This is a genomic window from Paenibacillus taiwanensis DSM 18679 (assembly GCF_000425125.1).
GTDB lineage: Bacteria > Bacillota > Bacilli > Paenibacillales > Paenibacillaceae > Paenibacillus_B > Paenibacillus_B taiwanensis.
Genome location: NZ_AULE01000005.1, coordinates 1 through 57,671 on the forward strand (window position 1 = coordinate 1; position 57,671 = coordinate 57,671).

50 protein-coding genes, 1 tRNA gene, 1 pseudogene and 2 other annotated features (1 of these 54 running past the window's edge) are annotated in these 57,671 nt (G+C 46.3%); of the genes and pseudogenes, 50 read left to right on the top strand and 2 right to left on the bottom strand.

The window, feature by feature from the left end; translation table 11 throughout:
* A pseudogene (locus tag H509_RS27930) lies at nt 1-483 on the top strand (hypothetical protein); the annotation flags it as partial.
* A 930-nt stretch (nt 484-1,413) separates the two neighbouring features.
* Here the strand turns inward: H509_RS27930 and H509_RS0101690 are convergent.
* A tRNA-Arg gene (locus H509_RS0101690) sits at nt 1,414-1,490 on the bottom strand.
* 222 nt (nt 1,491-1,712) lie between these two features.
* Here H509_RS0101690 and H509_RS0101700 point away from each other — a divergent pair.
* From H509_RS0101700 to hemB, 18 genes are all read left to right on the top strand, one after another.
* On the top strand, nt 1,713-2,660 hold the full coding sequence (locus tag H509_RS0101700) for a hypothetical protein (RefSeq protein WP_245595963.1): 948 nt from the start codon (nt 1,713-1,715) through the stop codon (nt 2,658-2,660).
* A 171-nt stretch (nt 2,661-2,831) separates the two neighbouring features.
* Nucleotides 2,832-4,112, top strand: a complete 1,281-nt coding sequence (tig, locus tag H509_RS0101705) for a trigger factor (protein WP_028543550.1) — start codon at nt 2,832-2,834, stop codon at nt 4,110-4,112.
* Nucleotides 4,113-4,481: 369 nt separating this feature from the next.
* A complete protein-coding gene (gene clpP, locus H509_RS0101710; RefSeq protein WP_028543551.1) occupies nt 4,482-5,078 on the top strand; it encodes an ATP-dependent Clp endopeptidase proteolytic subunit ClpP in 597 nt (198 codons plus the stop codon).
* 12 nt (nt 5,079-5,090) lie between these two features.
* The gene (gene clpX, locus H509_RS0101715) at nt 5,091-6,338 is read left to right on the top strand and encodes an ATP-dependent protease ATP-binding subunit ClpX (protein WP_028543552.1); all 1,248 of its coding nucleotides are present in this window, start codon (nt 5,091-5,093) and stop codon (nt 6,336-6,338) included.
* A 41-nt stretch (nt 6,339-6,379) separates the two neighbouring features.
* Nucleotides 6,380-7,477, top strand: a complete 1,098-nt coding sequence (gene ispG, locus H509_RS0101720) for a flavodoxin-dependent (E)-4-hydroxy-3-methylbut-2-enyl-diphosphate synthase (RefSeq protein ID WP_028543553.1) — start codon at nt 6,380-6,382, stop codon at nt 7,475-7,477.
* Between the two features lie 420 nt (nt 7,478-7,897).
* Nucleotides 7,898-9,325, top strand: a complete 1,428-nt coding sequence (locus tag H509_RS0101725; protein WP_028543554.1) for an alanine/glycine:cation symporter family protein — start codon at nt 7,898-7,900, stop codon at nt 9,323-9,325.
* 143 nt (nt 9,326-9,468) lie between these two features.
* A complete protein-coding gene (gene lonB, locus H509_RS0101730; protein ID WP_028543555.1) occupies nt 9,469-11,184 on the top strand; it encodes an ATP-dependent protease LonB in 1,716 nt (571 codons plus the stop codon).
* Between the two features lie 112 nt (nt 11,185-11,296).
* Nucleotides 11,297-13,621 (top strand): endopeptidase La, encoded by a 2,325-nt coding sequence (lon, locus tag H509_RS0101735; protein ID WP_028543556.1) that lies wholly within the window; start codon nt 11,297-11,299, stop codon nt 13,619-13,621.
* Nucleotides 13,622-13,826: 205 nt separating this feature from the next.
* Nucleotides 13,827-14,507: a ribosome biogenesis GTP-binding protein YihA/YsxC gene (yihA, locus tag H509_RS23960; protein WP_051286757.1), complete on the top strand. Its 681-nt coding sequence runs from the start codon at nt 13,827-13,829 to the stop codon at nt 14,505-14,507.
* Nucleotides 14,508-14,710: 203 nt separating this feature from the next.
* Nucleotides 14,711-15,298: a hypothetical protein gene (locus H509_RS0101745; protein WP_028543557.1), complete on the top strand. Its 588-nt coding sequence runs from the start codon at nt 14,711-14,713 to the stop codon at nt 15,296-15,298.
* A 380-nt stretch (nt 15,299-15,678) separates the two neighbouring features.
* Nucleotides 15,679-16,077, top strand: coding sequence for an adenosylmethionine decarboxylase (speD, locus tag H509_RS0101750; RefSeq protein ID WP_028543558.1), 399 nt, complete (start codon nt 15,679-15,681; stop codon nt 16,075-16,077).
* 253 nt (nt 16,078-16,330) lie between these two features.
* Nucleotides 16,331-16,876 (top strand): hypothetical protein, encoded by a 546-nt coding sequence (locus tag H509_RS0101755; RefSeq protein WP_028543559.1) that lies wholly within the window; start codon nt 16,331-16,333, stop codon nt 16,874-16,876.
* Nucleotides 16,877-17,185: 309 nt separating this feature from the next.
* Nucleotides 17,186-18,577 carry a glutamyl-tRNA reductase gene (hemA, locus tag H509_RS0101760; RefSeq protein WP_028543560.1) on the top strand — a complete coding sequence of 464 codons (1,392 nt, stop codon included), beginning with the start codon at nt 17,186-17,188 and terminating at the stop codon, nt 18,575-18,577.
* A gap of 30 nt (nt 18,578-18,607) precedes the next feature.
* A complete protein-coding gene (locus tag H509_RS0101765; protein ID WP_028543561.1) occupies nt 18,608-19,435 on the top strand; it encodes a cytochrome C assembly family protein in 828 nt (275 codons plus the stop codon).
* A gap of 4 nt (nt 19,436-19,439) precedes the next feature.
* A complete protein-coding gene (locus H509_RS0101770) occupies nt 19,440-20,138 on the top strand; it encodes a precorrin-2 dehydrogenase/sirohydrochlorin ferrochelatase family protein (protein ID WP_245595964.1) in 699 nt (232 codons plus the stop codon).
* Nucleotides 20,135-21,067, top strand: a complete 933-nt coding sequence (gene hemC / locus H509_RS0101775) for a hydroxymethylbilane synthase (protein WP_028543563.1) — start codon at nt 20,135-20,137, stop codon at nt 21,065-21,067. Before H509_RS0101770 ends, hemC begins: the two co-directional genes overlap by 4 nt.
* 5 nt (nt 21,068-21,072) lie before the next feature.
* Nucleotides 21,073-22,683, top strand: coding sequence for a uroporphyrinogen-III C-methyltransferase (gene cobA / locus H509_RS0101780; protein ID WP_245595965.1), 1,611 nt, complete (start codon nt 21,073-21,075; stop codon nt 22,681-22,683).
* A 26-nt stretch (nt 22,684-22,709) separates the two neighbouring features.
* Entirely contained in the window at nt 22,710-23,708 is a 999-nt protein-coding gene (gene hemB, locus H509_RS0101785) for a porphobilinogen synthase (RefSeq protein WP_028543565.1), read from the top strand.
* A 134-nt stretch (nt 23,709-23,842) separates the two neighbouring features.
* On the opposite strand, the gene H509_RS0101790 is transcribed toward hemB, so the two are convergent.
* Nucleotides 23,843-24,520, bottom strand: a complete 678-nt coding sequence (locus H509_RS0101790) for a Crp/Fnr family transcriptional regulator (RefSeq protein WP_028543566.1) — start codon at nt 24,518-24,520, stop codon at nt 23,843-23,845.
* Between the two features lie 82 nt (nt 24,521-24,602).
* Here H509_RS0101790 and hemL point away from each other — a divergent pair, with 82 nt between their 5' ends.
* The 31 genes from hemL to H509_RS28290 all read left to right on the top strand — a co-directional run.
* Nucleotides 24,603-25,904: a glutamate-1-semialdehyde 2,1-aminomutase gene (gene hemL, locus H509_RS0101795; RefSeq protein WP_028543567.1), complete on the top strand. Its 1,302-nt coding sequence runs from the start codon at nt 24,603-24,605 to the stop codon at nt 25,902-25,904.
* 14 nt (nt 25,905-25,918) lie between these two features.
* A complete protein-coding gene (locus H509_RS0101800; RefSeq protein ID WP_028543568.1) occupies nt 25,919-26,824 on the top strand; it encodes an RluA family pseudouridine synthase in 906 nt (301 codons plus the stop codon).
* A 160-nt stretch (nt 26,825-26,984) separates the two neighbouring features.
* On the top strand, nt 26,985-28,541 hold the full coding sequence (locus tag H509_RS0101805; protein ID WP_028543569.1) for a LysM peptidoglycan-binding domain-containing protein: 1,557 nt from the start codon (nt 26,985-26,987) through the stop codon (nt 28,539-28,541).
* Between the two features lie 291 nt (nt 28,542-28,832).
* Nucleotides 28,833-29,099: a binding site (T-box leader), on the top strand.
* 113 nt (nt 29,100-29,212) lie between these two features.
* Nucleotides 29,213-31,882, top strand: coding sequence for a valine--tRNA ligase (locus H509_RS0101815; protein WP_028543571.1), 2,670 nt, complete (start codon nt 29,213-29,215; stop codon nt 31,880-31,882).
* Nucleotides 31,883-31,997: 115 nt separating this feature from the next.
* Nucleotides 31,998-33,374 (top strand): bifunctional folylpolyglutamate synthase/dihydrofolate synthase, encoded by a 1,377-nt coding sequence (locus H509_RS0101820; protein ID WP_028543572.1) that lies wholly within the window; start codon nt 31,998-32,000, stop codon nt 33,372-33,374.
* The gene (gene murC / locus H509_RS0101825) at nt 33,337-34,758 is read left to right on the top strand and encodes a UDP-N-acetylmuramate--L-alanine ligase (protein ID WP_245595966.1); all 1,422 of its coding nucleotides are present in this window, start codon (nt 33,337-33,339) and stop codon (nt 34,756-34,758) included. The genes H509_RS0101820 and murC overlap by 38 nt, the downstream gene beginning before the upstream one ends.
* A 413-nt stretch (nt 34,759-35,171) precedes the next feature.
* Entirely contained in the window at nt 35,172-36,575 is a 1,404-nt protein-coding gene (locus tag H509_RS23965) for an SPOR domain-containing protein (RefSeq protein WP_051286758.1), read from the top strand.
* 138 nt (nt 36,576-36,713) lie between these two features.
* The gene (locus H509_RS0101835; protein WP_036695859.1) at nt 36,714-37,331 is read left to right on the top strand and encodes a Maf family protein; all 618 of its coding nucleotides are present in this window, start codon (nt 36,714-36,716) and stop codon (nt 37,329-37,331) included.
* Between the two features lie 106 nt (nt 37,332-37,437).
* The gene (gene radC / locus H509_RS0101840) at nt 37,438-38,124 is read left to right on the top strand and encodes a RadC family protein (RefSeq protein WP_028543575.1); all 687 of its coding nucleotides are present in this window, start codon (nt 37,438-37,440) and stop codon (nt 38,122-38,124) included.
* Nucleotides 38,125-38,167: 43 nt separating this feature from the next.
* Nucleotides 38,168-39,202 (top strand): rod shape-determining protein, encoded by a 1,035-nt coding sequence (locus H509_RS0101845; RefSeq protein ID WP_028543576.1) that lies wholly within the window; start codon nt 38,168-38,170, stop codon nt 39,200-39,202.
* Between the two features lie 18 nt (nt 39,203-39,220).
* On the top strand, nt 39,221-40,189 hold the full coding sequence (gene mreC / locus H509_RS0101850) for a rod shape-determining protein MreC (protein ID WP_211234296.1): 969 nt from the start codon (nt 39,221-39,223) through the stop codon (nt 40,187-40,189).
* Nucleotides 40,189-40,716: a rod shape-determining protein MreD gene (mreD, locus tag H509_RS0101855; protein WP_028543578.1), complete on the top strand. Its 528-nt coding sequence runs from the start codon at nt 40,189-40,191 to the stop codon at nt 40,714-40,716. The genes mreC and mreD overlap by 1 nt, the downstream gene beginning before the upstream one ends.
* A 118-nt stretch (nt 40,717-40,834) precedes the next feature.
* Nucleotides 40,835-41,491, top strand: coding sequence for a septum site-determining protein MinC (minC, locus tag H509_RS0101860; protein WP_028543579.1), 657 nt, complete (start codon nt 40,835-40,837; stop codon nt 41,489-41,491).
* 4 nt (nt 41,492-41,495) lie between these two features.
* Nucleotides 41,496-42,290, top strand: a complete 795-nt coding sequence (minD, locus tag H509_RS0101865; RefSeq protein WP_028543580.1) for a septum site-determining protein MinD — start codon at nt 41,496-41,498, stop codon at nt 42,288-42,290.
* A gap of 7 nt (nt 42,291-42,297) precedes the next feature.
* Entirely contained in the window at nt 42,298-43,446 is a 1,149-nt protein-coding gene (locus H509_RS0101870) for an FtsW/RodA/SpoVE family cell cycle protein (RefSeq protein ID WP_028543581.1), read from the top strand.
* Between the two features lie 194 nt (nt 43,447-43,640).
* On the top strand, nt 43,641-44,558 hold the full coding sequence (locus tag H509_RS0101875; protein WP_028543582.1) for a M23 family metallopeptidase: 918 nt from the start codon (nt 43,641-43,643) through the stop codon (nt 44,556-44,558).
* A complete protein-coding gene (locus H509_RS0101880; RefSeq protein ID WP_028543583.1) occupies nt 44,551-45,411 on the top strand; it encodes a M50 family metallopeptidase in 861 nt (286 codons plus the stop codon). Before H509_RS0101875 ends, H509_RS0101880 begins: the two co-directional genes overlap by 8 nt.
* Nucleotides 45,412-45,554: 143 nt before the next feature.
* Nucleotides 45,555-46,802: an Rne/Rng family ribonuclease gene (locus tag H509_RS0101885; protein WP_028543584.1), complete on the top strand. Its 1,248-nt coding sequence runs from the start codon at nt 45,555-45,557 to the stop codon at nt 46,800-46,802.
* Nucleotides 46,803-46,879: 77 nt separating this feature from the next.
* Nucleotides 46,880-46,963: a sequence feature (ribosomal protein L21 leader region), on the top strand.
* A gap of 14 nt (nt 46,964-46,977) precedes the next feature.
* Nucleotides 46,978-47,289: a 50S ribosomal protein L21 gene (gene rplU, locus H509_RS0101890; RefSeq protein WP_028543585.1), complete on the top strand. Its 312-nt coding sequence runs from the start codon at nt 46,978-46,980 to the stop codon at nt 47,287-47,289.
* 11 nt (nt 47,290-47,300) lie between these two features.
* Nucleotides 47,301-47,630, top strand: coding sequence for a ribosomal-processing cysteine protease Prp (locus H509_RS0101895; protein WP_028543586.1), 330 nt, complete (start codon nt 47,301-47,303; stop codon nt 47,628-47,630).
* 23 nt (nt 47,631-47,653) lie between these two features.
* Nucleotides 47,654-47,965: a 50S ribosomal protein L27 gene (gene rpmA / locus H509_RS0101900; protein WP_028543587.1), complete on the top strand. Its 312-nt coding sequence runs from the start codon at nt 47,654-47,656 to the stop codon at nt 47,963-47,965.
* 208 nt (nt 47,966-48,173) lie between these two features.
* Nucleotides 48,174-48,932: a Spo0B domain-containing protein gene (locus tag H509_RS0101905; protein WP_245595967.1), complete on the top strand. Its 759-nt coding sequence runs from the start codon at nt 48,174-48,176 to the stop codon at nt 48,930-48,932.
* An 11-nt stretch (nt 48,933-48,943) separates the two neighbouring features.
* Entirely contained in the window at nt 48,944-50,254 is a 1,311-nt protein-coding gene (gene obgE / locus H509_RS0101910) for a GTPase ObgE (RefSeq protein ID WP_028543589.1), read from the top strand.
* A gap of 162 nt (nt 50,255-50,416) precedes the next feature.
* Nucleotides 50,417-51,394, top strand: coding sequence for an aldo/keto reductase (locus H509_RS0101915; protein ID WP_028543590.1), 978 nt, complete (start codon nt 50,417-50,419; stop codon nt 51,392-51,394).
* 251 nt (nt 51,395-51,645) lie between these two features.
* A complete protein-coding gene (locus H509_RS0101920) occupies nt 51,646-52,083 on the top strand; it encodes an ACT domain-containing protein (protein WP_028543591.1) in 438 nt (145 codons plus the stop codon).
* Nucleotides 52,084-52,121: 38 nt separating this feature from the next.
* On the top strand, nt 52,122-53,408 hold the full coding sequence (locus H509_RS0101925; RefSeq protein WP_028543592.1) for a homoserine dehydrogenase: 1,287 nt from the start codon (nt 52,122-52,124) through the stop codon (nt 53,406-53,408).
* 67 nt (nt 53,409-53,475) lie between these two features.
* A complete protein-coding gene (gene thrC / locus H509_RS0101930) occupies nt 53,476-54,540 on the top strand; it encodes a threonine synthase (protein ID WP_028543593.1) in 1,065 nt (354 codons plus the stop codon).
* Nucleotides 54,541-54,542: 2 nt separating this feature from the next.
* Nucleotides 54,543-55,511, top strand: coding sequence for a homoserine kinase (thrB, locus tag H509_RS0101935; protein ID WP_028543594.1), 969 nt, complete (start codon nt 54,543-54,545; stop codon nt 55,509-55,511).
* 46 nt (nt 55,512-55,557) lie between these two features.
* Nucleotides 55,558-56,439 carry a prephenate dehydratase gene (gene pheA, locus H509_RS0101940; protein ID WP_028543595.1) on the top strand — a complete coding sequence of 294 codons (882 nt, stop codon included), beginning with the start codon at nt 55,558-55,560 and terminating at the stop codon, nt 56,437-56,439.
* A gap of 2 nt (nt 56,440-56,441) precedes the next feature.
* Complete coding sequence (gene ilvE / locus H509_RS0101945; protein ID WP_028543596.1) at nt 56,442-57,320, top strand: branched-chain-amino-acid transaminase; 879 nt, start codon at nt 56,442-56,444, stop codon at nt 57,318-57,320.
* A gap of 232 nt (nt 57,321-57,552) precedes the next feature.
* A protein-coding gene (locus tag H509_RS28290; RefSeq protein WP_028543597.1) for a LysM peptidoglycan-binding domain-containing protein crosses the window boundary here: on the top strand, nt 57,553-57,671 show its start. It continues 1,612 nt past the right edge of the window; only the first 119 of its 1,731 coding nucleotides appear in the window; the start codon lies at nt 57,553-57,555; its stop codon lies beyond the right edge, outside the window.

The window sequence follows — 57,671 nt, forward strand, 5'->3', positions numbered from 1 at the left end:
GGAGCTACAGGCCCGGCAGGAGCAGCAGGTGCGACAGGAGCCACCGGGGTAACAGGAGCAACTGGTCCAAACATTACTGCAAACAATGCGTTTATTGCGCAGCCTAATACTACTGCTGTTGCCAATCAGGCAGCTATTCCATTAGCTACAAATGTTGTGATTAATGGAACGGCAATTACCCACGTTGCAGGTTCGACGGATATTACACTAGCTCCTAATCAGCAGTATTTGGTCAATTATCGCGCTGTGGGCGTGAATACACCTGCTGGAGGAGATCAGAATTTAGTGTTACGATTAGACGGAGTGTTTGTAGGCGGAACTAATGCGGGAGGCAGCTCAAATGGAAACACATTCAGTCCGGTAATGGTAGGAACTGCCATTGTAAATACCGGTGCGGGCGCTAATATTTTGACGTTACACAACAACTCCGGCGTCACTCGATCATTTGATGATGTTCAGATTTCAATCGTAAAGTTGTTCTAGTGGGGAAGAGCAAGTAATTGTTCATTGTAACGATAATAAAGTACGACACATGAGCACATCCTCGGTATGCTCAAGATTATTGAGTCAATAGATGGCGAGCGTACACCATCAACCATAAGATTACTTTTGTCAGACCTCGAAAAAATCACCGCAGTTGATTGATCCTCGTTTGTTTAGACTTTTCCTCGAATTCCATTACTCATCAAACGGACAATCCGTACAAGAAATCCGTTTTTATAGATGAATGGCCCCCCTTAACTTTGGCTGGTTGGCACAGCATTTTCGCCAAGCTCAGCAAGGTCTTATATCGAAGTCAATTAGACATTAAATTTACAGGTATCCTATGAAAATGAGTTGCAGAGTTATTGTAAAAAAATGACAATTAAGTTGATTGAATTACAATCCTTTTAATAGCAGCATCATAAATAAATGCCTCGAGACCTTTAAAGTTAAGGATCTTGAGGCATTATATTAGTAGTTAACGTTGTTGCTGAATAAAATACTGATGGTATCCTGAGCCAGCGGGCACATAGCTTGCGTGAGACCTTGCGGGCAATCCAATCCCTGAGTAAGCACCAGCTTGAGGAATACACACGTACTCGAACCTTTCTAAATTAGAAATTAGAAATATTATATGACATAATAGGAGAGACCCGCATAGTAAAGAATTAATTAACCAGTTTTTGGAGCTAATCTCTGGCACTAAAAAGTTACGGAGTCTGCTTGCACAGAAACAAATTGAATAAACAGGTATAGAACAGGCGTAAAATAAAAAATGGTTGTAGAAGATGTGTAGAAAAAATGTACAACCTATGTTTTTCATCTGTATTCTCACATACAACTTAAAATAATAAAAAACGCCCCAAACCCTTATGTATCAAGGGGATTGAGGCGTAACATTAATTATTAAAGTTGATATAAAAGATCTAATGGCGTCCCAGGAGGGATTCGAACCCCCGACCGACGGCTTAGAAGGCCGTTGCTCTATCCAGCTGAGCTACTGGGACATTTTTTGAGAACATTTATGATTTTAGCAAAAATGAAGCATCTGTGCAACAACTTTATTTTAATTGGTCACTTTCAAAATGTGACAGTTACTGCTAACCCTTGTGTCCTGAGCATCTGCATGCGGATTATGTTATAATGCAATACGAATTCGGCATGCACATTTTGGCAGGCGCTGCCTGCACTCCGCAGTTTGACACTTACGGCTATAACGAAAGTAGGTGATGGTTATTTCAGAGTCAAAGTTAAATGGTGCAAGCAAACATAACGTAATTTTATTTCCAAAGACGTATGAATATTACCAAATGGAATTAACGCGCCTGTTGGAGTCTGAGCGATATGCAGAGGCGGTTGGATTACTGCGTTTTCTTCTACAGTGTGATGGCGAGGACGAAGGAAGCAGAATGGAGTGGGCGGCACTTTATGAATGGTTGCTGCAAGCATTCCCGCATTTGGAAGAGATAGAGGAACAACACATACATAGAGATACTTTACGATCAGATGAGATGGACGAAGAACCGGAAACGGAGCAAGAAGTGCTAAAGACGCAAATGCGTGATAAGCTGCGATTAGACAATCAATACATAGAAAAGCTGCTGCAAACGTTGCGTGATGAGCAGTTGGACGAGCGCAAATGGCTAGTGTTGGAGCAGCTTGCGGTAGTAGACGATGAGTCATTAAATGATGAGCTTATTTATATGCTGGAGACAGAAAAGCTTCACGCTCTTATCCAATTTGGCTTGTTGCAGACGCTGAACAGGCGTGGAACGACGGGAGCGGTTACTTATTTTCATGGCAACGAACAGATTGTAGTGGATATTGAGCATACGCCGATGGACTATGCATCATTTCCCTATGTGCTACAAATTCCAGCGGAAAAGGTACGCGAGGCTTCGGCGGTGAGAGAGCCCTCGCTTGCTTATTTCTCTCAGGAGATGTGGCAGCAATTTCTTAAAGCTATTTACGGTACTACGTTATATGATCGACTGCGGGACAGCAATGAGCATGACTGTCAAGTTTGGGCGGCTGCGCTGCACCGCATAGTGGCCGGTTTACTGCATCTGGAAGAAGAGGAAACAGAGGTGAAACGGATCTATAACATCTCCACTGATCAACGTATCCCCTATGAACAAGCGCTGCGGGCACTAGCTAATTCATTGCGAAGCGGTTAAGATGGTAATTAAGACGAATAAACGGACACTACAGACCGTTGGAAACGTGCACATTATGGTAGAGAGCTTGCCTTGAAAAACTATTTATAGTCAGATATAATATAATGGTTATTTCGAACGTGCAAGGGTACCACTCTAGCCATGTGAACTTTTTGGAGGGGAAGGCATAAAATGAAAGCAACTTGGGAAAAAATAGAGAAGAACGTTGGAGTATTGGAAGTAGAGGTCAATGAGGATCGCGTTAAGAACGCTCTTGATCTAGCGTTCAAGAAAGTTCAGAAGCGCGCAAACGTGCCTGGTTTCCGTAAAGGAAAAGTGCCTCGCCAAATTTTCGAAGCAAAATATGGTGTGGAAAGCTTGTACCAAGACGCGATTGATATTTTGCTCCCTGAAGTATACTCCGAAGCGGTTAAAGAAGCTAACGTGCAACCGGTTGACCAACCGGAAGTGGACGTAGAGCAGTTTGGCAAAGGCCAAACGTTCAAGTTCAAAGCTAAAGTTACAGTGAAGCCTGAAGTGAAGCTTGGCGAGTACAAAGGCCTTAAAGTGGAAGCTGCAAGCGCTGAAGTAACGGAAGAAGACTTGAACGCAGAGCTGGAGCGTCTTCAACAACGTCATGCTGAGCTAATCATCGTTGACGAAGATACAGCTAAGAACGGCGATACAGCTGTGATCGACTTTGAAGGTTTCGTGGATGGCGAACCATTTGAAGGCGGCACAGGTGAGCGTTATAGCTTGGAGCTTGGTTCAAATTCCTTTATTCCAGGCTTTGAAGATCAATTGGTTGGCTTGGGCACAGGCGACTTTAAGGATGTTGAAGTCACATTCCCTGAGCATTACCATGCTGAGCACTTGGCTGGTAAGGCAGCTACATTTAAAGTTAAAGTTCATGAAATCAAGCGCAAACAGCTTCCAGTATTGGATGATGAATTTGCTAAGGATGCAAGTGAATTTGACACGCTTGACGAGTTCAAAGCAGATTTGAAGACTCAACTTCAAACTCGCAAAGAGCGTGAAGCAGAAGCAGCTCGTGAAGCGGCAGTAGTAGAGAAAGTTTCTGAAAATGCAGAAGTAGAAATTCCGCATGCGATGATCGAAACGGAAATTCAACATATGGTTAAGGACCTTGACAACCGCTTGCGTTCGCAAGGTATGAACATTGACATGTTCTTGACATTGTCTGGTCAAACAATTGCAGATCTTCGTGAGCAAATGCAGCAAGAAGCTAACAAGCGTGTGAAGAACAACCTTGTTTTGGAGCAAATCGCTAAAGAAGAGGGCTTGTCCATCACGGAAGAAGAGTTGTCACAAGAACTTGAAAATATGGGACAAGCTTACCAACGTTCCGCTGAAGAGATCCGTACGATCTTGGAGAAGAACGGTTCGCTTGACAACCTGCGTGAAGAAGCACTTCTTCGCAAAACAATCAAGTTTATTGCAGAAAATAATTAATCGCATATCGGCTGTGGCTTAAGACCACAGTCCAACAAGATAAGGCACGTCAATATATATTGCGTGCCTTATTTTTTCCATCCAGAAACATTTCACTACATATGAAGTATACATAGGTAATAGTGCTGCTCCGCTTTGGTCATCAACACCAATACATAACGTTCACAGGTTAACCGTTCCAGTCACCCTTATTAGGGGTACATATGAAGTAAGTGATTGATATTTTATTGTTGTCGGAGTTGCGTGACTAAATGGATATGCAAGCATCATACACTGAGATAACGGTGTGAATATGACATTGCGTCCGTAACATGGTAAAATGAAATTGTATAGGTTTGTGAAGCTAGATAAAGAAAAGAGGTCGGTACCATGAACTTAGTACCTATGGTCATCGAGCAGACGAATCGCGGCGAACGCTCTTACGATATTTATTCTCGGTTGCTGAAAGACCGCATTATTTTCCTTGGCAGCGCTATTGACGATGATGTCGCGAATAGCATCATCGCCCAATTGTTGTTTTTGGCAGCGGATGATCCAGAGAAGGATATCTTCTTATACATCAATTCACCTGGTGGTTCCGTTACAGCCGGGATGGCAATTTTGGATACGATGCAGCACATTAAGCCGGATGTATCCACAATATGCGTAGGTTTGGCAGCGAGCATGGGTTCTTTGCTTCTAACTGCTGGAGCACCTAACAAGCGCTTTGCCCTGCCTAACAGTGAGATCATGATTCATCAGCCTCTTGGTGGCGTACGTGGTCAAGCGTCTGATATTAAGATTCACGCAGATTGGATTATTAAGACCAGACAGAAGCTTAACCAAATTTACGTGGATCGCACGGGGCAGCCGATGGAGAAGATTGAGCGTGATACAGATCGTGATAACTTCATGAGTGCAGAGGATGCGAAAGAATATGGTATCGTTGATGCTGTTCTTCAGCCAGGCCACTCGATGATGAAGTAAGGAGGGAATAGCGTGTTCAAATTTAACGAAGAGAAGGGTCAGTTAAAGTGCTCCTTCTGTGGGAAATCCCAAGAACAAGTCCGCAAGTTAGTCGCGGGACCTGGTGTATATATTTGTGATGAATGTGTTGAACTGTGCAGCGAGATCGTTGAAGAAGAACTTGGACACGAAGAAGAAGTGGATCTGAAGGATATTCCGAAGCCGAAGGAGATCCGTTCTATCTTGGACCAGTATGTCATTGGACAGGAGCAAGCAAAGAAATCTCTTTCTGTAGCTGTCTATAACCACTACAAGCGTATCAACTCACAAAGCAAGATAGAAGACGTTGAATTGCAGAAGAGTAATATTTTGCTTGTAGGTCCAACTGGATCAGGTAAGACTTTGCTTGCCCAGACGATGGCGAAGATATTAAACGTTCCTTTTGCTATAGCGGATGCAACTTCCCTTACGGAAGCTGGTTACGTAGGCGAAGACGTAGAGAATATTTTGCTGAAATTAATTCAAGCAGCAGACTACGATGTAGAGAAGGCAGAACGTGGCATTATCTATATCGATGAGATTGATAAAGTGGCTCGCAAGTCTGAGAATCCGTCCATCACACGTGATGTTTCCGGTGAAGGTGTTCAACAGGCACTGTTGAAGATTCTTGAAGGTACGGTTGCGTCAGTTCCTCCGCAAGGCGGACGTAAGCACCCGCATCAAGAGTTTATTCAGATTGACACAACTAACATTTTGTTTATTTGTGGTGGGGCATTTGACGGCTTGGAGCAAATTATCAAGCGTCGTGTTGGGAAGAAGATTATCGGCTTTAACGCTGATGGCGTTCAGAAGGATTTGAAGGCTGGCGAGTATTTGACGATGACGTTACCGGAAGATTTGCTGAAGTTTGGCTTGATTCCAGAGTTCGTAGGTCGCTTGCCTGTCATCTCAACATTGGAGCCGCTTGACGAGGATACACTCGTACGTATTTTGAGCGAGCCGAAGAATGCATTAACAAAGCAGTATCAGAAGCTGCTAGAGATGGACAATGTAAAGCTTGAATTCGAGGGTGGTGCGCTCGAAGCGATCGCCCGCGAAGCGATCAAGCGTAACACAGGAGCGCGCGGACTACGTGCGATCATTGAGGGCATCATGCTGGACGTGATGTACGAAGTTCCGTCCAGAGAAGATATAACAACTTGCCTCATTACAGAGCAGGTTGTTCGTGAACGAATCATTCCGGAACTAACGCCGGAGAATAAGAAAGAGGAAAGCGCCTAAGGGCGCTTTTCCGGCGTTAATCCGTATGGGAGAGAATGAACATGTATTTGCGCCAACAAACTAGACCTGTACAAGTAGGAAACTTGACGATAGGCGGCAATAATGAAGTGCTTATCCAGAGCATGTGTACCACCAAGACGGCAGACGTCGAGGCAACGGTAGCTGAGATTCTACGGCTGGAGGAAGCGGGTTGTCAGCTAGTACGTGTTACAGTTAACAATCAGGAAGCTGCTGAGGCCATCAAAGAAATTAAGAAGCGGATTCATATCCCGCTTGTAGCGGATATTCACTTTGATTATCGCTTAGCGCTTAAGGCGATTGAGAACGGAATTGATAAAGTTCGCATAAATCCAGGCAACATCGGGCGGCGAGAGAAAGTGGAAGCTGTCGTGAGAGCTTGTAAAGAGCGTGGAATTCCGATTCGGATCGGCGTAAATGCAGGTTCTTTGGAGAATCATTTGTTGGAGAAGTACGGCTACCCGACTCCAGAAGCGATGGTGGAGAGTGCATTATATCATATAGGAATATTGGAAGAGCTTGATTTCCATGATATTATAGTGTCGCTCAAAGCTTCAGATGTACCAATGGCCATTGCAGCTTATACGAAAGCAGCTGAAGTTATTCCATATCCGTTACATCTCGGTATAACGGAGGCGGGAACGCTATTTTCGGGTACAATCAAGAGCTCGGCAGGACTTGGTGCGCTGTTGTCGCTTGGCATTGGCTCCACTGTTCGTATCAGCCTAAGTGCAGATCCAGTGGAAGAAGTGAAAGTGGCTCGTGAATTGTTAAAGTGTTTCGGGCTTATTTCAAATGCAGCTACACTAGTGTCATGCCCGACATGCGGGCGTCTTGATATTGATTTGTTCTCAATAGCTAATGAAGTAGAAGAATACATTTCCAAGATCAAGGTCCCTATAAAAGTATCTGTTCTGGGGTGTGCAGTTAACGGTCCAGGCGAGGCTCGTGAGGCTGATATCGGGATTGCAGGGGCTCGTGGCGAGGGATTGTTGTTCCGATATGGTGTTATGATTCGTAAAGTGCCAGAAGCTGAGTTGCTAAATGAACTAAAGAAAGAAATTGATCATATTGTAGCAGAATACGAACGAACAGGTGAAATTCCTGGTCGTAAACACTAACTGATTCACGGGGATGTGCGTTAGCTCATTTTCTCGGTGAATGGATTGTTATTCGACTCGCTATTATCGATAGGAGACCTCCAAATCTTGCGAAAGCTTGATGTGGAGGTTTTTTTTATGAGGAGCAATGATGTAACATTACCTTACAGTTATTAACGGGAATTGGGTATAAAATAAAGAAAATTATCCATTAATTGTGTTATAAATGCGCTTACATCTACCGAACGCTTGTCATTATCCATATATTTCATAGTGATTAAAATAATTTATAAGCACTCAAAGTTATCATGATGAAAAAGGATGCACATTTTTTTTGCTATTTACAGCTTGATAAGTTACAATCTTAAAATGTTGTGTGTTAAGAAACATGACATAACACCTAGGGGAATTAGTTTACATCGAGAAGGAAGGGTGCGATTCATGTTTGATCGTTTACAAGAATGGGTAGCTATCTTTAATGAGTATTGGTACTTGATGTTGATTTTTATTCTTATCGTGGTTGGATTGATGTTCTCAATCCGAACTAGATTTGTGCAACTATCAGCTATCGGAGAAACATTCCGGCTTATTACAGGTCGTGAGCGTGAAACCGAATCAGATAAAGACAAAGGGAAAACGGGCGTATCTTCATTCCAAGCTTTTGCGATGAGTACAGCCTCCCGTGTAGGAACGGGGAATCTGGCAGGGGTTGCCATTGCGATCTCTTTAGGAGGACCAGGAGCTGTATTTTGGATGTGGGTCATCGCAATTATTGGGTCCGCATCGGCTTTTGTGGAATCTACATTGGCTCAAATCTATAAAGTGCGGGACGGAAACGCATTCCGCGGCGGTCCTGCTTATTATATGGAAAAGGCGCTTAATGCGCGTTGGCTCGGTATTATTTTTGCTATACTCATCACCTTTAGCTTCGGTTTTGTATTTAACTCCGTTCAGGCTAACACTGTGAGTGCGGCTTTTGGTGATTTGTTTGGCTTCAGCCCGTGGGCGATGGGGGCGACATTGGCCGTATTAGTTGTACTTACCATATTTGGTGGCGTGCATCGAATTGCTAAGGTATCTGCGGTCATCGTGCCAATTATGGCACTAGGCTACATTGGAATCGCTTTGTTTGTAATTATGCTTAATTTTGACCGAATTCCTGAAGTGTTTAGCTCTATTATCCGAAATGCATTCGGATTCGAAGAGGCGGTTGCAGGTGGTATCGGAGCGGCAATTATGAACGGCATTAAACGGGGCTTGTTCTCAAATGAGGCCGGTATGGGTAGTGCGCCGAATGCGGCGGCTACGGCAGCGGTGAGTCACCCTGTAAAACAAGGGTTAATTCAATCGTTTGGCGTATTTGTAGATACCTTGTTAGTGTGCAGCTCTACAGCGTTTATTATTTTGTTCTCTGGTATTTCTACGTCAGGCGATCTTAATGGGATTCAACTGACGCAGCATGCACTTGCAGCGGAAATTGGGGGTTGGGCGCATTACTTTATCGGTTTTGCTATATTTCTGTTTGCTTTTAGCTCATTGATTGGAAATTATTATTACGGTCAAAGCAACATTGAGTTTATTACGAAAAGTAAAGGCTGGATGTTCGCTTATCGTATTGGTGTTGTATTGATGGTTCTGTTCGGTTCTGTCGCTAAAATTACTCTTGTATGGGATATGGCAGACATGTTTATGGGGCTTATGGCGTTTATTAACCTGATTGTTATTTTTATTCTAGGTAAGATTGCAGTTGCGGCACTTAGAGACTATTCCAAGCAACGTAAGGAAGGTAAAGAGCCTCAATTTTATGCGGACACAATACCAGGTCTTAAGCATGTAGAATGCTGGGAACGTCGTCCGTCTGAATCTTGATTAACCTATAATTTTATCTGTTCTCTCTTGAAAAGTAACTTATAAGGAGTCCGGCAAAGGGCAATACTACCAAGTATTACACTTTGCCGGACTTTTTTTGCGCCTTGATCAGGTGCTGTAGGCGTCACGGGAGGATGAGATCAATGAATTTAAGTTTAATATTGATGTTAATTAATGCCTTTTTTGCAATTGTTATTGGTGTATATTTCTGGAATCTGTTGCGGAGCCAGAAAACAAACCGATCAGCAGTAGACAGAGAGTCGCGTAAAGAAATGGATAAACTACGTAAAATGCGCTCTATCTCACTGACAAAGCCGCTTGCGGAGAAGACCCGACCCTCAACGATGAATGATATCGTTGGTCAACGAGACGGGCTGCGTGCGATGAAAGCTGCATTGTGCAGTGCTAATCCACAGCATATCATCGTATATGGACCACCTGGCGTTGGAAAGACTGCTGCTGCACGTGTTGTGCTGGAAGAAGCGAAAAAAAATCCGTCCTCACCTTTTAATCAAGAATCCAAATTTACCGAAATTGATGCGACGACGGCTCGATTTGATGAACGCGGCATTGCCGATCCGTTAATTGGTTCTGTGCATGATCCTATCTATCAAGGTGCTGGAGCGATGGGTGTAGCCGGAATACCGCAACCGAAGCCGGGAGCCGTAACAAAGGCACATGGCGGGATGTTGTTTATTGATGAAATTGGCGAGTTGCATCCTATACAGATGAATAAACTGCTGAAGGTTTTAGAGGATCGAAAAGTATATTTAGAAAGTGCGTATTACAATTCGGAGGATACGCATATTCCTACCTATATACATGATATATTTCAGAACGGACTCCCGGCAGATTTTCGTCTGGTAGGTGCAACTACTCGTTCGCCCCAGGAAATCTCGCCTGCGCTTCGTTCGCGCTGCATGGAAATCTTTTTTCGGCCTTTGTTACCTGAGGAAATCGAAACGATTGCTGAGAATGCAGTTAAAAAAATCGGCTTTCCTCCCTCGTCCGAGGCGGTGCATGTACTTAAAAAGTATGCAACCAATGGGCGAGAGGCAGTTAATATCGTCCAGTTAGCGGTGGGGCTTGCTTTATCGGAAGGCCGCACAAGTATAGAAGCAGCTGATGTGGAATGGGTCGTAAACAGTTCACAGATCGCACCTCGGCCTGAGCGAAAGATTGGAAGCGATCCACAAGTTGGCCTCGTGAATGGTTTAGCCGTTTATGGTCCAAATATGGGGGCGTTATTAGAAATAGAAGTATCCGCGATCCGGATGAAAAATGGTCAAGGGAAGTATACGATTACTGGTGTAGTTGATGAAGAAGAGCTAGGAGGCGGCAGCCGCACACTTCGTCGCAAAAGTATGGCGAAAGGGTCAATTGAAAATGTGCTTACTGTGCTGAGGGGCTGCGGCTATGAAACGTCTAATTACGATTTGCATATTAATTTTCCTGGAGGCTCGCCAGTGGACGGACCGTCGGCAGGGATTGCGATGGCGGTAGCCATTGCGTCGGCTATTAATCAATGGCCTGTCGATCACAAGTTGGCTATGACAGGGGAGATTGGTGTTCATGGCCGTGTGAAGCCAGTCGGTGGCGTGCTTGCTAAGGTGGAAGCAGCGTTTCAGGCGGGTGTTACGAGAGTCATTGTACCTAAGGAAAATTGGCAGGAGATTTTCTCTAATTTGAACGGGCTGCAAGTGATTCCAGTCGACCATATTGAAGAAGTGCTTCAGCATACATTCGGCAGTCAAATGCGTGAGGATTTGCCGCAAGTACCGAAATTATTTGAGCGTAATGCTGTATCATCGGTTCCGTTGCTCCATGCCGAAGGGACAGAAACGAGCCATGCAGAGTAATTATGATTTGAACTCTTTATTAAATTGGCTGCTGCCGGTTGGTGTTTTGTGGCGCAATTTGATAAAATGATAGTTACACATTTAACAGGAGAACCTTGGGGGTGCCATAATCATGGGGCTTAAACTAGCAAAGGGACGCAAGCTGCCTCTATTACCGCTAAGGGGTCTGCTTGTCTATCCAAGCATGGTTCTGCATCTGGATGTCGGGCGGGACAAATCGGTAAAAGCGCTCGAACAAGCAATGTTGGAAGATCAGATCTTGCTGCTGAGCTCGCAGTCGGAGGGTAGTATTGAAGAACCGACGAAAGATGATATTTATCAGATCGGTACAATGGCTAAAGTTCGTCAAATGCTGAGACTGCCCAATAATACGATCCGAGTATTGGTGGAGGGTGTGTCCCGTGCCAAAATTGTGGAGTATGTGCCTAATGATGAGTATTACGAAGTTCAGGTTCAACTCATCGAGGAGCAGACCGAACTGACTCCAGAAATTGAAGCGTTAATGAGGACGGTGCTGTCTCAGTTTGAAAGTTATGTCAACCTTTCTAAGAAGGTGACGCCTGAGACGCTTGCGGCCGTTTCAGATATTGATGAGCCTGGACGTTTTACAGATGTTGTAGCTAGTCACCTTCCGCTCAAGATGAAAGATAAGCAGCAGATTTTGGAGACAGCTGACGTTAAAGATAGACTTATTCAACTGCTAGATATGTTGAATAACGAAAGTGAAGTTCTTGAACTGGAGCGCAAGATCAATCAGTCTGTGAAGAAGCAGATCGAGAAGACCCAGAAAGAATATTATTTGCGTGAACAGATGAAAGCGATCCAGAAAGAGCTTGGAGATAAAGAAGGCCGCGCTGGTGAGATTGAGGAACTACGGCAGCAATTAGGTGAACTGGAAGCGCCTGATAAAGTCAAAGAGAAGATTACGAAGGAAATCGATCGTCTGGAGAAGATGCCATCTACTTCCGCGGAAGGTTCGGTTATTCGGAATTACATCGATTGGCTCTTCCATGTGCCGTGGTCGAATGTGTCGGAGGATGATCTGGACCTAGATAAGGCGGAGCAAATACTTGAGGCCGATCACTACGGGTTAGAAAAACCGAAAGAACGTGTACTGGAGTATCTTGCAGTTCAGCAGCTAGTGAAGCAGATGAAGGGTCCGATTTTGTGTCTGGTCGGTCCGCCAGGGGTCGGTAAGACTTCGTTGGCTCGCTCCATTGCGAAGTCGCTGGAACGTCAATTTGTTCGTATCTCACTAGGCGGAGTACGTGATGAAGCGGAAATTCGGGGACATCGTAGAACTTATGTAGGGGCAATGCCAGGGCGTTTCGTTCAGGCGTTGAAGACAGCAGGTACGATGAATCCAGTCATGCTGTTGGACGAGATTGACAAGATGGCTTCCGATTTCCGCGGTGATCCGTCATCGGCGATGTTGGAAGTGCTTGATCCAGAACAGAACAACACGTTTAGTGATCATTTTATTGAACTGCCTGTGGACTTATCTAAAGTGATGTTTGTTACAACAGCGAATGCGGTACATAACATCCCTCGCCCGCTCCTCGATCGGATGGAGTTAATTTCGTTATCCGGTTATACGGAACTTGAGAAGCTGGAAATTGCCAAGCGTCATTTGCTACCGAAGCAGAAACGCGATCATGGGCTGGGGGAAGAACAGCTCGTTCTTGGGGAAGAGGTTATAACGAGAACGATTCGTTTGTATACACGTGAAGCTGGCGTGCGCCAGTTGGAACAACGATTAGCTGCTTTGTGCAGAAAGGCAGCTAAGCAAATCGTCTCGGAGAAGGCGGAGGTTGTAACCATTCCGTCAGAGCAATTGGAGACCTATTTGGGCATTCCGCGATATCGGTATGGACAGACAGAGCAGCACGACCAGATTGGTATGGTGACAGGACTGGCTTGGACTGAGGTTGGCGGTGACACACTGACAATTGAAGTGATGGTTGTCCCGGGGAGCGGCAAGCTGCTGCTGACGGGCAAGCTTGGTGATGTGATGAAGGAATCAGCACAAGCCGCATTCAGCTATGTACGCTCCAAGGCTGAGCAGCTGAAGCTGGAACCTAATTTCCACGAGAAGGTAGACATCCATATTCACGTACCGGAAGGCGCGATTCCGAAGGATGGTCCGTCAGCTGGCATTGCGATGGCGACAGCGCTTGTATCCGCTCTGACGAAGGCATACGTCTCTAAAGATGTTGCCATGACAGGGGAGATTACGCTGCGTGGGCGTGTTTTGCCGATCGGCGGTCTTAAGGAGAAGTCTTTGGCTGCGCACCGAGCGGGCATTCGCAAGGTGTTGTTTCCACATGATAATGAACGTGATTTACAGGAAATACCGGAAAGTGTGCGGTCTGAATTAACGTTTGTCCCTGTGCAGCATCTGGATGAGGTACTACAGCATGCGATCGTTGTGGAGTAGTCGGTTTGGTTGATGTGATGGTATTATGTGTTAGGTGACCTTTCAGCGGGCGCGGTGGTGCGCCCGCTGTTGTTTTGGTTGAGTGTGGCGATTCAGTCTGCTCCCGTTGGAGGTTGCAGTGGTAAAATACGATTTCTTAATATTTACATTTAAAAATGACTCCGTGTAAGTTTCTAAGTGATACACGAAGGAAGGTGGTACAACGATGAAAATTACAGCGGCTGAATTTATTATAAGCGCAGTTGGCCCTGCGCAATATCCAGAGGATGGGCTGCCAGAGGTAGCATTGGCAGGACGGTCTAACGTTGGCAAGTCGTCGCTAATTAACAAGCTGATTCAACGACGCAACTTGGCCCGTACCAGTTCACAGCCTGGCAAGACACAACAATTAAATTATTATCGGATTAATAACAATGTATATTTCGTGGATGTTCCAGGGTATGGCTTTGCCAAAGTATCCAAGACACAGCGTGAGGCGTGGGGTAAAATGATCGAAGCCTACATCCAGGAACGCGAACCGCTTAAGCTGGTTCTGCAAGTGATAGATCTTCGTCATCCGCCAACCAAAGATGATGTCCTTATGTATGACTGGTTAACACATTATAATATCCCGTTATGTATTATTGCGACTAAAGCTGACAAGCTGCCAAAAAGCCAATGGCAGAAACACTTAAAGCAGGTTCGAGTTACGCTAGGCATGCGACCTGATGCCCCACTTATTATGTTCTCTGCGGAAACGGGTGCGGGGCGTGAAGAATTGTGGGAAATTATTAACAAGTATACTGTAGAGACGCCAGCTGCAATAGACGAAATTGGCAACATAGACGAAGCGAAGGCTGTAGATGCACAGTTGTCCCAGAAGTCGACTGCGGACGAGCGTATGTAAATGAATTCGATTAATTGCATGTAAATACGTTAAGGATTCGCTTGAATGCAAGAAACAATACGAATTTTACGTGTGGATTCGAAATTCTTCCGTTTTTTTAAGAAATCTAAGGCTATATGCGACCTCAACGACAGGAATTGTTGCTTATGATGTAGTATAATAATGATAAGTAACAGAAGGTTTAAAGAATTGAGGAGATATTTATGGCTAGGCGGTTAGCCACAGAGTATGTGAAGGCCCGTATGCAGTTGACAGAAACTCAGTTGTCCCGATTTATACAATCTTTGGTCGGACAGTCATTAGTCTGGCATGTGAAAGTATTGGAGAACGGTAATCAAGAGGTGGTTCTTGAGGACGATCAGGGCGATGAGGTTACTTTCCTGTTCGAGAAGCAAGGCAATCGGTATGTCTGTGTAACGTCTTGCCGCTTGGTGCATCCGAAGTTAACTCAAGTGATGCATAAACTTGTGGCGACATTCCGCGGAGAAGCCGTGGTCAACCGTATTTTTGCAGGATTTACAATGACTTATTATTATGTAGAAGGTGCGGTTCGGAAGATCGAGGAGTACAAAGACGACCAATTCCGAACAATCTACGAGCATAAAGATACCGTACGTGAACTGCAACAATTGTATAAGCAGGATACGGTAGAACAAGAAATTTCATATATTCAACGTCGGATTAATCGTCTGCTTGATGCGCGCAACCGCGCCATGACGGATATGGACATCACTCATATTGATCAACAACTAAATGAATTGGTTCATCAGCTATTTGTACTGGAAGCTTGATTTGTAAATGTTAGGAAGGCGGTCTCATCTGAGGCCGTCTTCTTCTTTTATATGTACAGTAAGGGCTGCGGGGTTTATTTCTCGAACAAACTGGAACAAGCTGTTTGCAAAAAGTGATGAACAGAACAAGCTTCCGAACCATATGTTGATGATGGGTTCCGAATGTTCGGAACAAATGACTAGTGTAACATTTAAAAAAAAGGTTGCAATAATTGCTGTAAGATGTTATTTTTAATCTCGTTGAAAACAATATAGGAACCAGGATTCACTCAGGACATTGTATGTTGCGAGAGATTTTTCCCTCGGGAAGTGAATGACGTAGGTCCTAGCGGATGAAATTTTTTTCAAACATTTTATTCCTAGGAAGGGGGAACCGAAAGATGGAATACTCAACTTTCGGAAGACACGTTGCTGTTGATACGTGGGGAGTCGACTTTGACTTACTGAACAATGCTGAATACCTCCAAGCACAACTGGTGGACGCTGCTGAAGCATGTGGTGCGACAGTACTATCTGTTCAAGCCAAGCAATTTGAGCCTCAAGGAGCAACAGTACTTGTGTTGTTGTCGGAAAGTCATCTTTCTATCCACACTTATCCTGAACGTGGATTTGCTGCAATTGATTGTTACACATGTGGAGAAACAGTTGACCCGCAGCTGGCGATTGACTACCTGGTCTCCGTACTGAAACCAGAGAAGACTTATGCTAAAAAATTAGTTCGCGGAATCGGTGAGATGGAAGTTGTAACGCCTGAAATCAAAGTTTCTGAGCTCGTATAATTTCATTTGTCAGTGTTACCGATACGTAGAACGTATCATAGGAACATGTAATACAGAAAGGCCCGCCATTATTGGCGGGTCTTTTTGTATTCTCAAGTATGCGCTTTAACACTTGTCATATATAAGCCAACATTTTCTATCCTGCTCAGCCTGTCTGGCGCATACATATTAGAAAATAAGCATATCCGATGCCGTTTAGTCGGGTACATTTATAAGCCTAGTATGATCTGTTCGGAAAGGAGACAGGAGTGTTATGCGGAGCAAGGTGAAGAGGCCACGCCGTGTGTTGATGGCTGGACTAGTGCTTATCTTGACAGTGTGGGTTCTAACACAGTTATGCTACGTATTGTTTGATCGGGAGCTGCCTAGCAATGTAGAACGATCTTTATACGAAGTCGTTAACTTGAATATGCGGATGTTGGAAGGTGCGACACAGCGGGCTAGCAAGGCGTCAACAAGTGCGGATTGGAATGACTGGAAGATAAACGCTTATGCCGCTTCCTTTGCCCACAAGCGTCTTATACAAGCTGTAGGAGCAAATAGGCTGCCTGAGCTGCCTGCGCTCCAGCAAATAGAGGAATATGTAACGATTGCACAAATTAGCGGGGATAAGCCACTAAGTGAAGCAGAACAAAAAGTGGCAGCGGAAGCAGCAGGTCTAGTGGCGCAAATTTGTCAAAAATATGAGGGTATTATGAATGGGAATGGTCAGTTGATCACTTCAAAAGTGGAAGAATTAGTACTTGTAGAAAAACAGCTCCAACATATGCTGAAATTACTGGTGCCGGGTGCAAAATGAGCCTCTGAACAGTATTTTGGGTCAGACACACTAAGGTTTGTGTATTCCAGTGCAAGCTTGTACATAGTTGCATGAACTTTGTTGCGAAAGGCTGCTTGATGCGGTTAAAATAGATGGGGATCTACCTTGTAACCCTTATCAACAGGTGTATAAGGACCTTGGTAAAGTGAGACAATATAGATCAGCTGACTGGAATGATTTTCATGGTTTATTCAAATTTAACGGATGTTAAGTTGTCGAACTGTGCTATAATGATAACGATTATTATCTCGATAATGTTCTAAATATGTGCAAAGCAGGTGAGCATCCATGCATGTTGTAGTCGTCGGCATGAACTATCGTACGGCGCCTGTCGAAATTCGGGAGAAATTTGCTATTCCTGAAGAGCAGTGGACCGATGCGATTCAACAGCTGAGACGTATAAAGAGTGTGCTTGAATGTGTCATCGTGTCTACTTGTAACCGAACTGAAATGTATGTAGTAGTTGATAGGCTTCATATGTGCGGACATTTTATCCGGGGATTCATGGAGCAGTGGTACGACATACCTAGACAGCAGTTCACTCCTTATTTATACATTTATGAAGACGATCAGGCAGTAGAGCATCTATTCCGTGTCACATCAGGGCTAGATTCTATGGTGGTCGGCGAAACTCAAATATTAGGTCAAGTGCGGCAATCCTTTTTATTTGCACAAAAGCAAGGGACTACCGGCACTTGTTTTAACCATTTGTTTAAGCAAGCAGTCACTTTAGCGAAGCGGGCGCATGCGGAGACTAACATTAACGACAATGCAGTGTCTGTCAGTTACGCGGCCGTTGAACTTGGCAAACGAATATTTGGTTCGTTTCAAGGCAAGAAGGTGCTTATACTTGGCGCAGGCAAGATGAGCGAGTTGACGGTGAAGCATTTGTATTCGAATGGTGCTGCCGAGGTAATGGTTGCGAATCGTACGTTGGCGCGCGCAGAAGAATTGGCACGTCAATTTAAAGGACGGGCCTGCACGTTGGACAATTTGGACACGCTTTTGACGGAGGCGGATATCGTGATCAGCTCGACGGGATCTCCTTCGTATGTATTAACGGGGAAAGATGTTGAGCATGTCATGAAGCGACGTCGTTCCCGCCCACTATTTTTAATTGATATTGCGGTTCCACGTGATCTTGACCCTGCCATTGCAGATTTATCGAGTGTGTTCCTGTATGACATCGACGATCTTGAGGGGATTGTGCAGAGTAATCTGGCGCAACGGAACAAGGAAGCACTCAAGATTGAGCATATGGTAGCCCATGAGATCAAGCAGTATCACCAGTGGTTGAATATGTTAGGGGTTACCCCGCTTATTCGGGCGCTTCAGTCCAAGGCGGAGCGTATTCACCAGGACACGTTAGACAGTATGTTTAATAAGCTCCCTGACTTGTCGGAGAAAGAAGCGGTCATCATCCGCCGACTCACGAAGAGTATGCTGAATCAGATGATGCATGACCCGATTCTCCAGATTAAAGAGCTTGCCGCTAACAAAAATGGTGACGAGGCGCTGCATTATTTCTCAGAGCTATTCGCCTTAGAAGAGGAGCGAGCAGCGACAAACGGCAGTCATGAGCAGCCGTCCAAGTTGAGCGCAGCGCATCCAGTACGTGACACGGCAGATGAGCCGGAGCCGGTAAAGCCTGCCTTATCATGGGCTGCCGTCACATGGTAATAGACGTATGACGGGAGGCGACAGGCGCACATGGTAACCAGTAGTTGGACCTACGATGCGATTATTTACACATATGCCCTGAGCCTTCTGTTTTATTTCTCTGATGTTGTAGGTGTGAATCGGAGAGCGAAGCGGATGGGCACAGGGCTTCTTATTTTTGTATGGGTGTTGCAGACGGTCTTTTTACTTGTACGTGTTCTGCGGCATCAGGATGTGCCGATGTTTAGCAGTTTTGAGTTTATGTTTTTGTTTTCTTGGATATTAGTAACAACTTCGTTAGTGATCAGTCGATTTTTTCATATTGAGTTTATCGTCTTTTTTGTGAATTTAATTGGCTTTGCCTTATTAATTGTAAATATGTTAAATGATCCAACCGCGCCATCTGGGATGAAAGAATGGGAAATGATGAGGAACGTTCTCACCTTCCATATTGCCCTTGCCGCATGTGGATTTGCGGCGCTTACGGTTAGTGCGATTTACGCAGCGATGTATGCCTTTTTGCATCAGCGGCTGAAATCCAAGAAATGGTCGGATGCGGTGCGTCGCCTCCCAAGTTTGGAGCGAATGGAGAGATCTTCCTTTATTGCATGTTCCATTGGCATGCCGTTATTTTTATTATCTCTTTCTGTTGCTGTTGTTGCGGTGCTGCTTGGGAATCGGATGGAGTTGCTGCTAGATTTTAAAGTCTGGTTTACAATCGCCGTTCTCGTTTTGTACGGTATATATTTGCTTAAGCGACGAGGCGGATCACTGACAGGATTACAGATTGTATGTTTTAATATGATCTGTTATGCGGTGATGCTGCTTAATTATGGTCTTAACGCTGTATCGACATTCCACCGTTGGATGGGAGCATAATGTGATGAATGAGCAGTTGCAAGAGGCTGTTGCAGCGATGGAGGATTACCCGCAGTATGCTATTATGCTGAATGTGAAGCATAAGCGCTGCGTTGTGGTAGGCGGCGGTCAAGTCGCAACGCGAAAAGTGAAGCAGCTGCTCGAAAGTGGCGCCGAAGTGACCGTAGTCAGTCCGACGCTGACACGGACGCTTTGGCGCTTCGTGCAAGAAGGCATGATTTCAGTTGAGGAACGAGGCTATGTAACTGCTGATGTGAAAGATGCCTTTCTTATATTTGCGGCGACGGATGATCACGAGGTGAACGTGATGATCGCGGTAGATGCCAAGCAAGAACGGGTTATGGTTAACGTAGCACATGCGCCGGAGCTGTCAGATTTTACGAATCCGGGTGTTTTGCGATACGGGCCTGTGCAAATTAATGTATCTACAGGCGGAGCAAGCCCTACGTTGACGCGTCATATTGTGGACAAGGTGGATCGCATAATTGATGAGCGTCTTGGACTACTGGCAGAGCATCTTTATGCTGCGCGAATCAATGTGCAGCAGTGCAGAATAGATTTGCCAGCTAGACATGAGCTGCTCCGTCAATATGGAGATGCCTGCTGGCAATCTTGGGAGCGTAAGGCTCCTTTTCCTGTATGGAGTGAGTGGTTGGAACAACATTACACAAGAGCGGCGTTAAGCAGGGAGGAAGCAGAATGAGAAAGATTCGTGTAGGTACACGTCAAAGTGCACTAGCACTAACACAAACAGGGCAAGTAATCGCGGCGTTGGAGGCGATTTGTCGTGAACATGATCTGCCGTTCGTATTTGAGACACATAAAATTGTAACCAAGGGCGATCGGATTCTGGATGTGACGTTGTCCAAGGTCGGCGGCAAAGGACTGTTTGTCAAAGAAATCGAGCAGGCGCTTATTGACAACGAAATTGATATGGCAGTACATAGTATGAAGGACATGCCGTGGGAGCTGCCAGAAGGTCTTTGTATCGGTGCGATTCCGAAGCGGGTTGATCCGCGCGACTGTCTAATTATGAACAGCGGCTCGTCTATTGATGATTTGCCACAAGGAGCGAAGGTAGGCACAAGCAGCTTACGTCGATCTTCACAGCTTCAAGCTTACCGAAAAGATCTCCTTATCGAACCGCTTCGAGGTAATATTGATACAAGACTGAAGAAGCTTCAAACAGAAGGTTTTGATGCAATCGTGCTTGCTGCAGCAGGGCTCTTCCGGATGGATTGGGGAGATAAGATTACATCATATGTTCCAGTAGACATTAGCCTGCCAGCAGTGGGCCAAGGCGCGCTTGCCATAGAATGTCGCGAGCATGACGAACAGCTGCTGCAACTGCTTGAACATTATCATCATGCAGATACGTCGCGCGCTGTGCAGGCGGAACGGGCATTTTTAGGTCGGATGAACGGTGGCTGTCAAATTCCAATCGGTGCGTATGCTGTTCAGCATGAGTTGACTGGGCAACTAACACTTACGGGTATGGTTGGTTCTCCGGATGGCAGCACTATTCTTAAAGTAGTTAAAGAGGGAGATCACCCGGAAAAATTGGGCAATGAGGTAGCAGAACAATTGTTGAGTCAGGGTGCAGAACAACTACTTGGTCCATTGAGGGGTTGATGTTTATGGAGGGAAGCGATCGCGGTGTCATGCAAGAAAGCTTAGAAACAAGCACGGTTGGGATTGTATATTTGGTTGGAGCTGGGCCTGGGGATGCTGGATTGATAACCGTCAAGGGCCTGCGTTATTTGCAAACAGCAGACGTAATTGTTTATGACCGACTTGCCGGCCCGCGCCTCATCCAGATGGCGAAACCAGGTGCAGTCAAAATATATGTTGGGAAGCTTCCTGATCGTCATGCAATGAGACAAGAACAGATTAATCAACTGCTCGTTGATTTGGCATTGGAAGGTAAGCGTGTAATCCGTCTTAAAGGTGGCGACCCTTGTGTATTCGGGCGTGTCGGTGAAGAAGCAGCGCTATTGAAGCAGCATGGCGTCCCTTTTGAGATTGTACCAGGTGTAACTTCTGCCATAGCGGTCCCTGCTTATGCAGGAATACCTGTGACCCATCGGGAACGGGCGTCCTCCTTTAGTGTAATTACCGGACATGAGATACCCGAACGACTGGAAGAACGTGTGGACTGGGAGAAGCTTGCGCAGGCAACAGGCACGTTGTTGTTTCTTATGGGAGTTGGGCGAATTCGTGTTATTGCCGAACAGTTAGTTCGGCACGGTCGTTCACCGGAAACGCCGGTCGCAATCGTGCGATGGGGGACACGCGCAGAGCAGCAAACCCTAGTGGGGACCTTGTCCACCATTGCAGATGAAGTCGCACGAACAGGCTTTAGTTCACCTGCTGTAATTGTGGTTGGTGATGTTGTACTTGAACGTGAGCTGCTGCAATGGGCAGAAATGCGACCGCTGTTCGGTCAGCGTGTGTTGATTACACGTGCGCGTACCCAATCGGAAACGTTTGTGCGTGCGATTGAGGATCTTGGCGGCGAGCCATACGAATATCCGGTTATAGAGGTTCGTATGCCACGTGACAAGCGCGAATTGGAACGGATTGCTCATGTGATGGGGAAGCTGCCAACCTATGATTGGATCGTGCTTACAAGTGCAAACGGCGTCCAATACTGGATGGAGCACATGAAGCGGACGAAGACAGATGTACGCCGTATAGCTGGGGCGCGTATGGTGGCTGTCGGGCCCAAGACGGCGCAGGCTATGCAGGAGTATGGGATTATTCCTGATCGAGTTGCGGAACAGTTCAGTCAAGAAGGTGTATGGTCTATACTGGAGCAGGAAGTTAAGCCTGGACAACAGGTGCTTCTGGCGAGAGGAGATCTTGCGCGTCCTTGGCTAGGCGACATGATGCGTAGCGCACAGATGCAAGTAGAAGAGCTTGACATTTACGAAACGATCCTTCCCGACAACAACGATCCACATATGGTGGAACTGCTGCAAGAAGGTGCGATCCAAATTGTACCGCTCACCAGTTCATCTACGGTTCATAATTTGCTCGCATTACTCCAGCAGTCTGGGGTAGACAATGCGGTAGAACTTTTGAACCAGACTGTCATCGTATGTATTGGTGAAATTACAGCAAATACGGCGCGCAGTGCCGGATTAAAAGTAGCGGCGGTAGCAAAGGAAGCGACGATGAACGGTGTGATGGAGAGCATCATGCATGTGGTGGAATTGCAGCGCCGAGAAATGAGAGAGTATGCCTGACTAAAGGGCTAAGGAGGACATTGATAATGGCTTATCCGACAACAAGATTAAGACGTTTGCGTAAGACAGCAGGAATTCGCAGTATGGTGCGTGAAACGATATTGACAACAGATGACCTGCTCATGCCCATTTTTGTTACACATGGTGTACAAATTAAAGAAGAAATCAGCTCAATGCCAGGTATTTATCATTTTTCACTGGACATGCTTAATGTTGAAATCGATGAGATTGTTCGCCTTGGCGTTCCGGGAATCGTCTTGTTTGGTGTCCCAGCGTCAAAAGATGCTACGGGCAGTTCAGCATATGATTCTAACGGTATTGTGCAACAAGCGACCCGCCAAATTAAAGCAAAATATCCGGATCTAGTCATTGTAGCGGACACATGCCTATGTCAATTTACCGATCATGGACACTGCGGAATGGTGCACGTCCATGAGGTGAATGGTCGCACAGTGGGAGAGGTTGACAACGACGCATCGCTTACGTATTTAGTGAAAACGGCCGTATCCCAAGCAGAGGCAGGAGCGGACATCATCGCACCGTCCAACATGATGGACGGTTTCGTCCATGCGATTCGATTAGGACTGGATGAGGCGGGATACACAGACGTACCGATTATGTCGTATTCTGTGAAATATGCGTCGGCATTTTATGGTCCGTTTCGAGAAGCGGCACATTCGACTCCTCAATTTGGAGATCGCAAGACATATCAGATGGACCCGGCCAATGCACGCGAGGCATTACGTGAAGCAGAAGCGGATGTAGTCGAAGGAGCCGATATGCTTATGGTCAAGCCGGCACTTGCATATATGGACATCATTCGTACGTTGCGCAACCAATTCGACCTTCCAATTGTAGCTTACAATGTGAGCGGAGAATATTCGATGGTAAAAGCTGCTGCCCTCCAAGGCTGGATTGATGAGCGAGCAATCGTAAGCGAGATGCTGCTTGGTATGAAACGTGCAGGTGCGGACCTTATAATTACGTACTTTGCCAAAGATATGGCCAAATGGTTACAGGAATAAATCATTAAATGAGTAGCGCACATAACGGTTAAACCTAGAACGAGGGACGTAAAACAGGCCGATCAAGAACAGGACATTCCGCATACCGGATTGCCTTTGTTCCTGATCGACCTGTGGATGAGTGCGGAGCTTTCCTATCCTACATAACTGCTTTGATACAGCTTTGTCACGTCAAGTGTATACTCTTTACGTCCTAATGTTAGGATACGTTGGTGCTCTAATTCACGTAACACCTCGTCAAGGACGAGCAGATCAACGCCTGCAAGGCCTGACATCGAATTACGATCGAACTCAGAGCAAATAACAATTTTGTCGCCGACTCGTCTACCATGAAGCTGCGCATTCCTTACAATGTTCTTAACGATACGTGCAGACGGATCAAGGAACGTTAGGTCATACACATCTACGTTCGTTGCACGCAATCGACTGCATAACTGAACCATAACTTTTTTCGCGATATCATAATGTGCCCGCAGCAGAAGATGGAAGCTTTCATTGGTGACGGTTAATAGCACCGTTTCCTCTAGCGATTCCGCCGTAGCGGATCGTGGCTTGCCGTCGATGAGCGCAAGCTCGCCGAAGCAGTCACCTGCTTGAAATACGTCCAGTATCTTCTGTTGCCCTTCCTTGTTGGAGGTAAACACTTTCACAGAACCGCGAATGATAATATAAAAGGTGTTTCCAGGATCGCCTTGCTTAAATAGTACAGTTTGCGCGGCAAATTCATGGCGTGACGTGATAGAAAAGACGATATTAAGCTGATCGTCGGTCATATCCGCAAACAGTGGAACACGTTTAAGTAATTCAATCATGACTGTTACCTCTTTTTGCCCATGCCAATTTTCTAATAGTTTAACATATTCAATAAGATGAATATAGATAGGAGTGTTGAAGTTGACTGAAAAAAATGAGTTGAGACGTGATTCCCGCTCCAAAGCAGCATTTGAGGAAGCGAAGCAATATATTCCAGGTGGGGTAAACAGCCCTGTGCGCGCATTTAAATCAGTTGGTTTAACTCCGCTTTATGTGGAACGTGGGGAAGGGCCGCGTGTATATGACATTGATGGCAATGTGTTTATTGACTATGTCGGTTCATGGGGACCACTAATTCTCGGACATGCGCATCCCGAGGTGATTCAAGCCATTCAAGAAACGGCAGCGCGTGGTACTAGCTTTGGTGCGCCTACAGAGATTGAGACTAAAATGGCCCGTACCGTATGTGAGCGAGTCCCATCAGTAGATATTGTACGTATGGTGAGTTCAGGCACAGAAGCAACAATGAGTGCAATTCGACTTGCGCGGGGGATTACAAAGCGCAATAAGATCGTGAAGTTTGAGGGTTCCTACCACGGGCATGCCGATAGCTTGCTGATCAAGGCCGGCTCTGGCGTGGCTACTTTGGGCTTGCCGGATAGTCCTGGAGTTCCAGAAGGGGTAGCCAGCAATACGATTACAGTTCCCTACAATGATTTGGAGTCTGTTAAGCTGGCTTTTGACAAATTCGGAGAAGAGATCGCTTGTATCATCGTAGAGCCGGTAGCTGGCAATATGGGGGTAGTCCCGCCGTTGCCAGGGTTCCTCGAAGGATTAAGAGAGTTAACGACTCAATTTGGCAGCTTGCTCATATTTGACGAAGTGATGACAGGGTTCCGTGTTCATTACAATTGTGCGCAAGGGCGATTCGGTGTTATGCCTGATTTGACTTGCTTTGGTAAAGTAATTGGCGGAGGCTTGCCGGTTGGTGCTTATGGAGGCCGTCGTGATTTGATGGAGCAGGTAGCGCCAAGTGGTCCGATTTATCAGGCAGGTACATTAAGCGGGAATCCGCTAGCTATGGTTGCGGGGTATACTACCCTGTCGTTGCTAACTCCAGACGTATACGACAATCTTGAAGCCAAAGCTGCAAGGTTGCAGGCGGGGCTAGAGAGAAATGCTAAAGAGTTAGGAATTGCCAGTGTAATTAACCGAGTTGGTTCTATGGTATGTCCATTTTTCACCGACTCAGAGGTTACTAATTTTGATACGGCGCGGACATCAGACTTGGATCGCTTCCGCTCGTACTTTAAACATCTGTTGAATGAAGGTGTTAGTGTGGCCCCTTCACAATTCGAAGGGATGTTTGTCTCCAATGCACATACGAATGAAGATATAGACCGTACAATTGAAGCGCATTATAGAGCGCTAAAACAGTTGTAAGACGAGAGGTTAACATGAACGAACGATATTGGAAAAAGCGGGGCGAATGGTTGGAGTTTATGCCAGGTCGTACTGTGTTATCTGATGAAATACAAATGGAACAATGGCTGAGGCACACCTTGCGTGTGCCTCTCCATCTTTTCAAAACTTGGAAGTCGACGGATGGGATCAAGACGGCAGGGGACAGACTGCGTTTACGTGTATTTGGTGCTGAACATGGTGATGTTGAACCTGCCGATGAGCCAGCGCATATTCTTTATGAGGATGACGCTTGTCTAGTTGCGTATAAGCCTGCTGGCATGCCTGTTCATGCGGCGGATGAGGCGCAAAACAAGGCCCGCAGCAGCCTGGCCCATGCAATTGCGTGCCATTATGCATGGACTGGACAGGACGTGCGTGTACGTCATATTCATCGACTAGATGCGGATACGACGGGGCCTGTCTTGTATGCGAAGACAGCGCTATCGCATGCTATTTTGGATGAAGCGATGCGTGAGAAGCACATTCAGCGCCATTATGTAGCTTTGGTTCATGGCAAGGTGACCCCAGGATCGGGGACGATAGATGCGCCTATAGGCAAAGACCGGCATCATCGAGGAAAACGTCGAGTCACACCTCATGGGGATCGGGCGATAACTCACTATGAGGTGATTGCAACAAGCAAAGATCATAACGGACAAGAAACGTCAGCTGTAGCACTTACGCTAGAAACAGGAAGAACACACCAGATACGGGTGCATATGAGCTATAAGGGATTCCCTTTACTTGGTGATGTCTTATATGGCGGAAGTTCCGAGAAGCTTAATCGACAAGCGCTGCATGGGCGAAAGCTCAGCTTTAGCCATCCATTCGGAGGACAGCTGATTGAGATTGAAGTTCCTTTGCCAGATGATCTTGAACGTCTTCTATTGCCTGTTTAAAAAATATAGTCATGCTCCCTCTACAACTCCCATATGATGAAATAAGGAAAGAGTCTGGTCTTGTTGTATCGGCCTTTATTCCTCCGTACGATGTACGGCTGCGCACAAACCGAGGACAAGGGATGGACGGCAGGAAGAACTGCGGGAGGAGGAGCAGTCTGTGTATGATGAATCTTATGGGTTAAGATTTGATATTTATGAACGCGTACATTTGGCCGATGAATTAATCGGTATTGACCAGCTTGAGGAGGTAGAGCTAACACCTCATATTCAAGTTATTCCAGCTGGTGAGCAAGTAACGGTTAGGGGCAGCTTGTTGTTGTCTGGAGTCTATCTAGGAACGGGAGATGACCGCCGCAGTCAGTCATTAGAACATTGGATTCCCGTAGAGATTACACTGCCCCTAAATCGGGTGCGCAGTTTGGATGACATCTGTGTAGATATTGAACATTTTGACGTGGACTTGTTGTCTACGCGATCGTTAAATATTACCGGAGTGCTGTCTTTAAAAGGCATATATGTCGAGCAGCCTGAACCGACAGCTTGGGAAACAGAACAATTTACTGTTGTTCATGAAGCCCAACAGCCAGCCGCTGAAGTGCGTCGTGAGACTTCGCCTGAGCCCGAACCATCATGGCTTCAGGACTATGGAAGCCATGCGGCTCAACCGGAATCCTTGGCAGGGACATTGGCTGCACAGCAATCGCAGCCTAACCAAGCAGACGAGGTTGCAGGCATATCTTCTTTGGATAGCTCGTTTGAAAGTCAATGGCAGCCAGTCGTTTCTGAAGGCGCGGCAGATGAGGCGCTGCAACCGCCTAATCCATTTAGCTACTCGCCGTTTCAAGCAGCACCTGAAGTGGCTTATGAAGCGGAACAGCGAGAGGAAGAGCTTCCTTCATCAAGCAGTTATGAATGGCAGGAAGAACCTACTGCTGTTTATGAGCAAGTCGAAGCTGTTCAGCGTGAGCCAGTTGGTTTAGACGAAAGAGTCGAGGTGTCTGCGCCTCAAGCTGAACAACAAGGCGTGCAGCAGCCTGCTGAGCATTCATGGACGTGGTCTGATTCACCGTGGGCGACTGCTTCTGTGTCTGCACATGGGGAAGCAGAGACTGGATTAGCAGCAGAGGGAACGGTGGCAGCATCTGAACATGAAGAGCGTGAAGCTGCTCAAGTGCCTCAGGTGACTTCAGTTGAGGTGGAGCAGCAGGAGGCTGTGGCAGCAGATTCAGCGCCAGTTGGCGACAATCGTGAGGCTTCCTCCTCGGCTGAGCCAATAACAGAAATAGATACAGACTCGAGCACGGATAAGAAAGAAATGAAGGTGGCTATTGGAAGCACCAAGCCTGCTGCTGCTCCGCAGCAAGAGCAGGGGCTTGGCTTCAGTACGCTGCTTCACTCCAGCCGTCAAGCTAAGGACAAAGAACGTGAGGCTGTAATCCGTCAAGCTGAGGAAGAGGCCGCGCAGCAGGAAGCAAACAAAACGGTGACTGAAGATGTACATTGGCAGTCCATCTTCTTGAATCGAGTGCACGATGATAGTCATTTTAGCAGAGTACGCATGTGTATCGTACAAAAGCAGGATACACTAGATTCGATCGCGGATCGCTACCAGCTAAATCCAAGGGAGCTTGCGCTGTACAATCGACTTGCAGAACCATCAATTAGCGAAGGCCAAGTATTGTACATCCCGTCTGTTTCAGCAGCAACGTCTTAATTATAGCCCCTATTCGATCTGAGATCGGATGGGGGCTGTTGATGTCTACAGGAATGCGCTGCTCGCAATCGATTATGGGAGTGCCGAGAATCTCACTTCTTAAACTTGTATATGTTTATATGTTATATAATTCCAAAATCAGGATAAGACTGAATATAAAGCGGAATTCCTCGCTTCCTCTATTGACGGGTCTAGTTCACAAAGGTACAATATGTTGTAAATGTTACATTTGGCAGGTGGCAATAGCTACACTTCCACAAGTTGGACAGCAATATACTGATATGGATGACAAGAAAGACGCAGAGCGGGAAGAGTAAGCGTATAGACCCTTTCAGAGAGCAGAGCGAGTTGGTGGAACGTCTGCAGGTCAAGCTATCGCTGAAGTCACCTGGGAGTCGCCCCTTTGAACATGAATGCAGCCGTTACGGCTTGATTCCTGCTAGAAGAGGACGGTAGCAGCCGTTATATGCTAATGAAGAGCTGTAGGGAGTGCTGTGACAATTGATCTCTGCTACAGAATAAAGGTGGTACCACGGAAGCAAACCTTTCGTCCTTTGAGGCGCAAGGTTTTTTTGTTGTGTTCACGACGGTGCCTAGATAGTGCACTTAAAAAGACTGATGCGTTACATTTAATTGTTGCCAAATATATGACAAATGATGGAGGGTTATTTATGGCGGAAACGAACGAACAACAGCTATCCATGCCAACAACGTATGATCCGAAGGCAGCGGAGCAAAAATGGTACGACTATTGGATGAAGGGCGAATATTTTAAAGCGGGCCGCAATAAAGATGCGGAGCCATTTACGATTGTAATTCCACCTCCTAACGTTACAGGTATGCTCCATATTGGACATGCACTCGACTTTACACTGCAAGATATTATTATTCGTACGAAGCGGATGCAGGGGTATGATGCGTTGTGGCTTCCAGGTTCTGACCATGCCGGAATTGCTACGCAGACAAAGGTAGAACAAAAGCTGCGTGAAGAAGGTCTTTCACGTTATGATCTTGGTCGCGAGAAGTTTCTGGATAAAGTGTGGGAATGGAAGGAATTGTACGCAAACCGCATCCATGATCAATGGAAGCAAATGGGGCTGTCACTCGACTTTTCCCGTGAGCGTTTTACACTGGATGAAGGCTTGTCTAGCGCGGTCCGTAAAGTATTTGTGGACTTGTATAATAAAGGTTTGATTTATCGTGGTAAATACATCATTAACTGGGATCCGGTTGCACGCACTGCATTGTCTGATATTGAGGTCGAGTATAAAGAGGTACAGGGTGCATTGTACCATTTGCAATATCAGCTGGCTGATGGAAGCGGCTCGATTACGGTAGCGACAACACGTCCAGAAACGATGCTTGGTGATACGGCCGTGGCTGTACATCCAGAAGATGAACGGTACCAGCATATGATTGGCAAGACACTGCTGCTTCCGATCGTAAATCGTGAAATTCCAATTATTGCGGATGAGTATGTGGAGAAGGATTTCGGAAGCGGGGCTGTTAAGATAACACCTGCTCACGATCCGAACGACTTTGAAGTCGGACTTCGCCATCAATTGCCGCAAATTACGGTGATGGATGAATCAGGCAAGATGAACGATCTTGCGGGTCCTTACCAAGGCTTGGATCGTTTCGAATGCCGGAAGCAAATCGTTAAGGATTTGCAGGAGCAAGGTGTATTGATTCGTATTGAAGAGCACGTACACCAAGTGGGCCACAGTGAACGCAGCGGCGCGGTAGTAGAGCCATACCTGTCCACACAATGGTTCGTGAAAATGAAGCCACTTGCTGAGCGCGCCATTACTGCGCAGAAATCAGGCAAGGGCGTCAATTTTGTACCTGATCGCTTTGAGAAAATATATTTACATTGGATTGAGAACGTACGTGATTGGGTTATCTCTCGTCAATTGTGGTGGGGCCATCGGATTCCTGCCTGGCACTGTCAGGACTGTGGTCATCTGAATGTATCCGAAACAGATGTAACGTCATGCTCTTCATGTGGGCAGCACAACTTGGAGCAGGATAATGACGTATTAGATACGTGGTTCAGCTCTGCCTTATGGCCATTCTCTACGTTGGGCTGGCCTAACGTAGACAGTGAAGACTTGCAGCGATACTATCCGACAAACGTACTGGTTACTGGATATGACATCATTTACTTCTGGGTATCGCGCATGATATTTACCGGTCTGGAATTTACAGATGAGCTTCCGTTTAAGGACGTTCTGATGCATGGTCTCGTCAGAGACAGCGAGGGACGTAAAATGTCTAAATCGCTTGGCAACGGTGTAGATCCGATTGACGTGATCGAGCGTTATGGCGCAGATGCGATGCGTTATATGATTTCGACCAGCAGCACGCCTGGTCAGGATTTGCGCTTCCGTTGGGAACGTGTCGAGCAAGCGCGTAACTTTGCTAATAAGATTTGGAACGCGTCACGGTTCGCCCTGATGAACCTGGAGGGTGTCACGTATGCGGATATCGACATTAGCGGTGATCTCGGAACAGCAGATCGCTGGATTTTGCACCGCCTAAACGAGACAGCACGTGAAATTACCCGCTTGATTGATGCGTATGAGTTTGGTGAAACGGGACGTCTGTTATACAACTTTATTTGGGATGATCTGTGTGACTGGTACATCGAGTTCGCAAAGCTCAGTCTTTATGGACAAAATGCGGATCAGAAGCAGAAGACACAATCTGTCCTTGCTTATGTCCTTGACCGCACTATGCGGATGATTCATCCGTTTATGCCATATATCTCTGAGGAAATTTGGCAGCACCTTCCACATGAAGGGGAGACCGTTACTTTGGCATCTTGGCCAGCTTATGATGCTGCACTGGAAGCACCAGAGGCTGTACAGGAAATGACGATGCTGATGGACATGATCCGTGCTGTTCGTAACATTCGTGCGGAAGTGAACGTACCGATGAGCAAGAAGGTAGAACTGATCGTAAAGCCTGCGGATGCTCGCATTTATGGAATGCTACAGCGTAATATGGACTATATCGAACGCTTCTGCGGCACGTCCAAGCTGGAAATTGAATTAAATGCAGCCGTGCCAAACAAGGTTATGACCGCTATTGTGACGGGAGCGGAAATGTATTTGCCGCTCGCTGGGCTCATTGATATCGAGCAAGAAATTGCCCGCTTGAATAAAGAGTTGGACAATTTCATCAAGGAAGTGGAGCGGGTAGAGAAAAAGCTGGCCAACGAAGGTTTTATGGCGAAGGCGCCTGAAAAAGTGGTAGAAGAAGAACGAGCTAAAGCGCGCGATTACAGCGAGAAACGTGATAAGGTTCTAGCCCGTATTCAAGAGCTGAAAGAAGTCTAGTACCGTATTAAAGAGACGTGCAAATTTCATAGATATATGTAAGCGACCGAATACACAACTCTGCGGAGGGTGTCGTTCGGTCGCTTCATGACATTACACAAGAAGGATGAGAATTATGTCAGAGACGAATGGGTCCAGAGCGTATGCCCCTTTTACAGAAGTGCATCAAGCAATAGATTGGATTAATTCTTTAATTCCATTCGGCATTCGCCCAGGATTAGAGCGAATCGAATTGATGATGGAGCGGCTCCAACATCCTGAGCGGAGACTAAAGTTCATTCACGTAGCTGGCACGAATGGCAAGGGCTCAACCTGTGCCATCTTGACGAGCGCTCTGATGGCGGCGGGTTATGATGTAGGCACCTTCACGTCTCCTTACATTGAGAAATTCACGAATCGCTTTAAATACAACAACGAAGACATTTCTGACTCTGTATTAGTGGATTTAACGAACCAAATTCGCCCCATTGTAGAGGATATTTCACAAACCTCGCTTGGTTCTCCTACGATGTTTGAAGTCTCTACGGCTATTGCTATATTGTTCTATGCGACGGTCTGCTATCCAGACGTCGTCGTGCTGGAAACGGGTCTCGGCGGACGTTTGGACGTGACAAATATCGTGACACCAATCGTATCTGTTATCACGAATATTGGTCACGATCATATGGATATTCTTGGAGATACTATTGAGAAGATCGCTTTCGAGAAGGCAGGTATCATTAAGCCGGGTGTTCCTGTAGTCACGACAGTAGAGCAGCCTGAGGCATTGGAAATCATTCGTACGAAGGCTTCTGAATGCCAGACTACGCTGTATGCGCTAAATGAGAAGTTTAGCTTCGAACGGACACATGCAATGGAAAATGAACAAGTTTTTGCGTTCCAAGGTCCTTTCCGAGATATTAAAAAAGTCGTTATTACACTGAATGGAGCACATCAACTAAAAAATGCAGCGCTTGCGCTTATGACACTGGAAGTGCTGCGTCAGTACATGGCCTTTGTGATGGAGGATGAACAGCTTTTGCAAGGGTTCAAGCAAGCAGCTTGGCCAGGGAGGCTGGAAATGCTGCGGGAGCAGCCGCGGCTGCTAGTTGACGGTGCACATAACCCAGAAGGCGCTGAGACGCTTGCACAAGCACTGAAAGATACGTATCGCTTTGACCAGTGTCATATCATGATGGGGATGCTGTCTACGAAGCATCATCGCGATGTCCTGCGTCATATACTACCTTTAGCGGATACTTTAATTATTACGGAACCTGACTTTCGTAAGAAAATGGATGCGGAAGATCTCGCGCAGTTGGCTGAAGATGTGCTGGGGTCTGATTCAAAACGTCCGCATATCATCATAGAACCAGATTGGCGCAAGGCGCTGGACCAATTACAAACGATGACAGCACAGGGTGATCTGGCTGTTGTCACAGGCACTTTATATTTAATATCAGACGTGCGTTCGCATGTTCTTTATCAAACAGATTCTCAAAAAGGCTGGTGAGTTCGTGTTGAATACGATGAAACATATTCATTTTATCGGCATCGGGGGCTATGGCATGAGCGCTATTGCTCGTGTAATGCTGGAAATGGGATACACGGTCACCGGATCGGATGTAGCTCAACAAGATTTAACGGAAAAATTACGGGCTAAGGGAGCTACAATTCACATTGGACATGATGAAGCGTATGTGGGAGATGCAGACACTGTCGTATACTCCACGGCACTTCCGAAGGATAATGTGGAGCGAGTAGCAGCAGAAGCGCGGGGCATTCCAGTGCTCCATCGTTCTGAAATGCTGGCTCGCTTACTGAATGCCAAAAAAGGTGTCGCAGTAGCGGGTGCGCATGGCAAGACGACTACATCCTCAATGATTGCATATGTGTTGGAACGATGTGGTGTTGATCCGTCATTTATTATTGGCGGAGAGGTGACAAATCTGGGTACTAATGCTAAGGCAGGTGCAAGCGAGTTTGTCGTAGCAGAAGCGGATGAAAGTGATGGTTCATTTTTAGCGTATCATCCGCATATTGCTGTCGTAACGAACATAGAAGCCGATCATCTCGAAAATTATGGGGGCGACTTTGAACGTTTAAAAGCAGCTTATGTGCAATTTTTAAGTCAAGTAGAAGCAGGTGGAACTGCTGTCGTGTGTAAAGATGATACTATTATCCGCGACATGATTCCGGCTATTTCAAGCAACGTTGTTACGTACGGTCTTGAAGCAGAGGCGGATTATACGGCTGTTGATATTACAGCACGTGACCGTTTTATGTACTTTACGATGAAGCACGGCGATGAGGTGCTTGGGCAAGTAGAACTGTCCATTCCAGGTAACCACAATGTGTTAAATGCGATGGCAACGCTAATCGTGAGCATGCAAGCAGGGGTGGCCTTTGCAGATGCTGCCGCGGCTATTCGAGACTTTACAGGCGCAAAGCGCAGGTATCAAATCATTGCAGACTATAAGGATGTGTTGGTCATTGATGATTACGCACATCATCCAACAGAGATTGAAGCCACTCTTGTGGCAGCAAAGGCAACGGGTAAGCGCATCGTTGCTGTGTTCCAGCCGCAGCGGTACTCTCGGACGTACTTTTTGTTTGAGCAGTTTAGTGGGGCGTTTGGAGACGCACAAGAGGTTATTATTACAGACATCTATTCACCTGCGGGCGAGAAACCGATTGAAGGGGTGCACGCTTCTGCGCTGGTTGAACGGATTCGGGAATTGAGTAATACGAATACCCGCTATATCCCAACGAAGGAAGAAGTGCAGGTTTACCTTGAGAAGCATATTCAGCCGGGGGACATGGTGCTCACTATGGGAGCAGGCGACATTTGGCGTGTGGCTTATCATTTGGCGGAGCATTTGAAATCGGAGCAGTAGCATAAATATCACATAAAGGGTCCATCTCTTTCACGGTAACAGTGAAGGAGGGGACCCTTTATGTGTCTTGTACCTAATCGCCGGTGTCGATGCGAATCGACAACATACCATTTGAACAATAAAAACTGCGCTATCATGATCCGCTCAGGTGTTTCCATTCGTTCATTCCGTTTTCTTCCCCCATTTTTGCAAGAACCGCCGCACACCTGCATGTAACGTATCAATGAGAACTGCTGGTGTTCCTCCCCTCCCGGTCCTTGTACATCATATGAGAGGTTAAGAGAATAAGTATGAGCCATTGCACAACGGCAAGCGTGTGTTTTTTCTGAGAGGCAGGCGGGGAGGGCTGTTCTATTTCATATGAATCTATCATATAGCTAATAGTAAACAAGCGGACAAGGATGGTGGCTTAGATGGAACAGCATTCCAGAAAAATGACATTTCGGTTTCCGGAACAAGCGGACGACTCTTATACACGTGAAAGAAATCCTCTGGAAGTAGGCAAACCGTTGGCACATAAGCAGTTGATCTTGGAGCAGGAAGAGGCTGGCTCTGTTCAATGGAGTGAATGGCAGTATGTTGATATACAAGAGGGATTGGATAAACGGGTGGTGGAGCAGGCTCAGCTACATAATGAGAATCCTTCCTTGTCTGAAAGAAAGCTGGACCAGACAGCTTTATCGCAAACAGAGTTTGTGAGCGCTGCTGTACTCTTTCCGGCTGATGCAGGTAATGAGCGAGACGAATCAGAGGCAGAACGTGTCGAACGTTCCATTCGTGAACTGGAAGCATCTCCTGGTGCGGTCTTTCTGGAGCCGCCGATATATGATCCGGCTGCACAATCGGCAACTACTGAAGGGGAATGGCGATATGAGCCGCAAGCGGGCTCAGATGGGCTTGTGTATACACAAGCCCGCAAGGTTAAGCCTTCACTGCTGAAAATTGCCGGCTCTGTAGTGGGCGCAGTTGCAACAGGAGCCCTGTTTGGCTTTCTGGCGTTATCCTTGTTCAAGGGAGATGTTACACTGCCAAGCGTGGATCAGGCGGTGCCAGCGGTGGCCACGCTTGGCAAAGATTCAGGTGCAAACAACGGCGGTCATACAACTGGAACGTTGCCAATTATAGGAGATACGGGAGACCAGACGAATGGGCAAAGTTCTTCAGAAGGCCAAGCAAGTGTTCCTGTGGTGGCCATTCAAATCCCTGCAAGTATTTCCTATGTGCTCCAGTATGGTGTGTTCAGTCAGCTTGAGGGCGCTCAGGCAGCGGCAAACGAACTGCGGAAATTAGGTTTGGCAGCAGTAGATGCGGAAGGAGAAGGACAGCATCGTGTGTATGCGGCCATAGCGGAGAAAAAAGAGGACGCAATGATATTAAGCAATGCACTCAAAGAGAAGCAGCTTGATTTGTATGTACGTACAATTGAGCGGCCTGAAATAACAAAAGTTGCGTTCGAAGGAACAGCAGCGACATTGGAATCGTTTACGAAGCAGGGAGATGCAGTGCGGCAGTGGCTGATCCGTCATTCTACAGCAACGCTTCAAGCCGGTAATTTCGCTGCATTTAACCAGACAAGTATGGATGAACTGCGGACAGACCATCTCCGCTGGACGCAATCAGGGGAAAAGCTTCAGAAAGAGCTAACCAAACAAACATCAGAAGTATGGGTAAAACTGGTTCAAACGATGAATACAGCGATTACAGCTGTTAATGAATATAACAAAAAGCCTGCTGCTGCGCATTTGTGGAACATTCAGCAATCTTGTATCCAATATATGATGTTGGAACAGGACTGGTTGAAACAGATGAAAGCCTGATATAATAAAGGTGTGTGCTTTGCCCCGGTGCAGCCGGGGCTTTTTTCTATCGCTATATTCGGTTATTCTAATAAGTAGGCTAAGGTAGCGTTTGTCAAGCTGAGAGATAGGACGTATAATAAAGAAAGGTGTCAAAAAATGGAGAACATTCAACAAAACAATCATGTTTTGCCGCTTCTTGTGCTTGCATCCTCTTCACCGCGCAGACAGGAACTGATTCAGCTGTTTGGTCTGCCGCATGTGGTTGAACCAAGTGATGCGGATGAATCATTGGAGGAGCATTGGACTCCGCAAGACACAGTAGAACAGCTTGCCTTGCGTAAGGCAAGTACAGTAGTAGAGATACGACAGGCTCGTGGAGATGAAGGAATTGTCATTGGATCGGATACTGTCGTAGTGCATGATCATATGATTCTAGGTAAACCGCATGATGATTCGGATGCTTTTCGGATGTTAAGCATGCTTCAAGGGAGAGCACACGATGTGTTTACAGGCGTTGCTTGTATCGATGTTCGTACCGGTAATACGCTAGTTCGCCATCGTCACACGCGTGTGTGGATGCGGCATTTGAACAATGCCCAGATAGAACGATATATTGCATCCGGGGAGCCTCGGGACAAAGCAGGCTCGTATGGCATTCAGGGATTGGGAGCGACGATAGTTGACCGCATCGAAGGTTGTTACTTTAATGTAGTTGGCTTACCTGTATCGCTGCTCGCAGAGATGCTGACTGCCTTTGCCATCGAGAAGCCATAGTTGCACAGCAGAAGCTGTGCAGCAGCGCCTGACGGGGTATAGAGTTCGAAGCCAGCTAATAGGATAATTATATCTATAAGCAGCTTCCCGGAGAGGAGATAGAGGAATGGCGCATAGCCCTTTGCTTCGCGACCTTCCCCTCGAAGAACGTCCTAGAGAGCGCATGATGAAAGCGGGGGCCGAAGCACTAAGTCACGCTGAATTGTTGGCTATATTGCTTAGAACGGGAACAAAGAATGAATCTGCGGTGCTAGTGGCACAGCGTGTCATGAATCGGATTGGCAGTCTAAGTCGGTTGGCGGACCTGTCTCTCATAGAATTGACACAGATTCGCGGCATTGGTACTGCCAAAGCACTTGAGCTTCAGGCATGTTTGGAGCTTGGCCGCAGGATGGCAAGAAGTCGTATGCTGGAGACAGCGTCGATCAGACGCCCAGAAGATGCCGCCGAGCTTGTTATGGAATCGATGCGTCATCTGAAGCGGGAACATTTTGTATGCATTTATTTGAATACTAAAAATCGTGTTCTTGCGCAAGAAACGATATCAGTGGGCACACTGGATGCTTCGTTGGTCCATCCACGTGAAGTGTTTCGAGCAGCTATTCGGCACGGCGCAGCGTCGCTTATCTGCATACACAACCATCCAAGCGGAGATCCAACACCAAGTCGCGAGGATATCGAGATAACGCGCCGACTTATCGAAGCGGGTGTACTGGTCGGCATCGAAGTGTTAGACCATCTTATTATTGGCGATAACCAGTATGTGAGTTTGAAGGAACAGAGCCTCGTGTAATATAATATTTGAGATCGTAGGAACTATAAAGGAGATTAACATCATGCTAGGTGGTTTTACAAAAGATTTAGGAATCGATTTGGGTACTGCAAATACATTAGTTTATGTTCGTGGAAAAGGTATCGTCGTGCGCGAGCCGTCTGTAGTGGCGATTCGTACAGATACGAAGACAATTGAAGCTGTCGGTGAATCGGCAAAGAAGATGATTGGCCGTACGCCTGGAAATATTCGTGCGATCCGTCCGATGAAGGACGGTGTAATTGCCGATTTTGATACAACAGCAACGATGATTAAATATTTCATTCGTCAAGCGCAGAAGCAAAGATCCTTGTTTCCGCGTCATCCTAACGTAATGGTATGCGTACCGTCTGGTATTACGGCGGTTGAGCAGCGTGCAGTTGAAGATGCAACGAAGCAAGCAGGAGCTCGTGAGGCGTATACAATTGAAGAGCCATTCGCAGCGGCAATTGGCGCGGATCTGCCTGTGTGGGAACCGACCGGCAGCATGGTAGTTGATATCGGCGGCGGAACAACGGAAGTAGCCGTGATTTCGCTTGGCGGCATCGTGACAAGCCGCTCTGTTCGTGTGGCTGGAGATGAGATGGATGAGTCGATTATTCAATATATTAAACGTCAGTACAATCTGATGATTGGTGAGCGTACATCAGAGCAGTTAAAGATGGAGATTGGTTCAGCGTTGCCGCTGGAACAGACGGAAACGGTGGAAATTCGCGGACGTGATCTGGTAACAGGTCTGCCGAAGACGCTGTCTATTTCATCCAACGAGATTACAGATGCGCTTGCGGATACGGTAAGTTCTATCGTTGAGGCGGTTAAGGTAACATTGGAGAAATGTCCGCCTGAACTTGCAGCCGATATTATGGATCGCGGCATTGTGTTAACGGGTGGCGGTGCTTTATTGCGTAACCTTGATAAGCTGCTAGCACGCGAGACTGGCATGCCGGTTATTGTGGCGGAGAATCCTTTGGATTGCGTAGCGATCGGGACAGGACGTGCGCTAGACAATATTCATCTTTTCAAATCCCGCAGCAGTTCGGCACTTCGTTCTAAGCGATAGATCTTTAGGTGATACTATATGGTCTGCGTCAGACACGTTCCACTGACGCTGACCATAATCATAGAACCGGGAACGATACTGCAATACGATGAGAAGGTGTTGACACTGTTTAAGCTGTTAGGCAACAAGCGTTTATTTATATTAATGGCAGGACTTATTCTTTTTATTGCGATTATGGGCTTTACGCTAGGGACGCGGGGGAATGTGTCATGGCCGGAGAAGTTTGTACATGACACCGTTACCTTTGTGCAGCAGATGTTCTATAAGCCAGCGGCAGCCATATCCGGTTTTGTTGATGATGTCTCCAACTTAAAGAAGACGTATGAAGAGAATGAACGGCTGAAGATTGCGCTAGCCCATTATACGCGGGATAAAGGTTTCTACAATGCAGTAGCCGACAAAAACAAACGTCTGATGGAAGATCTAAAGTTTACCGAACGACAGAAGCAATCTAATCTTCCTTATGATTATCGTATCGCGCAGGTTACATCGATTAACGTTGCAGATCCGTTTAACCAGACACTGAACATTGATTTGGGTGAGAAGGATGGAATCAAGCAGGGGCTGCCCGTGATCGCCGTTGAGGGTGTAGTAGGGATGATTAGCCGCGTTTACGAATTTTCCTCCACTGTTCAGTTGCTTACGAATCTGGACGATTCCTCGCGCTCCATTGCAGCTACTGTACTTGGACAGGAGAAGTCATTTGGTATGATTGAATCGTACGATCATAGCACGGGGACGTTTGTAATGACACGTATTGCAGAGGGGGACCCGCTTAAAGAAGGGGATACCATCGTATCTTCGGGTCTCGGGGGTGTATTCCCTAAAGGACTTATTCTCGGTACCGTTATTAAGCGTGAAGTAGGCGACTTTGGTCTGACATATACAGCTTCTATTAAGCCGGCTGCCACTTATCAGGACTGGCGGGAATTGTTTGTTGTTGTACCGCAAGGCACAGCAGCGGGGAATGAACAGGGGACTCCGTAATGAATCGTAATTGGATGATCTTATTTATGCTGCTCCTGTTCCTTATTGAGGGTGCGTGGTTACCTTTTTTCATACCAGATGAATGGAAAGTACGCATCATTCCACAATTTGTGTTTATCATTGTGCTCTACCATGCCGTTTACAAGCATCGGCATACAGCGCTATTGATGGGTCTCGGCTTCGGCTTGCTTCAGGATATCGTTTATTATGGACAAATGTTAGGTCCGCATACGTTTAGTATGGGATTTCTTGGGTATTTTATAGGGCTCCTGTTCACAACACGGAATACTTCTATGGTTACGATGATGGTGATTGCGGTTATGGGCAGCTTTGCATATCAATCGATTGTGTTTGGTATTTACGCGTTGTTTAGCGTTCAACATCTCACCTTCAAATATGCTTTGATGGAGTATATGCTGCCAAGCCTAATGATTCAACTGCTCTTTGCCTTAATCGTGTATGTTCCTATGCGCAAGTGGTTTGATTCATCACCTGTGAGCAATACTGCCGAGGAAGAAGAAGTCTAAGAGCCGTATCGGAGCATTTTTCCGGACGGCTTCTCTCTTTTTTCTTCCTTGTTTTGTGAAGTTGTGCAGGAACTTGTCTCATTCGTAACGAAAAAGATAACGTTGGGAGGGACGAACGATGACGGCCAAGTCACTGGTGACGATTAAAGGTGTCAAAGACGGTCTCGTGTTCCTGCTTGACGATCAAAGTGATTTTGATAACTTGCTGCGTGATTTGCGCGACAAGCTTGAGCATACACCTCATTTTTTTAATGGACCAATTGTGTATGTCGATGTCAAGTTGGGGGCTCGCTCTGTAAATGACGAGCAAAAGACTGAAATATTAGATGTGTTAAGACAAAGAGGGAACTTGCTCATTCGCTCTCTGCAATCGGATGATGAATCGAAGCAGCAGGAGACAGGCTATCAGATTCATACGATAACGGGAATGATTCGGTCTGGCCAGGTGTTACGTTATGAAGGAAACTTGTTGTTCCTAGGTGACGTGAATCCAGGCGGAATGATTGTGAGCACAGGGGACATCGTCGTATGCGGCGCATTGCGGGGGACAGCCCACGCAGGTGTTGACGGTGAAGTTAACGCAGTTATCGTTGCTTCCTTATTCGCACCTACGCAATTGCGTATCGCGGATGTAATCAGCAGGCCGCCCGATGAATGGGGTATAGCACAGACCCATATGGAATATGCCTATGTTCATAACGGACAGATGCAGATTGATAAAGTATCACATCTTCATCGCATTCGACAGGACCTCAAAATGTTCAAAGGAGTGTAGGATCATGGGAGAGGCAATTGTCGTTACTTCGGGTAAAGGCGGCGTTGGCAAGACCACAACGTCAGCGAATCTAGGCACAGCGCTTGCTTTGCTCGGCAAAAAAGTGTGTATGGTCGATACGGATATCGGACTCCGTAATCTGGATGTAGTCATGGGGCTTGAGAACCGGATCATTTACGATATTTGTGATGTGGCAGATGGCCGCTGTCGCTTGAATCAGGCTTTAGTCAAGGACAAGCGGTTTGATGAACTGTATATGCTGCCAGCGGCACAGACCAAGGATAAACTTGCGGTCTCGCCTGAACAGGTAAAGGATATTGTGTTGGAGCTCAAGAAAGAGTTTGAATATATTATTATCGATTGCCCGGCAGGTATTGAGCAGGGCTTCAAAAATGCCATTGCTGGTGCAGATCATGCAATTGTGGTGACTACGCCGGAAAATGCGGCTGTACGTGATGCAGACCGGATTGTCGGCCTGCTGGAAAGTGCCAATCTGTCCTCACCAAAGCTAGTTGTAAACCGTATCCGGCCTAATATGGTAAAAAGCGGTGACATGCTGGATATCGATGATATTTTGCAGGTGCTTAATATCGATTTGATCGGTATCGTTCCGGACGATGAATTTGTCATCAAGGCTGCTAATTCAGGTGAGCCCACGGTCATGAATCCAGATTCAAAGGCTGCAATCGCTTATCGCAACATTGCGCGTCGAATTTTGGGGGATACGGTCCCACTCATGCCGCTTCATCAGAAAAAAGGGATGATGACCAAGATGAAGAAGTTTTTTGGAATGGGATGATTAAACGTTGCTGAACAAGATTAAGCGAATTGACTGGGTAATTGTCGGGATATTGATTTGTTTTGCGGTGTTCAGTCCGCTCGTTATTCATAGTGCCACTCATGGTGATCCGAATTTCCAAGGATTGGCTTTTAAGACGGTGATCCTTTATGGGATTGGCATCGTTGTCATGTTTGCTGTATCGATATTCGACTACAGATTGCTGCTTAAGTCATGGCCTATTACGATGGGGATTACGATCCTGCTCCTGATCGGTTTATTTTTTGCGGGATCAACATTAAATAATGCTTCGGGCTGGTATCAGCTAGGAATGTTGTCATTCCAACCCGCAGAGCTGGCCAAGATTACGCTAATATTAGCATTGGCGCAATTACTTGGAAGAAGAGGCGGTGACCCGCTATCTTTTACGAGGGATTTACTTCCGATTATCGGTGTAACATTGGTGCCTTTTGCGCTTGTTGTTGTTCAGCCTGACTTGGGAAATGCTGTAATCTATATCGTCATTTTGATTGGGATGTTGTGGATCGGTGGCGTTAAATATCGGCATGTGCTGATTGCGGCAGTATTAGCTGTTGTGATGTTGGTTGGTATTTTCTTTGCGTTTAAGGATTTCAACGACACGACTCGTTATTTCTTTAAAGAAGTTCTTAAGCATGAACAATGGTTTATACGAATCGATACGCTAATTAATCCGCAAGATGCAACTAAGGATGCGAAACACCAATCGGAATATGCCATGATCGCGATCGGTTCCGGAGGGTTGACGGGTGACGGCTACATGCAAGGGGAATTAAAGCGGAGAAGCTTCGTGCCTTATACGTATTCAGATGCCATTTTTGTCGTTATCGGCGAGGAATTTGGATTCCAGGGCGCATCGATTTTGCTGCTGCTATACTTTTTGCTTGTATACAGGATGATTTTAATCGCCTTTCAGTGTTATGACCTGCGCGGGTCATATATGATTATCGGAATCGTATCCATGTTTGTGTTTCAAATATTTGAAAACATTGGAATGATGATCGGTATTATGCCTGTGACAGGAATTACACTGCCATTTATCAGTTACGGGGGAACGTCTCTAGTACTGAATCTGGCCTGTATCGGCATGGTTATGAGTATTCGCATCTATCAAGAGAAATATCAATTGGATACGTAGAAGCGGCTGTAATGCCTCTTCCTTACAGAAGACACTTCGTGCTCACACTGCTTGCAGCAGATAGCCGGAGTGTTATTTTGTTTGTGCAGCTATTTGCTTTTGGCTGCCATTGTTGATCGTGTTCATAACTCCCTTCAGCTTGTCATACATATAGCTACAAGAAGCATGAGGACAAGGGCAGGGGGAGAGATAACATGAAAGCAGATATACGCAAACGCAGACAAGAACGAATTCGTCAGTTAACTTCAGGAGATGCTGAAGCCCCAGAAGTAGTTCGGGGGCGTCCCCATGCATCCCCTGTGCCAACTAAACAGATGGAGTCTGCTGAATTATTCCCACAAACTCTCAGACCGTCGATAGATGGGGTGCCTGTTACTACGACAAATGCGAATACACTTGGCAATTATGAAGAGGATCCTGAAGAGGCTTGGAGATCATCAAGGCAGCAATGGGGAGAACGCTACGGTTGGTATGAAAAGACGGCTCCTCCGACTCGCGGCCGTTTCGTTCGTTCTGTGCGGCTGCAACTGACGGGGGCAGTGCTGCTGTGTGTATGCGCAGCTGCTATATTACGTATTTCTTCCCCATGGACGGAGTCGGCGAGTGTATGGTTGAAAAGCGCGCTCACTCAAGACATGAATATGGCACCAATTGCCGCATGGTATGAAGCAACTTTTGGAGGGTCACCAGCGTTTATTCCTATATGGAACAACCAAGGTGAACTAACACAGGAGATGCATGCCAAGCATCAGCTTGATCGTCCGTTAGAAGGAACGGTAGTGCAGCCTTTTGCCTTGAATCTCAAAGGAATCGAACTTGCATCCAAAACAAGCGATACTAGTGTCCACGCAGCCGCTACAGGCAAAGTCATGGACATTATACGCGACCCTGAAGCAGGCACAACTGTGCTTATTCAGCACACGGACGGTTATATGTCGATATATGGACGACTAGAGGTGTCCCATGTCAACGTAGACGATTGGCTAGAATCAGGTGAGGTGATTGGCTCGATCGGAAACAGCTCCTCTCCGGATCGACCGGCAACGCTGTTCTTTGCGATTAAGAAGAATGGTCAATATGTGGACCCTGCGGATGTGATCGACATTGATTAGATGGGCAGGCACAACTTATTCTGTACATCCATTATTTGTCCTGTTGCTTGCTCTTTCTGCAATTACTGGACACATTTTGGAACTGATCACATTGTTTTCTATCGTACTCATTCACGAAATGGGACATGTAGTTACAGCTAAATGTCTAGGCTGGACCATTGATGACGTGAAACTGCTGCCATTTGGCGGTGTGGCGGAAACAAAGGATGGCGCCATTGCACCTGCTTGGCAGGAATGTCTGGTTGCAATTGCAGGACCTTTGCAAAACGGTTTTATGATCGCGATCGCTTATGGCTGTTATACGGTGGGCTGGTGGGATGAGACGTGGACTTCATATTTTATTCAGGCGAATACTCTTATCGGTTTATTTAATTTGCTGCCTATTCTTCCGCTGGATGGAGGAAGGATCGTACAAGCGGCCTGCGGCAGGTGGATCAGCTACTATCGATCACTTGTAGTTGGAGCATGGACGAGTATAGTCAGCAGTGTGCTGCTGGGCATATATGCTCTTGTACCGTTAGCAACAGGTAAAGCGCTTAACTTGAACGTGCTTGTATTGGCTCTATTTTTATTATGGACAAATTGGGTGGATCGTCGTCATATTCATTACCGATTTATTCGGTTTTTAATGAACAGGCCCTTTCGGTTACGAGAATGGGAACGGCGTATTTGCATGGCTCAACCTATTATTGCAGATGGAAAGCGGCCGCTGTCACGTGTGTTAAAGTTGTTGCGTCGGGATATGTATCATCTTGTATACGTGATGGGAAATAACGGTGTAATTCAGCGCGTAATTCCGGAGCAACAAGTAATAGATAGTTACTTTGACCAACATAAGAAAGATGCGGGATGATCGGGAACTGGCAGTGTTATTCAAGCAAAGCGTTTCATCATTTATTTTATAGACGAACTTGGGTCGTTCCATAAACCGACATGTCCAACGCTTCCTTCTTCATGTTACAATGGGAGATGACGCGCTTGAGTAGAGGTGATGCCATGAAACAAATAATCGTTCATTGTGAGGAACGAGTGACGCAAATGGCGTTGTTAGAGCAAGGACGACTGAGAGAATTTGCAGTTGAACGCGCCGCGGGAACTATGATCGTCGGCAGCTTTTACAAAGGTCGCGTTGTGAATGTGCTTCCAGGCATGCAAGCAGCATTTGTGGATATCGGACAAAAGAAGAACGCATTCTTATACGTAGACGATTGCTTGCATCCTCATTTAGAGAAGCAGCCTAAACAAAAACCTCCGATTACAAGTTTACTTCGTGTTGGGCAAGAACTCATCGTACAAGTGATGAAGGAACCCCTTGGCGGCAAAGGTGCCAGAGTGACGACGCACTATTCTTTGCCGGGCCGTTTCGTCGTGTATATGCCGAGTGCGGACTATGTTGGTGTATCCAAGAAGATTGAGCAAGATTCAGAACGGAATCGATTAAAGCATCTTGGTGATGCGCTTCGCAAAGACGAAGAAGGTATTATTATACGTACAGTAGCTCAAGGGGAAAGTGCTGAAACATTGGAAACGGATATTCAGTCTTTACGTGAGCAGTGGAGCCGGATACAAGCCGGGGCACTCCATGCTGATGTGCCATCGTTATTGCACCATGACTTAAATATGGTAGAGCGTCTAATACGGGATACGTTTTCGCATGATGTAGATGAACTGTTAATTGATGACGAACAGCAGGCGAAACAAGTTATATCTTATGTTCGTACATTTGATGCAGGACTAGGCGAACGTGTTCGAGTATACCGTGAACGGGAACCGATTTTCAAAAGATATCGTGTTGCTGAGCAGTTAGACCGTGCTTTTATGCGCAAAATCTGGCTGCATAGTGGAGGATATCTCGTTTGGGATCACACCGAGGCGCTAACCGTCGTAGACGTAAACACAGGCAAATATACAGGGACGAGCCATTTAGAGGAAACGGTGTATTTAACTAATATGGAAGCGGCTGAAGAAATTGCGCGTCTTATCCGTTTGAGAGACGTCGGGGGCATTATTATTGTTGATTTTATTGACATGGAATCTGAAGAGCATCGTCAGCAGGTCGTGCAGCAACTTGAGCAGACGATGAAGAAAGATCGTACCAAATGCCTCGTTGTAGGTTGGACTAAGCTTGGTTTGTTAGAGCTTACAAGGAAGAAAGTGCGTGATCATGTCATGAATCGCCTGTACACAAGTTGTCCAACCTGTGAAGGGACGGGCAAGAAGCAAGCATCACTTCCGCCTCTGTAATTGAGAAATTATTATATTGATTTCCGTTGGAAGGTATGTTAGAATCATCAGGTATGTGTCTAGTATTCGTTGCTGCACACATGCTGTAACCGCTCGGAACGGGTACATAAGTATAGCGGCTTTAGCCGTTATCACCTGATTAGGCGAGTCTGAGACATGAGGAGGTGCAACACAAATGTACGCAATTATCGAAACAGGTGGCAAGCAGTACAAAGTTCAACAAGGCGATGTATTATACATCGAGAAGTTGGATACTGCTGAAGGCGAGAACGTAACATTCGACCGTGTATTGGCAGTGTCCAAAGACGGAGGTCTCGTTACTGGCGCTCCAGTGGTAGAAGGTGCAGCTGTTACGGCGAAAGTTGAAAAGCATGGAAAAGGCGCGAAAATTATCGTGTACAAGTACAAAGCTAAAAAGAACTACCGTCGTAAGCAAGGCCATCGTCAACCTTACACAAAAGTGACAATCGAGAGCATCAAAGCATAAGAGGTGCGGGTATGATACGCGTATCTATACGACGTAAGTCGGACGGGATAATCGACAGCTTTAAGACTTGGGGCCATGCGAATTTTGCTCCTCACGGAGAGGATATCGTATGTGCTGGAGTATCAGCTGTGACGGTAGGTACCGTTAATGCTATTGAAGCACTGACAGGTATTAAGCTGAAGTGCAAGATGAAGGACGGCTTTCTCAGTGGGCAAGTACCCGAAGTTAAAGATGTTCGGAAATCGGAGCAAGTTCAGCTGCTGTTGGAATCGATGATCATTAGTTTGAACACAATTGAAGATTCATACGGAACGTATCTTCAAATACAAGATTTGCAATGAACAAGGAAAAGGAGGTTGACATCATGTTGAAATTGAACCTTCAGTTGTTCGCATCCAAAAAAGGTGTAGGTTCCACAAAGAACGGACGGGATTCCCATTCCAAACGTCTTGGTGCGAAACGTGCAGACGGTCAAGCAGTTACCGCAGGCAGCATTTTGGTGCGTCAACGCGGAACGAAGATTCACCCAGGTAACAACGTTGGTATCGGTAAAGACGATACGCTGTTCGCGAAAGTGGAAGGCGTCGTTAAGTTCGAACGTTGGGGTCGCGATCGTAAGAAAGTGAGCGTCTACCCAGTAGTAGTTGCAGAAGTTGCAGCAGCTGTGGAAGCATAAGACGTTTCCTGTAAACCCTCGGCATGATGCCGGGGGTTTTTTAATAATTTAATAACAAACTTCGTTAATTTTGATCAGCAAGTTCAGGTGTAATGGCGGCAAGACAAGCTTCATGACGTAGGCAGCATTTTTGGACGGTTCCGCCAAGACATGTTATACTTACTGGTGGAGTTTGTACATATTTTGGAAATGGGGCGAGGAGCATATCATGAGGAGAACCTTTATGGTGCAAGCGATCAGTTCCCTTATGGGGCTGGGATGCGCAATTGCACTTATCGGTTGGGATATGTCGCTGCTGTGGCGTATAATCACTGCTCTGCTACTCATCATAAGTATATGCGCGGGCGTCATGAGTTATTATGGGGAACGATTGCATCAGCATGAGCGATTGATCCGCTCGGCACAACTAAGTGCTCTTGAGCTGATGAATCATCAACGACACGATTGGATGAATGATCTTCAGTTGCTTTACGGATATGTAAGGCTGAACAAAATTGATAAATTGCCACAGTGTGTGGAAACGATAAAGGCGAGGATGATGGAAGAAAGCCGTATCACAAAGCTTGGTTTTCCTGAATTAATCCTGTTTCTACTACAGAACCGTGTCTCAGGTGGTACGATGCCACTTCGGATTCAGTTATCAGAGCAAATTGAGCTAGACCAGATTGGTTTGCCGATAGGTGGTGACCAACTGACGGAGCTAATCATTCAGATCGTACAGACGTTTAGACTTGCGCCAAAACAGAACGATGAAATAATAGAGCTGCAACTACAGCTGATTCATCAATCCAATGAGCTTATTATTCGTTGTGAGTATGAAGGAAAACTGCTTCAACCGGACGAAGTGGCACGACAATTAATACAGATGGCAACTGAACGCGGCGTGCGGCTGGAGCAGTTGTCAACGAAGCAGCATGACAACGGTATACACCTGTATCAATGGACAATACCTTGCATGGCAGAATGAGGTGAAGCACCATGTTTGTAGATAAAGCGAAGATTTATGTAAAAGGCGGCGACGGTGGAGATGGTCTCGTAGCGTTCCGTCGAGAGAAATATGTGCCAAACGGAGGGCCGGGCGGCGGTGACGGCGGAAATGGCGGTGACGTCATTTTCCGTGTTGATGAAGGACTGCGGACGTTGGTTGATTTCCGTTATCAGAAGCATTTTAAGGCTCAACGAGGAGAAAAGGGTCGTAACAAGTGTCAGCACGGTGCTAACGCGGACGATATGATTGTACGCGTTCCACCAGGTACAGTTGTTGTGAATGACGATACACAAGAAGTGATTGCAGATTTGACTCGTCACGGTCAAGAAGTGGTCGTAGCAAAGGGTGGACGCGGAGGTCGCGGTAATATTCGCTTTGCGACACCGGCAAACCCTGCCCCAGAAATTGCAGAGCATGGCCAAGAGGGACAAGAGCGTTGGGTCGTGTTGGAGCTTAAAGTTATGGCAGATGTTGGACTGGTTGGATTCCCTAGTGTAGGGAAGTCAACGCTGTTATCGGTGGTCTCGTCTGCCAAGCCTAAGATCGGTGCTTACCACTTTACGACGATTACCCCGAATCTAGGGATGGTTGAAGTAGGAGACGGACGCAGCTTTGCTATGGCGGATCTTCCGGGTCTTATTGAAGGGGCGCACACTGGCATTGGGCTTGGCCATGAGTTTCTGCGTCACGTCGAGCGTACGCGCATTATTATCCACGTCGTGGATATGGCCGGAACTGAAGGTCGAGATCCGTTTGAAGACTGGACGAAAATTAATGACGAGTTAAAGCAGTACAATGCAAAGCTGGCTGAGCGCCCACAGATCGTAGCTGCTAACAAGATGGACATGCCTGAGGCGGAAGCGTATTTGGCAGCTTTCCGTAAACAAGTTCAGGAAGTAATGCCTGATATCGAAATAGTGCCTATTTCATCGCTTACAAGAGAAGGCATACAGGAGCTGCTTTATAAAGCGGTGGAGAAGCTGGATCAACTGCCGACGGAGCCTGAGCTTGAAGCGGTTGCGGAAGTGGAAGAGCGCAAGATTTATCGTATGGAGAAAAAGGATGAGCCACAGTTTACGATCCGCCGCGAAAACGAGACCTATGTCGTTGAAAGTGAAGCGATCGAAAATATGCTGAAACGTCTGCAAATGAATTCTCACGATGCGATCCTGAAGTTTGCTCGCACACTGCGCCGCATGGGAGTAGATGATGAGCTTCGCAAACGTGGGGCGAAGGACGGTACTATTATTCGCATTGCTGACTTCGAATTCGAGTTTGTTGAAGGAAGCAGCTACTATTAATAATGAACGGATGTTTAAACAGCCCTGCACCTTTGTTGGTGTCAGGGCTGTTGTTATGAATTGTAACTTACTCTAGCTGTAAGTGCAGATTTCTACTTGAGTCTTGTATCCGTGTATAATAACTAGGGACAAGGTGAAAATGAACAGGAGGTTCTTATTCCTATGAACACAATTCCTTTACAGCAGCGCGGCCTTGCAGCGAGTCGCCTGATTTTAGGCTGTATGCCATTTGGCGGCAGCTGGGATCGCACGCCAATTACGCAAGCAGATGTATTAAAAGCGGAGCAAGCAGTTGATGCAGCGCTCTCTATTGGCATTAACATGTTTGACCATGCCAATATTTATACAATGGGTAAAGCGGAAGAAACGTTTGGCCGTATTTTAAAAGGAAGACCACAGCTACGGGAGCAAATGGTCATTCAATCCAAGTGTGGTATCCGGTTTGCAGAGGGGGATGTCCCTGGTCGATTTGATTTTTCAAAAGAGCATATATTGTCGGCTGTAGATGCGACGCTAGGACGGTTAGGAATTGATTATTTGGATATTTTGCTTCTGCATCGTCCAGACCCTTTAATGGAACCAGATGAAGTAGCAGCAGCATTTGGCCATTTGAAAGCAGCGGGCAAGGTAAAATATTTTGGTGTATCCAATATGAGTGCGTCTCAGATCAAATTTTTGCAACGTTCGCTTCCGGATCAATTGGCGGTGAATCAGTTAGAGATGAGTCTTGGCCACCTGCATTGGCTAGATCAAGGCGTACATGTGAATCAGCAGGCAGGAGCCAGTGTTAATTTTGCCGAAGGGCTTATGGAATATTGCCAGATGGAACGTATTCAAATTCAAGCTTGGGGACCACTTGCTCAAGGTCGCTTTACTGGCCGCTCGTTAGTGGGGGAACCCGAACATGTGCAGCAGACTGCAAAACGAGTTGAACGGATGGCACAAGAGAAGGAGACAACCCCGGAGGCTATTGTACTGGGTTGGTTAATGAGGCATCCGGCAGGAATTCAGCCGATTATCGGTTCTGCTAATGCAGACCGGATTCTAGCTTGCAAGGCGGCAGAAGAGCAGGCGAGACAGATGTCGAGGGAAGAGTGGTACTCACTCTATGTAAGTGCGCGTGGACAGAACATGCCTTAAAGGCACTGTTGTTATGATGTACATGCTTGGGAACTAGAGTGTTAACAATTTCTTTATAGTTGAAATAAAAGAGAGGCCTTGGAAGCGATTCCGAGGTCTTTTTGTGATAAAAACGTGAAAATTCGCATTTCTTAAGTCGGAATTCGTGTATAATGAATGCTAACTTTGACGAGAGCCTATTGCCATACCTGCTATCATTCGTTATAATGTCCTCTATGTAGGAACAAAAGTCTTTATATGGAGGACTATTCATGGCGGAACGATATTACTTGGTGAGAGAAGACATATTGCCTGAGGCAGTAGTTAAGACCGTGAAAGCGAAGCAGCTACTTGCGGCAGGTGAAGTGAAGACGGTCCATGAAGCGGCGGAACGTGTAGATCTAAGCAGAAGTGCTTTTTATAAATATAAGGACGGTATCTTTCCGTTAAATCAGCTGGAGCGCGAACGAATCGTGACGATTTCAATGGATTTGGACCATCGTTCGGGTATTTTGTCGAAGGTATTAGGATCAGTTGCTAATTTTGAAGGGAATGTGCTCACGATTCATCAGACGATACCACTTCAAGGAATTGCAAATGTAGTCCTGTCAGTGGAAACATCGCTTATTGCGGAGCCTTTTGGTCAAATGCTTGATATGTTGCGCGATATCCCCGGTGTGAAGCGTGTAATGGTAATAGGGCAAGGTTAATAGGCATATCAGGGTCATCAAGAAAGGGAGGAACGTGGATGAAACCAATTAATGTAGGCTTATTAGGATTAGGAACAGTAGGTACAGGTGTTGTTCGAATTGTAGAGGGGCACCAGGAGGATCTAAGCAGTCAGGTGGGGTCCACGATTCACATTCGCAAAGTGCTTGTGAAAGATCCGCTCAAGCAGCGCAACCTCAAGGTGGATGAAGAGCTGCTGACAGAAAATCCGTGGGATGTCATTAATGATCCGGAGATTGACGTTATTGTCGAGGTGATGGGTGGCATTGATCCTACAAAGCAATACATTTTAGAGGCATTGTCTCAAGGTAAGCATGTCGTTACTGCGAATAAGGACTTGATGGCTCTGCATGGTCCTGAAATATTAGAAAAGGCACGTGTGCATAAATGTGATGTTTATTATGAAGCCAGTGTTGCAGGTGGCATTCCAATTATTCGTACGTTGATGGAAGGTTTCTCGTCTGACCGAATCAAAAAGATTATGGGCATCGTCAACGGCACAACCAACTTCATCCTCACGAAGATGAGTCAGGAGGGAGCTGCGTATGCGGATGTGCTAAAGGAGGCGCAGGCGTTAGGTTATGCAGAATCTGATCCAACTTCTGATGTAGAAGGGCTTGATGCTGCGCGCAAAATGGCGATACTCGGAACGCTAGGTTTCCATACAAATGTGGGATTGGAAGATGTAGAAGTTCGAGGCATCTCCCAAGTGAAGAAAGAAGATATCGCATATGCCAAGCGTCTTGGATATGAAATGAAGCTGCTCGGTATTGCAGAACGGCAGGATGACCAAATTAGTGTCGTAGTACAGCCGACTATGGTTAGCACTTCCCATCCGCTAGCATCTGTTAACGGTGTGTATAATGCGGTCTACGTATATGGCGAGGCCGTAGGTGAGACGATGTTTTATGGTCCTGGGGCAGGTGAAATGCCGACAGCTACTTCAGTCGTTGCAGACCTTGTGGCGGTCATTCGTAACATCCGCTTGGGCGTGACGGGACAGACTGCACATCATGTGTATAAGGAGAAGAAGCTGAAATCAGACGACCAGATCGCCTACAAAAATTTCATCCTGTTAGACGTTCATGATAAAGCGGGTGTTCTGGCTCAGATTACGCAAGTATTTGCGGAATTTGATGTCAGTTTGGAGTCGGTGGTGCAGCAGCCTAATCCTCACAATCCGGATGCCGAGATTATTATCATTACACATGAAGCGAATCAGGCCAGTATGAAGAGAGTGTTGGAGCATTTTAAGAGCCTAGATGTAATTAAATCAATCAAAAGTGCTTATCGTGTAGAGGGATAACCTCGTACATGGTGATCGTTATATAGGTTAATTCATTTATTATATATTGGATACGGGGGACTCACGAATGAGATATATGGGCTTGCTGGACACATACAAATCCTATTTGCCGGTTAACGAATCAACACCTTTGATTACGCTGCATGAAGGGAACACCCCTTTGGTGCGTGCGGAGAGATTGTCCCAACAACTTGGCATTGATCTTTATTTTAAATATGAAGGTTTAAATCCGACAGGGTCCTTTAAAGATCGTGGCATGGTGATGGCAGTAGCCAAAGCGATGGAAGAAGGTAGTCGTACCATCATGTGCGCTTCCACAGGTAATACTTCTGCCGCAGCTGCGGCCTATGCCGCTCGTGGTGGATTAAATTGTATTGTGCTTATTCCGAATAACAACATTGCACTCGGGAAATTAGCGCAGGCTATGATTTATGGGGCAAAAGTAATTGCAATCGAAGGTAATTTTGACCGTGCATTGGAAATTGTGCGAGAAATTACAGCAAAGAATCCTATCACTCTCGTTAATTCCGTGAACCCTTACCGCATCGAAGGTCAGAAGACGGCCGCATTTGAAGTGTGCGATCAATTGGGGGATGCGCCAGATGTGTTGGCTATTCCGGTTGGAAATGCTGGCAATATTACAGCATATTGGAAAGGATTCAAACAATATAAAGAAGCAGGAAAGTCCAATAAATTGCCAAAGATGATCGGATTTGAAGCGGAGGGATCGATGGCAATCGTAAAAGGTGAGCCGATTGTTGAGCCGGAAACCGTCGCAACAGCGATTCGGATTGGTAATCCGGCAAGTTGGAAAACGGCTGTTGAAGCAGCGGAACAATCAGCAGGGCAAATTAACTTTGTGACGGATGAGCAGATTTTAGCCGCTTATCAGCTGCTTGCCGCGAAAGAAGGCATATTTGCGGAGCCAGCTTCTGCTGCATCACTTGCTGGTGTGTTAAAGCTGCACGAGGAAGGGTATTTCAAAGGCGGAGAATCGGTCGTGTGCGTATTGACAGGGCATGGCTTAAAGGACCCTAATATAGCGATCAAGACTGCGGCAACTGAGCCATTGGTCGTACCTGACACTGAGGAAGCCGTAATGGAAGCGATTCGACAGCTAGAGGGTGAATAATGATGCTACAGCAACAAGGTGTCTTGGTAAAGGTGCCTGCAAGTACGGCTAATCTCGGACCAGGCTTTGATTCATTAGGTATGGCATTATCGCTGCACTTATGGGTAGGAATGAAGCCCGCAGAGCGCACGCAAGTCAGATTGCACGGGCCTGAGTTGACGGGTATTCCTACAGACGAGACGAATTTAATTGTTCAGATCGCAAAACGTGTTTTTGATGAGGCGGGCGTCCCGATCATACCGCTTGATGTGGACGTATATAGTGAGATTCCGCTGACAAGAGGACTTGGTAGCAGCGCGTCTGCAATTGTAGGTGCGCTCGTAGCAGCCAACGCGTTAATTGGGCATCCTTTGTCGCAGCAGCGACTGTTTGATATGGCAACCACAATTGAACGTCACCCTGATAATGTGGGCGCCTCCTTATACGGCGGCATTATTGTAGCCGCCTGGGACGGGCAGCAGGCCAATGCCATACGTGTGGAGCCTCATAAAGCTTTAGGAACCGTTGTGGCAATACCGCGGTTCCATCTGGAGACGAAGGCGGCAAGGCATGTGCTGCCTAGACAGGTGAGTATGGCGGATGCTGTATATAACATTAGTCGCTCCTCGCTGTTAGTCGCGGCGTTGTGTACGGGAGACTTTGCACAGCTTTCATTTGCGATGAAGGACAAGCTTCATCAGCCTTACCGAGCGCCACTTATTCCAGGTATGTCGAAGCTTTTGGAAGAGGCTGTTCAGCATGGAGCGTATGGCGCTGCGTTAAGTGGGGCGGGGCCAACGCTTATTGCATTTACAAACAAGGAACAAGAGCCTCTAGCATTGGTGATGTTTATGCGGGAAACGTTAGTTCAGCATGGTGTAGAAGCTGACGTGTTTCAACTCTTGCCTTGCTCTGAAGGTGCGTTATGCCTCAATGCGGCGGCAGAAGAAATCAAATCTGTCATCCCATCCACATACAAGGAACATGGTTAATAGCTGTGATAGGGAAACGGAATTAGGAAAAAGGAGTTAGCAGTCCATGGCTCGTATTGCTGTATTACCAGAAGGCAGTGTCTCACATGAGGCTGCTGTGTATTTGCTAGGACAAGGTCATGAATTTGTTCATTATAAATTAATATCCGATGTGTTTAGAGCAACTGCTGATGGCATTACGGAATATAGTGTAATTCCAATCGAGAATACGATCGAAGGCTCGGTTAATCTCCATATGGATTGGCTTGTACATGAAGTGGACTTGCCCTTTCAGGTGGAATGGGCATTCCCGTCCATTCAGAACTTGATTGGACGGCAAGAAGAAGTCGGTCACGACTGGTCTCGTATCCGCAAGGTGTTATCACACCCTGTTGCGATGGCCCAGTGCCTCCAGTTCCTGCGCAACAACTTGCCGCATGTGGAACAAGAGTCCGTGAGCAGCACTTCTGAGGCTGTCCGTATGGTCAAAAATAGCCCTGGTCAAGGTCTGGTTGCAATAGGGACTTTGTTAGGTGCAAAGACACATCAATTAGACGTCCTTGCCGAGCAAGTAACGGACCATGACAACAATTTTACGAGGTTCGTATTGGTGGGCAATCATCCGGTTGTTGCCACTGAGCACGCACGGAGCAAGACAACGATGCTAATTATGATGCCAGAGGATTTTCCGGGAGCGTTGCATCAGGTGTTAGCTGCATTTGCCTGGAGAAAGATCAATTTGTCCCGTATTGAATCCAGACCAACAAAACGTAAATTAGGCAATTATTATTTTTATATGGACATCGAAATGCCGCTAAATGCTGTACTTCTACAGTCAGCTATTGCAGAGATTGAAGCGTTAGGGTTTCAAGTACGCATTTTAGGAAGCTATCCAAGCTATTCCTCTGAGACATGGGTTCATGGGGATTCACTCAACCTGGAGGTGTAACGATGACACAATGGATTTATCTTGATGGTCAATACGTAACAAAAGAAGAGGCTAAAGTTTCTGTATACGATCACGGTTTTTTGTATGGTGACGGTATATTTGAAGGAATCCGCATATATGAAGGCAATATTTTTAAATGCAAGGAGCATTTGGAACGTTTATACGATTCTGCGAAGTCCATTATGTTGAATATTCCGCTTACAATAGAGGATATGCAACACGTTCTGGTGGAAACGATTCGCCGCAATGAATTGCGGGATGGTTATATTCGGCTAATTGTATCGCGTGGTGCTGGCAATTTGGGCCTGGATCCACTTCGCTGTCCTAAAGCGAGTGTTATTATTATCGTCGAGCAGTTGGCGATTTACCCAGAAGAAGCATACCAAAACGGGTTGCGTACTGTATCGGTTTCGCAGCGCCGCAACATTCCGGATGCGTTAAATCCGAAAATTAAATCATTAAATTATTTAAATAACATATTGGTTAAAATACAAGCAAATCTGGCAGATGTCGGTGAAGCGATTATGCTGAACACTCAAGGTTATGTTGCGGAGGGTTCTAGTGATAACATCTTTATAATCAAGAAAGGGGTTGTCTATACACCTCCTTGTTATTTGGGTGCTTTGGAAGGGATTACGCGGAATACGATTATCGACCTTTGTGCGGAGCTTGGTTATAAGTTAAAAGAAGAGCCGTTTACGCTGCATGATGTGTATGTAGCGGATGAGGTGTTCTTTACGGGAACAGCGGCAGAGGTTATAGCCGTTCGTGAAGTGGACGGTCGTACCGTAGGGAATGGGCAAGCAGGTCCAATTACGCTGCAGCTGCTGAAACGATTCCGTGAAGTTGTACCTCAAGATGGCGTTAAAGTATACGAATAACGAATGATGGTAATTAGAATAAGTAGTATGTGGTGCTCTTTGGCGCTGATGGAGATCCTCCCGTAAGTAGACGGGAGGATTTTTTTGTGTAAAAGGATGTCAAAAGCCTAGAAAGCGCATAGGATGTATTAATTGATATGCGGGCGAATGTCCAGGATGAAGAGACAAAGGGCAAGTGCGAATGCTTTCGAAGCGAGTTTTGCTTCGTATAACTTTTAGGAGGTTACAACTCGTGAAAATTCATATCGTAAAAAAAGGCGAATCTCTTTATTCGTTATCTCAGAAGTATGGGGTATCTTTAGATACACTCATTTCGATGAACCCACAACTGAGCGATCCGAACAAGCTGGA

Coding starts and splice junctions, on each gene's coding strand:
- obgE (WP_028543589.1), top strand. CDS start 48,944: ATGTTTGTAGATAAAGCGAAGATTTATGTAAAAGGCGGCGACGGTGGA.
- lon (WP_028543556.1), top strand. CDS start 11,297: ATGGGGCTTAAACTAGCAAAGGGACGCAAGCTGCCTCTATTACCGCTA.
- H509_RS0101905 (WP_245595967.1), top strand. CDS start 48,174: ATGAGGAGAACCTTTATGGTGCAAGCGATCAGTTCCCTTATGGGGCTG.
- tig (WP_028543550.1), top strand. CDS start 2,832: ATGAAAGCAACTTGGGAAAAAATAGAGAAGAACGTTGGAGTATTGGAA.
- H509_RS0101845 (WP_028543576.1), top strand. CDS start 38,168: ATGCTAGGTGGTTTTACAAAAGATTTAGGAATCGATTTGGGTACTGCA.
- yihA (WP_051286757.1), top strand. CDS start 13,827: ATGAAAATTACAGCGGCTGAATTTATTATAAGCGCAGTTGGCCCTGCG.
- H509_RS0101755 (WP_028543559.1), top strand. CDS start 16,331: ATGCGGAGCAAGGTGAAGAGGCCACGCCGTGTGTTGATGGCTGGACTA.
- radC (WP_028543575.1), top strand. CDS start 37,438: ATGGCGCATAGCCCTTTGCTTCGCGACCTTCCCCTCGAAGAACGTCCT.
- hemC (WP_028543563.1), top strand. CDS start 20,135: ATGAGAAAGATTCGTGTAGGTACACGTCAAAGTGCACTAGCACTAACA.
- minC (WP_028543579.1), top strand. CDS start 40,835: ATGACGGCCAAGTCACTGGTGACGATTAAAGGTGTCAAAGACGGTCTC.
- H509_RS0101745 (WP_028543557.1), top strand. CDS start 14,711: ATGGCTAGGCGGTTAGCCACAGAGTATGTGAAGGCCCGTATGCAGTTG.
- ispG (WP_028543553.1), top strand. CDS start 6,380: ATGTATTTGCGCCAACAAACTAGACCTGTACAAGTAGGAAACTTGACG.
- lonB (WP_028543555.1), top strand. CDS start 9,469: ATGAATTTAAGTTTAATATTGATGTTAATTAATGCCTTTTTTGCAATT.
- rplU (WP_028543585.1), top strand. CDS start 46,978: ATGTACGCAATTATCGAAACAGGTGGCAAGCAGTACAAAGTTCAACAA.
- H509_RS0101770 (WP_245595964.1), top strand. CDS start 19,440: ATGAATGAGCAGTTGCAAGAGGCTGTTGCAGCGATGGAGGATTACCCG.
- H509_RS0101800 (WP_028543568.1), top strand. CDS start 25,919: ATGAACGAACGATATTGGAAAAAGCGGGGCGAATGGTTGGAGTTTATG.
- pheA (WP_028543595.1), top strand. CDS start 55,558: ATGGCTCGTATTGCTGTATTACCAGAAGGCAGTGTCTCACATGAGGCT.
- H509_RS0101765 (WP_028543561.1), top strand. CDS start 18,608: ATGGTAACCAGTAGTTGGACCTACGATGCGATTATTTACACATATGCC.
- H509_RS0101915 (WP_028543590.1), top strand. CDS start 50,417: ATGAACACAATTCCTTTACAGCAGCGCGGCCTTGCAGCGAGTCGCCTG.
- H509_RS23965 (WP_051286758.1), top strand. CDS start 35,172: ATGGAACAGCATTCCAGAAAAATGACATTTCGGTTTCCGGAACAAGCG.
- minD (WP_028543580.1), top strand. CDS start 41,496: ATGGGAGAGGCAATTGTCGTTACTTCGGGTAAAGGCGGCGTTGGCAAG.
- H509_RS0101920 (WP_028543591.1), top strand. CDS start 51,646: ATGGCGGAACGATATTACTTGGTGAGAGAAGACATATTGCCTGAGGCA.
- H509_RS0101790 (WP_028543566.1), bottom strand. CDS start 24,520: ATGATTGAATTACTTAAACGTGTTCCACTGTTTGCGGATATGACCGAC.
- mreC (WP_211234296.1), top strand. CDS start 39,221: ATGGTCTGCGTCAGACACGTTCCACTGACGCTGACCATAATCATAGAA.
- H509_RS0101875 (WP_028543582.1), top strand. CDS start 43,641: ATGAAAGCAGATATACGCAAACGCAGACAAGAACGAATTCGTCAGTTA.
- H509_RS0101725 (WP_028543554.1), top strand. CDS start 7,898: ATGTTTGATCGTTTACAAGAATGGGTAGCTATCTTTAATGAGTATTGG.
- H509_RS0101820 (WP_028543572.1), top strand. CDS start 31,998: ATGTCAGAGACGAATGGGTCCAGAGCGTATGCCCCTTTTACAGAAGTG.
- speD (WP_028543558.1), top strand. CDS start 15,679: ATGGAATACTCAACTTTCGGAAGACACGTTGCTGTTGATACGTGGGGA.
- thrB (WP_028543594.1), top strand. CDS start 54,543: ATGCTACAGCAACAAGGTGTCTTGGTAAAGGTGCCTGCAAGTACGGCT.
- murC (WP_245595966.1), top strand. CDS start 33,337: ATGTTCTTTATCAAACAGATTCTCAAAAAGGCTGGTGAGTTCGTGTTG.
- hemB (WP_028543565.1), top strand. CDS start 22,710: ATGGCTTATCCGACAACAAGATTAAGACGTTTGCGTAAGACAGCAGGA.
- H509_RS0101925 (WP_028543592.1), top strand. CDS start 52,122: ATGAAACCAATTAATGTAGGCTTATTAGGATTAGGAACAGTAGGTACA.
- H509_RS0101895 (WP_028543586.1), top strand. CDS start 47,301: ATGATACGCGTATCTATACGACGTAAGTCGGACGGGATAATCGACAGC.
- clpP (WP_028543551.1), top strand. CDS start 4,482: ATGAACTTAGTACCTATGGTCATCGAGCAGACGAATCGCGGCGAACGC.
- H509_RS0101815 (WP_028543571.1), top strand. CDS start 29,213: ATGGCGGAAACGAACGAACAACAGCTATCCATGCCAACAACGTATGAT.
- H509_RS0101835 (WP_036695859.1), top strand. CDS start 36,714: ATGGAGAACATTCAACAAAACAATCATGTTTTGCCGCTTCTTGTGCTT.
- H509_RS0101885 (WP_028543584.1), top strand. CDS start 45,555: ATGAAACAAATAATCGTTCATTGTGAGGAACGAGTGACGCAAATGGCG.
- cobA (WP_245595965.1), top strand. CDS start 21,073: ATGGAGGGAAGCGATCGCGGTGTCATGCAAGAAAGCTTAGAAACAAGC.
- H509_RS0101700 (WP_245595963.1), top strand. CDS start 1,713: ATGGTTATTTCAGAGTCAAAGTTAAATGGTGCAAGCAAACATAACGTA.
- mreD (WP_028543578.1), top strand. CDS start 40,189: ATGAATCGTAATTGGATGATCTTATTTATGCTGCTCCTGTTCCTTATT.
- ilvE (WP_028543596.1), top strand. CDS start 56,442: ATGACACAATGGATTTATCTTGATGGTCAATACGTAACAAAAGAAGAG.
- rpmA (WP_028543587.1), top strand. CDS start 47,654: ATGTTGAAATTGAACCTTCAGTTGTTCGCATCCAAAAAAGGTGTAGGT.
- thrC (WP_028543593.1), top strand. CDS start 53,476: ATGAGATATATGGGCTTGCTGGACACATACAAATCCTATTTGCCGGTT.
- hemA (WP_028543560.1), top strand. CDS start 17,186: ATGCATGTTGTAGTCGTCGGCATGAACTATCGTACGGCGCCTGTCGAA.